This window comes from Roseivivax jejudonensis (assembly GCF_900172265.1).
GTDB classification, from domain to species: domain Bacteria; phylum Pseudomonadota; class Alphaproteobacteria; order Rhodobacterales; family Rhodobacteraceae; genus Roseivivax; species Roseivivax jejudonensis.
In genome coordinates, this window is sequence record NZ_FWFK01000003.1 from 505,993 (window position 1) to 559,788 (window position 53,796).

Below are 53,796 nucleotides of genomic sequence, written 5' to 3' on the forward strand. Positions count from 1 at the left end.
CCGCAGCCAGACCGGCGCGTCGGGCGCCAGCCAGCCGACGAGTTCGGCGAAGACCAGCACGCCGGGATAGACGGCGAGCCACACGAACAGAATGAAGAGCAGGCGCTGGCTGCGGGACATGAGGGGCGGTCCTTTGGCTGACGGTCAACGCGCGAAGATGTCCCGGATCGCGGGAATGGAAAGGGTGCCGTAAAGAAAGGCCACCGGACGGACGCAGAACCTGAAGTCGGGCCCGACCGCTGCCCAGAGCGCGAGGGGCTGCCAGAACGCGGAGTCCGGCCGCCCTTGGAACGCGCGCTCCTAGGCGCGATCCTAGCGCGGCAGCGTTGGCATCGTCGCCGGCCGAAACCCTGGCCGTTCTCCTCGGCGCGCCAGGTGAAGAAGCCGTAGTTCGGTCTCGGCGTGTAGAAGTCCGGAGCGTCCCTTACCGCCCTGCCCGTTCGCGATGCGCCCGTGCTAGCCAAAAAAATGCGGCGCCCGAAGCGCCGCATTTTTCATCAGACCGGGTCACCGGCGGATCATTCGGCGGCGATCGGGCCCCGCTTGTGCTTGATGCGGTCCTCGATCTCGTCGCGGAAGTTGCGGATGAGGCCCTGGATCGGCCAGGCCGCCGCATCACCGAGCGCGCAGATCGTGTGCCCCTCGACCTGCTTGGTCACGTCGAACAGCATGTCGATCTCTTCGGGCTCTGCATCGCCCTCCACGAGGCGCTCCATGACCCGCATCATCCAGCCCGCGCCTTCGCGGCACGGGGTGCACTGGCCACAGCTTTCGTGCTTGTAGAACTTCGACAGCCGCCAGATCGCCTTGATCATGTCGGTCGACTGATCCATCACGATCACCGCCGCGGTGCCGAGGCCGGAGCGCTGCTCCCGCAGGTAGTCGAAGTCCATGATCGCGTCGCGCATCTGATCGCCGCGGATGCAGGGCACCGACGAGCCGCCGGGGATCACGGCCTTCAGGTTGTCCCAGCCGCCGCGAATGCCGCCGCAGTGACGGTCGATCAATTCCTCGAACGTGATCGACATCGACTCCTCGACCACGCAGGGCTTGTTCACGTGGCCCGAGATCGCGAAAACCTTGGTGCCCGCATTGTTCGGGCGGCCGAAGGACGCGAACCATTCCGCGCCGCGCCGCAGGATCGTCGGCACGACGGCAATCGATTCGACATTGTTGACCGTAGTCGGGCAACCGTAGAGGCCCGCGCCCGCCGGGAACGGTGGCTTCATGCGCGGCATGCCCTTCTTGCCCTCGAGGCTTTCGAGCAGCGCGGTTTCCTCGCCGCAGATGTAGGCCCCTGCGCCGTGCACGAGGTAGAGATCGAAATCCCAGTCAGACCCGGCGGCGTTCGTTCCCAGAAGCCCGTCGTCGTAGGCTTCGTCGATCGCGGCCTGCAGCGCTTCCTTCTCGCGGATATATTCACCGCGGATGTAGATGTAGCAGGCATGCGCGTTCATCGCGAAGGACGCGATCAGGCAGCCCTCGACCAGCGTGTGCGGATCGTGGCGCATGATCTCGCGGTCCTTGCAGGTGCCCGGCTCGGACTCGTCCGCGTTGATCACGAGGTACGCCGGCCGGCCATCGCTTTCCTTGGGCATGAACGACCACTTCAGTCCCGTAGGGAAGCCCGCACCGCCACGACCGCGCAGACCGGACTTCTTCATTTCCTCGACGATCCAGTCGCGTCCCTTCTGGATCAGGGCGCCGGTGCCGTCCCAGTGCCCGCGCTTCTTCGCGCCGGCGAGGGTGCGCTCGTGCATCCCGTAGAGATTGGTGAAGATGCGGTCTTCATCCTTCAGCATGGCTCAATCCTTGTCAGCTCGGCGCGCACGCCAGAGGTCGTAGATCATGTAGATGGCCAGGCCGAACCCCGCCAGTGCGGCGAGGTCGCACAGGGCCCGCCAGCGCTGGCTCCAGTCGAGCCAGGCGCCGAGGGTCGTGGCCGCGATCCAGAAAAGGCCCACGCCCGCGATCAGAAGCGCGATGGCGCGCCCCTTGCGTGCCTGTTCCTCATCGGTCATGCGGCGCTCCGCCCTCCTGTCAGTACACGTCGCCCTTGTCGACGCGGTTCGAAAAATCGGTGTCGCCACCGCCGGCGAGCACCTTGGCCTGCGACACCCATTCGTCGCGGGTCACGCGGCCGCGGAAGCCCTCTAGATTGTCGTCAACCCACGCGACCTCGTCGTCGCTCCACGACGCGATCTGGTCGAAATGATAGAATCCGAGCCGGTTGCACAGCTGCTCGAGCTTGGGGCCGATCCCCTTGATTCGCTTGAGATCGTCGGCCTCGCCACCGCGCGGGGCGTCCAGCGTGGCGGGCTTGGTGCCGGGGCTGTCCGACGCCGCGGCAGCGCCGCCGGCGGTGCCACCCGTCGCTGTTTCCCCGTATTTCCACGATCCCTTGCGCTCGGACAGTTCCTTCTGGCCCGGCAGGTCTTTCGACGGCTTGACCGCCGTCCCGGCCTCCGCATCCGCCGACGCCACCGCCGCGCCCGGGGGCGGAGTCGACGTGCTCTTGGTGTCCGTCGTTCCGGCGGTATGAGAGGCGGACGGCGCTGGTTTCGGCGCCTCCGTGCGACGCGGCGCGGTCGTGGCGGCACTCGCGCCGGGCTTGGCCGCCTCGCCGGGTTTGGTCATCGGCGCACAGAAAATCATGCTGAAGAGAAATCCGAGCACGACGAAGACGATGCCGCCCAGAAACGCGGCGGCGATGATCCCGTAGCTGCCCATCACCAGCAGCAAGACGAAGGTCAATCCGCCGACGCCCGCGGCGAGCGCCCAGCTTCCGCTTTGACAGCTCAGGCCGTTATTCGATCCGTTCATGTCGTCTCTCTCCCTCTTCGCGCTCCGCGAGCCGTGTTTTTAACACGTTGCCCGTTTTAGCACGCGAAGGAAACGGCGTCTTGTCATACCGTGGTATGCCGCGGTTCGGCGCCGCCTCCGGCTCAGGACGTCGTGTCGGACGCCAGCGCCTTGGCCTGCGACACCCAATCGTCGCGAGTCACGCGACCGCGGAAGCCTTCGAGGTTGGCATCGACCCAGGCGACCTCGTCGTCCGTCCAGGCGGCGATCTGGTCGAAATGATAGATCCCGAGCCTATTGCAGAGCTTTTCGAGCTTCGGCCCGATTCCCTTTATCTCCTTGAGATCGTCCGCCCCGCCCTCGCGCGGTTCGTCGCGCATCGCGGGCTTGGTGCCCGGCTCGGCCGCCTCGGCCGGCGCGTAGGTCTGCGGGTGTCCCTTACCCTCGACCGGAGCGCTGTGCTTGTCCACGCCGGTTTCATCCACGGGCTGTGTCGGGGCCAGCACCGGGCCGCGGCTCGGCTCCGCATCGCCGCGCTTGTCCGACAGGTCGCGCCACGGCGTGCGCAGAGGCACCTCCGTGCCATCGATGCGCTTGACCGTATCGCCGATGCGCGTTGCCAGGGCGACCGACGCGTTGCCGGCCTCGCGCCCCTCGTCCCACGCGGTCAGCGACGTCAGGCCGTCGGCCGGCTCCGACGCGTAGCGCCCGTTCTGCGGGCCCGGCGTGGGCACACGCCCGGCGGCAAGCTCGTCGAGAATCTCGGCGAAGCGCTCGGTCGTCAGATCCTCGTAATAGTCCTTGCCGATCTGGACCATCGGCGCGTTGGCACAGGCGCCGAGGCACTCGACCTCTTCCCACGAGAACTTGCCGTCCTCGGAGACCGCGAAAGGCTTGTCGGCGATCTTTTCCTTGCAGACGCCGATCAGGTCTTCCGCGCCGCAGATCATGCACGACAGCGTGCCGCAGACCTGCACGTGCGCGACCGATCCGACCGGCTCCAGCTGGAACATGAAGTAGAAGGTCGCGACCTCGAGCGCCCGCATATAGGGCATCTCGAGCATCTCGGCGACGTGCTCGATGGCCGGCCGTGTCAGCCAGCCCTCCTGCTCCTGTGCCCGCCACAGCAGCGGGATAACCGCGCTGGCCTGGCGGCCGGCGGGATACTTGGTGATCTGCGCCTCGGCCCATTCGCGGTTCGCGGGCGTGAAGGCGAAGCTCTCGGGTTGCTCGTGGTGCAGTCGTCTCAGCATGGCGGGTCCTGTTCGGATCGGCGCGCGGGTCCGCTCGCGCGGCCCCGTCGGGTCAGGCGGTTTCGGCGTCGGTCGCCGTGTCGGGCGTGGCCGCGGGGGCCGGTTCGGTCGGTGCGCACGAGCCGGTGACGAGCCGCACGCCGCCCCCCTCGAGCCGCACCGCGGCACCCGTGTCGACCTTGAATTCGGACATCTCGAGCAACTGGCCACGCGTCAGGCCAGTCTGCAGTTCCGCCGCGAGGTATTGCGGTTCGGTCCGAAGATCGCAGCCGAGAGACGCCAGCGCGGAGTCGAAAGCCAGCGCGTCCTCCTCGGTCGTGCCCTCGGGCGGCATCGCGCAGGCCGCGGTCAGAATAGAGGCGGCAAGCAGCGCGCGGGCAGGCTTCATCGGATGGTCCTTGTCTCGAGTGATATTTCAGGGGGGTGCCGGGCCATCGGCCCGGCCGGAAGACTCAGCGATCGACCTCGCCGAACACGATGTCCATGCTGCCGAGGATCGCTGCGACGTCGGCCAACTGGTGCTTGGACGACAGATGGTCCATCGCCTGCAGGTGCAGATAGCCGGGCGCCCGGATCTTGGCCCGGTACGGCTTGTTGGTTCCGTCGGCCACAAGGTAGACGCCGAATTCGCCCTTGGGCGCCTCCACCGCGCAGTAGACTTCGCCCGCCGGCACGTGGAAGCCCTCGGTGTAAAGCTTGAAGTGGTGGATGAGCGCCTCCATCGAGGTCTTCATCTCGCCGCGCTTCGGCGGCGTGATCTTGCCCCGGCGCAGCACATCGCCCTGGTTCTCGGGCATCTTCAGCTTGTCGATGGCCTGGCGCATGATCGACACCGATTGCCGCATCTCCTCCATCCGGCAGAGGTAGCGGTCATAACAGTCGCCGTTCTTGCCAACGGGGATGCGGAACTCGAACTCGTCGTAGCATTCGTAGGGCTGCGCACGCCGCAGATCCCACGCCATGCCCGACCCGCGCGCCATGACGCCCGAAAAGCCCCATTCCTGGACGTCGTCCTCGGTCACGATGCCGATGTCGGCATTGCGCTGCTTGAAGATGCGGTTCTCTGTCAGAAGCCCGTCGATGTCGTCGAGCACCTTCGGGAAATCCTCGGTCCAGTCGTAGATGTCGTCGAGAAGCTCGGGTGTCAGGTCCTGATGCACGCCGCCCGGCCGGAAATACGCGGCGTGAAGCCGCGCGCCGGAGGCTCGTTCGTAGAACACCATGAGCTTCTCGCGCTCCTCGAAGCCCCAGAGCGGCGGCGTCAGCGCGCCGACGTCCATCGCCTGCGTCGTCACGTTGAGCAGGTGGTTCAGGATGCGCCCGATTTCACAGTAGAGCACGCGGATCAGCTGCGCTCGGCGCGGCACCTCCGTGCCGGTCAGCTTTTCGATCACGAGGCACCAGGCGTGTTCCTGGTTCATCGTGCCAACGTAATCGAGACGGTCGAAATACGGCAGGTTCTGCAGGTAGGTCCGGCTTTCCATCAGCTTCTCGGTGCCGCGATGCAGCAGGCCGATATGCGGATCGCAGCGCTCCACGATCTCGCCGTCGAGCTCGAGCACCAGACGCAGAACGCCGTGCGCCGCAGGGTGCTGCGGGCCAAAGTTGATGTTGAAGTTGCGGATCTTCTGTTCGCCTGTCTCGGCATCGCCGAACTGGTTGGAGCCGTCCATCATGCGTCAGCCTCCTCAGCCTTCGAGCGCCGGACCGTCAGCGGTCCGGAACACCTTGGTCATCAGTTTCCACGTGCCGTCGACCCGGACGAAGCCAAGATGATCCTCGAACCGGCGCGGCGGCACGTCGACCCAGAGATGCGCGCGGGCCATGTCGCCGCCGGCCACGTCCACGCTCAGGATCTCGAATGACGGCTCTCCGGGAAACGCATCGCGGCCGCCGACCCGCGACAGAAACGTCGCCTTGTCCCACACCAGCGGTTCGCCCTCGGCAACGACGCCAGTCATGGCGAAACGGTCGTGGCACATATCGTCGAGCACATCGACACGCGCGTGGTGCAGGGCCTCGCAGTATGTCGCGGCGAGTGCATGCACGCCATCGTGGCCCGGGACAGATGCGCCATCCATCACTTCGTTCCCTCGGTCTGCTTCTCGTCGCCGGGCAGCACGTAGTCCGCGCCCTCCCACGGCGACATGAAGTCGAACTGGCGATACTCCTGCACGAGGCTGACCGGTTCGTAGACGACGCGCTTCTCCGCCTCGTCGTAGCGCACTTCGGTGTAGCCAGTCGTCGGGAAGTCCTTGCGCAGCGGATGCCCGCGGAAGCCGTAATCGGTCAGGATGCGCCGCAGGTCCGGGTGACCCGAGAACAGGATCCCGAACATGTCGAAGACTTCGCGCTCGAACCAGTTGGCCGAGGGGTGCACCGCCGTGATCGACGGCACGATGTCCTCTTCGCGGACCTGCGCCCGCAGGCGGATCCGGTGGTTCTGATGCATCGACAGGAAATGATACACGACGTCGAAGCGCTTGGCCCGCGCGGGCCAGTCCACCGCCGTGATGTCGATCAGCGTGGTGAAGCGGCACGTCGGCTCGGTCTTGAGCCACTCGATCAGCGTGCGGATGTTCGACGGCGCAATCTCGACCGTCAGTTCGCCCAATGCGACCTCCCAGCCGACCACGCATTCGGGGCGCCTTGCCTCGATGAAGCCGCCGAGCTCTTTCAGTGCGTCGCTCATGCGTCCCTCCTCAGCGGGTCAGCGTCCCGGTCCGGCGGATCTTCCGCTGGAGCGCCATGATCCCGTACAGCAGCGCCTCTGCGGTCGGCGGGCAGCCGGGCACGTAGACGTCTACCGGGATCACGCGGTCGCAGCCGCGAACCACCGAGTAGCTGTAGTGGTAGTAGCCGCCACCGTTTGCGCACGAACCCATCGAGATCACGTAGCGCGGCTCCGGCATCTGGTCGTAGACCTTGCGCAGCGCCGGCGCCATCTTGTTGGTCAGAGTGCCGGCGACGATCATCACGTCGGACTGACGCGGAGACGCACGCGGCGCAACGCCGAAGCGTTCGGCGTCGTAACGCGGCATCGACGTATGCATCATCTCGACCGCGCAGCATGCGAGGCCGAACGTCATCCAGTGAAGCGAGCCGGTGCGCGCCCAGTTGATGATGTCCTCGGTCGAGGTCAGAAGGAAGCCCTTGTCGGTGAGCTCCCGGTTCAGGTTCTGCGTGGCCACTTCACGGTCGGGACCGGCCGTGTTGGCTCCTGTCATCACTCCCAATCCAGTGCCCCTTTCTTCCATTCGTAGGCAAAGCCCGCGGTAAGCACCCCGAGGAACACCATCATCGACCAGAACGCAGCGTCCGAGAGGTCGGCAAAGCCGACGGCCCACGGAAACAGGAACGCGATCTCGAGATCGAAGATGATGAACAGGATCGACACGAGGTAGAAGCGCACGTCGAACTTCATCCGCGCGTCGTCGAAGGCGTTGAAGCCGCATTCGTAGGCCGACACCTTCTCGGGGTCGGGCCGACGCACGGCGAGCACCACGGCGGCGAGTACGAGCACCAGCCCGAGACCGATGGCGATGGCCAGGAAAACGAGGATGGGAAGGTATTCCCGAAGCAGTTCGTCCACGGAACCGGCTCCCTTCTGCCGCGGCGCGCGCACCTCGCAGGGTGGCGGCGACATCGAGTGGCTTGATGCGTTGAGGTTGATCTATCCCCGGCTCCGTGCCGGGTCAACCGACGGGCGCTGCCGTGGTGTCGCAGATCCTGTGCGATCGACCGGGGCGCCGAAGCGCGCGCCGCAGCGACTGTCGCGCGGGCAATCGGCGCATTCGTCGGGCGCTGCGCGCCGTCAGCGGCTCCAGCTTGGCGCGCGCTTGTCGAAAAAGGCCGACAGACCCTCTTCGGCCTCCTCGGTCTCCCAGCGCGCCGCCAGCGCGTCGATGGCGTGCTCGACCGCCGTGGGCTCCACCCGCCCGGCCAGATCGCCCAGAAGCGCCTTTGCGGCGGCGACCGCCCCCGGCGCACAGGCGAGGTAGGGTGCGATCTCGGCCTCCACGGCGGCATCCAGGTCGTCCGGCGCCACGACCCGGCTCAGCAGGCCGAGACGCACGGCCTCCTCGGCGTCGAAAATCCGCGCAGACATGAAGACCTGACGCGCCCGCGCCGCGCCCATCCGGGCGATCACGTAAGGGCCGATATTGGCGGGGATGAGCCCCAGCCGGGTTTCGGTCAGGCCCATCTTGAGCCCTTCCGCCCCGATCGCGACGTCGCAGACCGACGCGAGGCCCACGCCGCCGCCGAACGCGTTGCCCTGCAACCGGCCGATCAGCGGCTGCGGCAGCGCGGCCAGCGCGCCGAGAACCTCGGCGATGCGGGCGCTTTCGCGGCGCCGCGTCTCGCGATCCATCTCGCGCTGAGCCTGCATCCAGCGCAGGTCGCCGCCGGCGCAGAAGCTCCGGCCCTCGGCCGCGAGCACTACGACACGGACGGCCGGATCGGCAGCAAGCCGCCCGACCGCATCGGTCAGCTCTGTCATCATCTCGGGCGACAGCGCGTTGTGCTTGTCGGCGCGTGCCAGGGTCAGCGTCGCCACGCCGCGCGCGTCGATCTCGGTGCGGGTCAGGTCCTCGGTCATCTCGCCTCTCCGGTCTCGCGTGGCGCGACCAGCGCCCGCGCAATGTCCGCTGCCCGGTCGAGCACCGCCGTGTCCAGCCCGGTCTCGAAGCCGCGCGCGGCGAGGTGCGCCGCGACCCGCCCCGTCGCGACGTTGCCTTTCGCCCCGGGTGCATAGGGGCACCCGCCGAGCCCACCTATGGCAGCGTCGAAAACGCGCACACCATGGTCGAGCGCAACGTCCACGTTGTCGAGCGCGCGGCCCGACGTATCGTGAAAATGGCCGGCAAGGCGGTCCACCGGCAAGTCCTGCAGGACCACGGCCAGCATCGCGTCCACCGCCTCCGGCCTGCCCTGCCCGATCGTGTCGCCGAGGCTCACCTCGTAGACGCCCAGATCGCGCAGCGCCGCGACGACCCGCGCCGTGTCGGCGGGGGCAACCGGCCCGTCATAGGGGCACTCCACGACGCAGGAGACATACCCACGGACCGGCAGCCCGGCGTCGCGCGCGGCCTCGGCCACAGGCGCGAACCGCTCGAGGCTTTCGGCGATCGTCGCGTTCAGATTGGCCTTGGAGAAGCCCTCCGACGCCGAGGCGAAGATCGCCACCTCGTCGGCTCGCGCCGCGACAGCGGCCTCGAAGCCCTTTATGTTCGGGGTCAATGCGGCGTAGGACACGCCCGGCACCCGGTCGATCCGCGCCAACACCTCGCCCGAAGCCGCCATCTGCGGCACCCATTTCGGGCTGACGAACGACGCCACCTCGATCCGTCGAAAGCCGGCGCCGCTCAGCATGTCGATCAGCGCGACCTTGTCGGCCACCGGGATCTCGCGCGCCTCGTTCTGCAGCCCGTCGCGCGGCCCAACCTCGAAGATCTCGGCCCGTTCGGCCATTGCGCCCTCCCTCGGCGTTTCGTCTCGCGTCGATGCGCCGTGCCCGTCAGGACGCGTCGTCATCGGCCTCCAGCCGCACGAGCCCCGCGCCCGCTTCGACCTGGTCGCCCTCGGCGACCAGCACCTCGGCCACAACTCCGTCGCGCCACGCGGTCAGCGCATGTTCCATCTTCATCGCCTCGAGCAGCGCCAGCCGTGCCCCGGCCTCGACCGCGTCGCCGTCGGAGACGAAGACGCGGGTGACCCGACCGGGCATCGGCGCCTCGATCACGTTCTCGCCCGTGGCCGCGGCTGCCTGCGCCAGCGGATCGACGACGTCGAACGCGATCCCGTGCGCGGCAAAGACGGTGATACGTCCGCCAGCGCGCGCGGTCCCGGCGGCCGGCACCCCGTCAAAGCGCCACGCGCCGGCACGCCGCTCCGCCGTGACGGCCCCGCCGGCCGTGTCGATCTCCACCCGGTCCGGACTGCAGACGCGAAGCACGCAATCGAACACGTCCTCGCCGCGTGTCAGGTGGACCGAGCGCGCAAGCGGCGCCCAGAGCGTGAAGCCCGCGAACGGATCCTCCGTCTCCGACAGCCCGCCGGCGGCCAGCGCGGCCTCGGCGACGACGCGGGCCGGCACGGCCGGCGCGGCCGTCAGTGCCGCCAGATCCCGATCGATCAGCCCGGTATCGACCTCGCCCCGGGCAAAGCCCGCGTGCGCGGCAAGCGCGCCCAGAAACGCGAGGTTGGTCACGGTTCCGGCGACCTGCGTGTCGCCCAGCGCGCGGCGCAGTTTGGCCAGCGCCACCGCCCGCGTCGGCCCGTGCACGATCAGCTTTGCGATCATCGGGTCGTAGTGCGGGCTGATCGCGTCGCCGGCGCGCACGCCGGTATCCGCCCGCGCTCTCTCGGGGAAGGCGAGCGCCGACAGCCGCCCCGTCGCCGGAAGAAATCCCGCCGGCACGTCCTCGGCATAGAGCCGGGCCTCGAAGGCATGGCCAGCCAGCGAAAGATCGGATTGCGCCGCCGGCAGGGGCTCGCCCGCGGCGACCCGGAGCTGCCAGGCCACGAGGTCGATCCCGGTCACCATTTCGGTGACCGGATGCTCCACCTGCAGGCGCGTGTTCATCTCCATGAAGTAGAACCGGTCCGGCCTCAGCCCGTCGCTCGCATCGACGATGAACTCGACCGTGCCGGCCCCGCGATATCCGATCGCTTCGGCCGCGCGCACGGCCGCGGCGCCCATCGCCTCGCGCATCTCTTCGGTCATGCCGGGTGCGGGCGCCTCCTCGATCACCTTCTGGTGCCGGCGCTGGAGCGAGCAGTCCCGCTCGAACAGGTGGACCGCGCGCGTGCCGTCACCAAAGACCTGGACCTCGATGTGCCGGGGCGTCGCCACGAATTTCTCGATCAGCACCGCGTCGTTGCCGAAGGCGCCGCGCGCCTCGGCCTGCGCGCCGGCGAGCGCGTCGGCAAAGCCCTCTGGCCGCTCGACGCGCCGCATGCCCTTTCCGCCACCGCCCGCGACCGCCTTGACGAGAACCGGGTAGCCGATCTCGCCCGCCTCTCCGGCGAGCCGCGCGGGATCCTGATCCTCGCCCATGTAGCCGGGCACGACGGGAACGCCGGCCTCCTCCATGAGGCGCTTGGCGGCGTCCTTGAGCCCCATCTTGCGGATCGCCTCGGCCGAAGGCCCGATAAAGACGAGACCCGCCGCCTCGACCGCCGCGACGAAATCAGCGTTCTCCGACAGGAAACCGTAGCCCGGATGGATTGCCTCCGCGCCAGTCGCGCGCGCGGCCTCGATGATCCGCTCGCCGCGCAGATAGCTGTCGGCCGGGGCGGCGCCGCCGATCGCCACGGCCTCGTCAGCCAGCGCCACGTGAAGGGCATCGGCATCGGCATCCGAATGCACTGCCACCGTCGCCACGCCCATCTCGCGCGCCGTGCGGATCACCCGCACCGCGATCTCGCCGCGATTTGCGATCAGGATCTTGCCGAACATGCCGCGCCCCGCTCCGTCGTCATTCCGTTCCGAATGCTCACGCCGCCGTCTCCGCATCCGTCGCCACGTCCGCGACACATCGGAACCGTTCGCACACGAGCATCATGTCAGGCGACCATCCGCCGTTTCGTTCGAAATATCGCCGGTGCCCCTCGCGCCAGCCCGCGAGATCCTCGGTCTCGCCTTCGGCCAAGGCGAAGTCGGCGTCCACCTCGTCGAAGCGGCGCAGCGTCACCTCCACCGTCTCGATCACCAGCGCCGGCCGGCCGTCCCAGTCGAGGGCGATGTCACGCCGCCCGACCTCGGGCATCGGTTCGCCGCCCGCGCCGAAGTCGCGCAGCGCCCCGCAGGTCGCAGTTTTCTTCCCGCTTCGCACGAGTGCCAGCAGCGCGTCGCACAGCGCGCGGCTGTCGCCGAACACAAAGGTCTGCGCCCCCGGATAGCGGAGCCTGAGCGTCGCGAGCGTGTCGTCCCCGGTCATGCCGCCGCTCCCGCTTGGACGCGGCGATCGCCCCTCCGACGCAGTCTCACATCCGGAACACGCCATAGCGTGTCTCCTCGATCGGGGCATTCAGCGCCGCGCGCAACGACAGCGCAAGCACCTCGCGCGACTTGCGCGGATCCACCACGCCGTCGTCCCACAGTCGCGCGGAGGCATAAAGCGGGTGCGACTGGCGCTCGAACATCTCGACCGTCGGACGCTTGAACTCGGCCTCCTCGGCCTCGGTCCAGGTCTCGCCCGCCTTCTCCATCGCGTTGCGCTTGACCGTGGCGAGGACGCCCGCCGCCTGCGCGCCGCCCATGACCGAAATCCGGCTGTTCGGCCAGGTCCACAGGAACCGCGGCTGATAGGCGCGGCCGGCCATGCCGTAATTGCCCGCCCCGAACGAGCCACCGACCAGCATGGTGATCTTCGGCACCGATGTGGTGGCGACCGCCGTCACCATCTTCGCGCCGTGCCGGGCGATGCCTTCGTTCTCGTAGCGCCGCCCGACCATGAAGCCGGTGATGTTCTGCAGGAAAACGAGTGGAATCCGCCGCTGGGAGCAGAGTTCGACGAAATGCGCGCCCTTCTGCGCGGCCTCCGAGAACAGCACGCCGTTGTTGGCGATAATGCCGACCGGACAGCCGTGCACATGCGCGAAGCCGGTCACGAGCGTGTCGCCGAAGCGTGGTTTGAAGGCGTCGAAGCGCGACCCGTCGACCAGGCGGGCGATGACCTCGTGAATGTCGTAGGGCGTGCGCAGATCGGCCGGCACCACCCCGAGGATCTCCTCGGGATCGTAGGCCGGCGGCTCCGGCGCCTGCCAGTCCACCGTGTCGGGGCGCGTGCGGTTCAGGCTCTCGACCGCGCGGCGCGCAAGCGCCAGCGCATGCGTGTCGTCCTCGGCAAGGTAGTCCGCCACGCCCGACAGCCGGGTGTGGACGTCGCCGCCGCCCAAGTCCTCGGCCGAAACGATCTCGCCCGTGGCCGCCTGAACCAGCGGCGGACCGGCCAGGAAGATCGTGCCCTGCTCCTTCACGATGATCGTGACGTCCGACATCGCCGGCACGTAGGCGCCACCCGCCGTGCAGGAGCCCATGACCACCGCGATCTGGGGGATGTTCTTGGCGCTCATCCGCGCCTGGTTGTAGAAGATCCGTCCGAAATGGTCGCGGTCGGGAAAGACCTCGTCCTGGTTCGGCAGGTTCGCGCCGCCGCTGTCCACGAGATAGATGCAGGGCAGCCGGTTCTCCTCGGCGATCTCCTGCGCCCGAAGGTGCTTCTTCACGGTCATCGGGTAGTAGGTGCCACCCTTCACGGTGGCGTCGTTGCAGACGACCATCACCTCCTGCCCGTGCACCCGGCCGATCCCGGCGATGGCGCCGGCTCCGGGCGCGGCGCCGTCATACATGCCGTGCGCAGCCAGCGCCCCGACCTCCAGGAAGGGCGAGCCCGGATCGAGAAGGTTCGCCACCCGCTCTCGCGGAAGCATCTTGCCCCGTTCGAGGTGCCGGGTACGCGCGCGTTCGCCGCCGCCGGCCTGCGCCGCAGCGGCGGCCTCCTCGACGACGCGCAGCGCCTCGAGATGCGCCTCGCGATTGGCGCGGAACGCCTCGGAGGACGGAAGCGCCTGGGATTGCAGTTTCACGTCTCGTCCTCCTTCTCGGCCGCGGCACGCGCCTTCAGATCCTTGCGGATCACCTTGCCGGTCACCGTCATCGGAAGCTCGGGCAGGAACGCGACCTCGCGCGGATAGCTGTAGCTCGCGAGGCGCGCCTTGACCCACTCGGCCAGCTCTGCCGCCAGCGCGTCCGTGCCCTCGACGCCTTCGCGCAACACCACGTAGGCCTTCACGATTTCGGTCCGCATCTGATCCGGCTTGCCGACGACGCCGACATTCGCGACCGCATCGTGGGTCATCAGGCAATCCTCGATCTCAGAGGGGCCGATCCGGTAGCCCGACGAGGTGATCACGTCGTCCTCGCGGCCGACGAAACGCAGAAAGCCGTCCTCCAGCACACCGCGGTCGCCGGTCAGCATCCAGCGGCCCCGGAACTTCGCACGCGTCTCGGCGGGCTTGCGCCAGTATTCCAGCATCATCGACGCCGAGCCGCGCTTGACCGCGACATCGCCCTCACCGTCGCAGGGCGTCCCGTCGGGCCCGACGACGGCGACGTGATGCCCCGGAACCGCCCGGCCGATATAGCCCGGCCGCGGACTGAAGAGGTCGCCGCAGGAGGACGCGACCATGTTGCACTCGGTCTGGCCGTAGAACTCGTTGATCGAGACGCCGAGCGCATCGCGCCCCCAAGCCAGCATCTCCGCGCCGAGCGGCTCGCCGCCGCTGGCGACCGAGCGCAGCCCCTCGATGCGCGTGTCCGACGCCTGCAGCATGCGCAGAACCGTGGGCGGAAAGAACACGTTGCGCACCGCGCCCTCGCGGCAGATCCGCACGCAATCCTCCGGCGTGAACTTCGGCAGCCGGCAGGCGACCACCGGCACCCCGAGCGCGAGGCCGGGCATCGCCACGTCGAACAACCCGCCGATCCACGCCCAGTCCGCCGGCGTCCAGAGAACATCGCCCCGCCGCCCGAGGAAATCGTGGCTCATCTCGACCCCGGGCAAGTGCCCGGTCAGCACCCGGTGACCGTGCAGCGCGCCCTTCGGCGCGCCGGTGGTGCCGCTGGTATAGATCAGAACCGCCGCGTCGTCCGGGCCGGTCTCGATTCCGGCACTCGACGGCAGCCCCTTGCCCAGATCCGCCTCGGTCAGCACCGCGAGGCCGAGCCCGTCGAGCGCCGCGCGCCCTTCGGCATCGGACACCACGACGCCCAGACCGGAATCCCGGATCCGGCTTTCGAGCGCGCCGCGACGGAACAGCTTGAACAGCGGCACCGAGATCGCGCCGAGCCGCCAGGCGGCGATGTGGGCCGCAAGCGTCAGCGGCGATTGCGACAGCAGGACGCCGACGCGATCGCCGCGCATCACGCCCTTTTCGATCAGCGCGCCCTCGACCCGACGCGACAGCTTCCACAGCTCGCCGTAGGTCCAGCCGCGGCGCCCGTCGGTCAGGTCGATGACGGCGATCCGGTCCGGGTCGGTCGCAGCCCAGCCGTCGCAGACCTGCTCGGCCATGTTCAGAGTTTCGGGCAGGTCCCACCGGAAACGGGCGTGCATCTCCTCGTAGGGGCGCCGGCGCAGCATCCGCATTTCAGACATCGTCGGGCCCCACGCGCCGCACCAGACCGCCATCGCGGGCCACATAGTAGGTGTAATGCCGCGCCGCATCGTGCGGATCTGGCCCGCAGATCACCACGAGCCAGGCTCCGACCTCGCGCGCTGGCACGGCCCGGCACTCGGAGGCACGCGCCTGCGCGCCGGTGCCATCGGCTGCCCGGTCGGCGAGGTAGCGCTGTGCGTAGGCCGCGATCACCTCGGTTTCCGTGACATTCGCCGCGATCCAGCCCTGCCGCCATCCGAGCACCGCGGCCAGCGCCACGAGCCCGGCGACCGGCGCGAACCACAGCGCACCACGACCCCGCATCAGGCGCCCATCGCCGCCATCAGCTCGCGCCCGATCAGCATGCGCCGGATCTCCGACGTGCCGGCGCCGATCTCCATCAATTTGGCATCGCGGAAGATCCGCGCGACCGGCGCGTCGTTGAGAAAGCCGGCACCGCCCATCGCCTGCACCGCCTGGTGGGCCTGCACCATCGCCTGCTCCGACGCGTAGAGACAGCACGCCGCGGCGTCCTGCCGCGTCACACGCCCCGCGTCGCAGGCCTTGGCGACCTCGTAGACGTAGGCGCGGGCCGAGTTCATCGCGGTATACATGTCCGCGATCTTGCCCTGCATGAGCTGGAACGACCCGATCGGCTTGCCGAACTGCTTGCGCTCGGACAGGTAGGGCATGACCTCGTCCATGCAGGACGCCATGATACCGAGACCGATCCCCGCGAGCACGACGCGCTCGAAATCGAGGCCGGACATGAGCACCTGCACGCCCTTGCCCTCCTCGCCGAGAACATTCTCGAACGGCACCTCCACGTCTTCGAAGATGAGTTCCGCCGTGTTCGATCCGCGCATGCCAAGCTTGTCGAAATGCGGGCTGGTGGAGAACCCGGCCATCGTCTTTTCGATCAGGAAGGCCGTGATTCCCTTCGATCCAGCATCCCGGTCGGTCTTGCCGTAGACAACCAGCGTGTCCGCGTCGGGGCCGTTCGTGATCCAGTATTTGCTGCCGCTCAGCCTGTAGTGATCGTTGCGCTTTTCCGCCGAGAGGTTCATCGACACCACGTCGGATCCGGCGCCGGCCTCGGACATGGCGAGCGCGCCCACGGCCTCGCCCGACACGAGCCCCGGTAGGTACTTCTCCCGCTGCGCGTCCGAGCCGTTCAGCTTGATCTGGTTGGCGCACAGGTTGGAATGCGCACCATAGCTCAGCGACACGCTCGCCGATGCACGCGCCACCTCCTCGACCGCCACGGTGTGCGCGAGGTAGCCCATCCCGGCGCCACCGTAGGCTTCGTCGATGGTGATGCCCAGAAGCCCGAGATCGCCCATCTCGCGCCAGAGTTCGGCGGGGAAATCATTGTCGCGGTCGATCGCCGCGGCCATCGGCTTCACGCGCTCCTGCGCCCAGCGATGCACGGTCTCGCGCAGCGCGGACACGTCCTCTCCCAGATCGAAGCTCATCACGGCGTCGAACATGCAACTCCTCCCCGGTCGGCACCTCCTGCCCTCTTCCGGGCTACAGCCTGCCGCGCGGTGCTGCAACCGGAACTGCGCGGCGCGAGACCGCGTTCACCGGACGACACCGACAAGACATCATCCGAAAGGACGGAAACATGGCCAGCGACCTCAAGGACATCTTCTGGAAACGCCTCGACAACGTGCAGGCCGGCCTGCTGTCCGCCGACAGCGAGCGCCCCATCCCCATGGCCCCGCAGGCGGATCGTGACGACAAGGCGATCTGGTTCATCGCCGCCAAGGGCTCGGCCGCCGACCGTGCGGCCAAATCCGGCGGCGAGGCCCGCTTCGACGTCGCCGATCCCAAGGCGGGGATCTACGCGGTGATCGAGGGCAAGCTCGACGAGGGGTCGGGCGAAAAGCTCGACGAGGTCTGGAACGCCTTCGCCGGCGCGTGGTTCGAGAACGGCAAGGACGATCCGTCCGCGACACTCGTCAAGATGACGCCGCACACCGCCGAAGTCTGGGCCACCGAGAATTCGCTCGCGTTCTTCTACGAGGTGGCGAAGGCGAACCTCACGAGCGACACGGCATCGGGCGGCGACCACGGCCGGCTGACATTCTGATCACGCGCGCCCCGGGCCACAGCCCGGGCGCAGTCTCGCGTTGACCTTGAATCGCGGGCCCCGACCGGGGTCCGCGATTTTCGTTTTGGCTTCGTGAAGTTGGCGCGCTCTGCCCGCGCCTGGGCCGGCACATCCGCGCGCTGCCCCTCCGAAAGGGTGTCATTCCGGCGCGGGACTGGCGGCCCGGGCGGACCGGCGCGTCATTTCCGCCGAAACCTCCTCGGCGACGATATCGGCGATCACCGCGCAGTCCTCGACCGAGAACGTCAGTGGCAGGCGCATGTCGAGAAGGCCCGCCAGCACGCGGTCGGTGCGCGGCAGCGGCGCGCTTTCTGCATACCGCCAGCTCGAATACCGCGACGTGAAGCCGGTCGGCTCTTCCGGACCAAACCATTTGAGCTCCACGCCCCGGGCCGCACACCCGGCGACGATCGCGGAGATCGCCTCGGCCGGCTGGTCGAGCAGCAGGAACTGGAACGACGAGCCGACGAAGCTTTCCTCGGCGGGGCGCGGCACCAGCGTCAGACCGGGCACGTCCCACAGTCCCGCCTCCATCGCGCGGTAGAGCTCTTCCCAGCGCAGGCGGCGCTCTTCCAGAAGCGACAATTGCGGGCGCAGGATCGCGGCGCGCAGATTGTCCATGCGCCCCGACACATTTGGCGTCTGCCAGCGCAAGTCGTCGAACACCGCCGCGTCCGGCGCAGCCAAGTGCCGCCCGTAGAGCATGTAGGATCCCGAAAGCAGGACCATGCGCGCGGCGAGGTCGTCGTCATCGGTCACGATCAACCCGCCCTCGCCGGAATTGACGTGCTTGTAGGTCTGCGTCGAATAGCAGCCGATCGTGCCATGCCGGCCCGACGGAACGCCGCGCCACGCCGCCCCCATCGTATGCGCACAGTCCTCGATCACGATCACCCCCGCCTCGCGACAGAGCGCCGAAAGCCGGTCCATGTCGCAGACATGTCCGCGCATGTGACTGAGCATCAGAACGCGTGCCTGCCCGAGCTTGGCTTCGAGATCGTCGAAATCGATAACGAGGTCCTCGGTGACGCCGACGAAGACCGGCACCGCACCCACGCTGGCGATGGCGCCCGGCACCGGCGCGAGCGTGAAGGCGTTGCTCAGCACCCGGTCGCCCGGACCGATCCCCAGCGCCCTCAGAGCGCAGGATAGCGCGTAGCCGCCCGACGCCACGGCAACGCAGTAGCGCGCACCTGTCAGGGCCGCGAAATCCTGTTCGAGCAAAGCCGCCTCGCCCAGCTCTCCCTCGACAACGTTGTAGCGGTGAAGCCGCCCATGGCGCATGACCTCGAGCGCCGCCTCGATTCCGGCCTCGGGAATCGGCTCCTGCTGGGTGAAGCTGCCGTCGAATCGCGATGCCATCAGGCCGCCCCGAGCAACCGGTCCACCGTGCCGCCAAGCTCGTCGTAGTGGCCGATGATCGCTTCGGGGTCGTGCCGCGCGACGTCCGCGCCCTCGGGCCCGAAGCCGACGAGGATACAGGGCCGGCCGACGGCGCGCGCGGTCGCGCGATCGGTCTCCGTGTCGCCGACGATCAGCGAGCGATCGAAATGCCCCCCGGCGCGCTCGACGGCGGCGCGGTACGGGGCCGGGTCGGGCTTGCGGACCGGCAGCGTGTCCGCCCCGATCAGCGCCGCGAAGCGGTCGCGCACCCCGAGACGGGACAATAGCGTCTCCGCCAGCGCTTCGGGCTTGTTCGTGCAGATCGCGACCGCAGCGCCGCCGTCGCGCAGTGCCTCGACCGCATCCATGGCCCCGGGATAGAGGATCGTGTGCACGTCGATTGCCGCGCCGTAGGCGTCCAGCAACGTGGGGTACCAGCGATCCACAATCGCTTCGTCGACGCCTCCGCCCTCTGCCCGGGCCAGACCCGCGCGAAGCATCGCCCGACCGCCGCGAAAGGCGATGGCGGCATCCGCCGCGGGATCTAGACGCACCGACGCCCCCATGTCCTCGAAACAGCGGTTCGCCGCCGCGATCAGGTCGCCGGAGGTGTCGGCGAGCGTTCCATCGAGATCGAAGATCACCGTGCGCATGCTTGGCTCCGCCGGGCTCCCGGCCCTGTTGCGGCCCCGAAACCACACGTGATCCCGCGGCTGCTTGTTCTGTCCGTTCGCGTCGGTAAAACGGCCCCGGACAGAACACAAAGGTTATTTGGCATGAGCATCGCCCTCGTCCTCCTCGCCGCGGGCAAAGGCACGCGGATGGAGTCGGACCTCCCCAAAGTGCTCCACCGGATCGCGGGCGCACCGATGCTCGTCCACGCGATGGCCGCGGGCGCCGCGCTCTCGCCCGAACGGGTTGTCGTCGTGGCCGGGCACGGCGCCGATGCAGTGTCGTCGGCGGCGCAATCCTACGCGCCCGAGACCGAGGTCGTGATCCAGTCCGAGCAGCTCGGAACTGCCCACGCCGTCGCCCAGGCGCGCGACACCCTCGCGGATTTCGACGGCGACGTGATCGTCCTCTATGGCGACACGCCGTTCATCGGCGAGGAGACGCTCGAGGACATGGCGCGCGCCCGCGCACGGCACGATGTCGTGGTGCTGGGCTTCGAGGCGGCCGATCCCGGCCGCTACGGCCGGCTCGTGATGGACGGCGAGCGGCTCGAGCGGATCGTGGAGTGGAAGGATGCCTCGGACGAAGAACGCGCGATAACCCTCTGCAATTCCGGCGTTCTTGCAGCAGATGCGGCCACGCTGTTCCGCCTGATCGAGGCCGTCGGCAACGATAACGCCGCGGGAGAGTACTATCTTCCCGATGTCGTCGCGCTGGCCGTGTCCGAAGGGCTTTCGGCCACCGCGGTCGCCTGCGACGAGGCCGAGACCCAGGGCGTCAACTCTCGCGCCGAGCTGGCCCGGGCCGAGGCCGCCTTCCAGGCGCGCGGGCGGGCCGAGCTGATGGCCAACGGCGTCACGCTCCAGGCGCCCGACACGGTGTTCCTGAGCTTCGACACCGCCATCGGCCGCGATGCCGAAATTGAGCCCAACGTCGTGTTCGGGCCCGGTGTCACGGTCGAGAGCGGCGCGCGGATCCGGGCGTTCTCGCACCTCGAAGGATGCCATGTGAGCCGCGGCGCGGTGGTCGGCCCCTACGCCCGGCTGCGGCCCGGCGCGGAGTTGTCCGAGAACGTGCACGTGGGCAACTTCGTCGAGGTCAAGAACGCGCAGCTCGGCGCCGGCGTGAAGGCCAACCACCTGAGCTATATCGGCGACGCCGAGATCGGCGAAGGCACCAATATTGGCGCCGGCACGATCACCTGCAACTACGACGGTGTGCTCAAGCACCGCACCACGATCGGCGAGCGCGCCTTCATCGGCTCGAACACCATGCTGGTGGCGCCGGTCACCATCGGCGACGGTGCGCTGACCGCCAGCGGTTCGGTCGTCACCGACAACGTCCCTGCGAACGCGCTCGCCATCGCCCGCGCCCCGCAGGTCACCAAGCCGGACCGGGCGCGCCGGCTTTTCGAAGTCCTCAAGGCGCGCAAGGCCGCGCAGACGAAAGGCAGCTAGCAATGTGCGGAATCGTCGGGGTGCTCGGCACCCACGAAGTGGCGCCCACCCTCGTGGAGGCGCTGAGACGGCTGGAATACCGCGGCTACGACAGCGCCGGCATCGCCACCGTGAACGAGGGCCGGCTGGACCGCCGCCGCGCCGTCGGCAAGCTCGTCAATCTGTCCGACCTGCTCGTCCACGAGCCGCTGGCCGGCAAGTCCGGCATCGGACACACCCGCTGGGCCACCCATGGCGCACCGTCCGAGGTCAACGCCCACCCCCACAAGGCCGGCCCGGTCGCCGTCGTCCACAACGGCATCATCGAGAACTACAAGAACCTGCGCGCCGAACTCCAGGAGATGGGCGCCGCTTTCGAGACCCAGACCGACACCGAGACGGTCGCCCTCCTCACCCAGTACTACATGGCCGAAGGGCTCGATCGCATCGCCGCGGCGGAAAAGACCCTGTCGCGCCTGGAGGGGGCGTTCGCGCTCGTGTTCCTCTTCGACGGCGAGGAGGACATGCTTTTCGCCGCGCGCAAGGGCAGCCCTCTGGCCATCGGTCACGGCGACGGCGAGGCGTATGTCGGCTCAGATGCCATCGCGCTCGCGCCGATGACCGACCGGATCACCTATCTCGAGGAAGGCGATCGCGCCGTCGTGACCCGCGCCCGGATCGAGATCCGCGATGCCGAGGGCCGGCTCGTGAACCGCGAGGCGCGCACCGTGTCGATCGACGCCGCGCGGGTCGACAAGTCCGGCTACAAGCACTTCATGGCAAAGGAGATCTGGGAACAGCCGACCGTCCTCGCCAACGCGCTGTCGGCCTATTTGGACGGCAACACGATCGACCTGCCCGAGAGCCTCGATTTCGCGAACACCGAGCGCCTGACGCTGGTCGCGTGCGGCACCGCCTATTTCGCCTGCCTGACGGCCAAGTACTGGTTCGAGACCCTGGCGGGAATCCCGGTCGAGACCGACATTGCCTCGGAGTTCCGCTATCGCGAACCGCCGATCCCCGCGGGCACGACCGCCCTCTTCGTCAGCCAGTCGGGAGAGACCGCCGATACGCTCGCCGCGCTGCGCTTTTGCCGGGATCGCGCCGATCGCATCCTGTCCGTGGTCAACGTCGCCGAAAGCTCGATCGCCCGCGAATCGGATATCGCGCTGCCGATCCATGCCGGGATCGAGATCGGCGTCGCCTCGACGAAGGCGTTCACCTGTCAGCTGAACGTGCTCTATCTGCTCGCGCTCAAGGCGGCGGTGGACCGCGGCCGCATGACCCCCGAGGACCTCGCGCAGGCGCTCGACGACCTGCGCGGCCTTCCCGGGCTCTTCAACGCCGGGCTCGACCGCGACGTGACCATCGCCGAGGCCGCCCGCGCCGTGGCCGAATCGCGCGACGTGCTGTTCCTCGGCCGCGGGCTGATGTATCCACTCGCCCACGAAGGCGCCCTGAAGCTGAAGGAAATCAGCTACATACACGCCGAGGCTTACGCATCGGGCGAGCTCAAGCACGGCCCCATCGCGCTCATCGACAAGACCGTTCCGGTGGTGGTGATGGCGCCGCGCGACGCGCTCTTCGACAAGACCGTGTCGAACATGCACGAGGTGATGGCGCGCGGCGGCAAGGTGCTGCTCTTCACCGACGCCGCCGGCGCGGCGGAAGCCGGCGCCGACGTCTGGCGCACGGTGACGCTGCCCGAGGTCGCACCGGCACTGACACCGCTGCTCTACGCGCTCCCGGCCCAATTGCTGGCGTACCACGCGGCCGTGGCCAAGGGCACCGACGTGGACCAGCCGCGCAATCTCGCGAAGTCCGTGACCGTGGAGTGACGCTCAGCCGCCGGCATAGACCTCCAGCGTCGGCAGGTCGGTCAGCGGTGCCTCGAGGAGTCGCATCGCGGCGAGCGAGATGCGGCTGCCGGCACCGGCCTCGCCCGGGATCGGCCGGAGCGTGACGTTGGCCGACTGGCCGGTCGCGGCATAGACGACCCGACCCTCGGTCTCGGTATCGACGAGCGGTGTCTCGAGCCAGAATCCCTGCGACGCCGGATCGCCTAGCGACGCAACGGTTGTGCCAAGACTGCGCTCGCCGCCACCCGACGCCGGCGCCGCGGCCGCGGCCGCGCGCTCGTCCTCGGTGCTCAGGTCGAAATCGTCCACGGTGCGCGCCTGCGCGTCCGGAAACCGCTCCTCCACCGGCGCGGCCGGTGCGGCGGCCGCGTTCTCCGGCGCCGCAGCCGCGGGATCGGGTTCGGCCTGTCCGCCGAACCGGTCCCGGATCTGGGCGCAGGCGGCGAGCGACACGGCGAGGCCGAGGACGAGAACGGAGCGGACGTGCATGGATCAAGACCTTTTGACGACGTGGATTTCCGCCCCGATACTTGCCGTTCGCGCCCGGAATTACTAGCGTCTGGGAATGGATACGCCGCTCATCGACCCATTCGCCCGTCCGATCGACTACCTCCGGGTCTCGGTCACCGACCGCTGCGACTTCCGCTGCGTGTACTGCATGTCCGAGAACATGACCTTCCTGCCCAAGAAGGAGTTGCTCACGCTCGAGGAACTCGATCGGATGTGTTCCACCTTCGTGCGGCTCGGGGTGCAGAAGCTGCGGATCACCGGCGGCGAGCCGCTGGTGCGTCGCGACATCATGACATTCTTCCGCTCCATGACCCGTCATCTCGACTCGGGCGCGCTGCGCGAACTGACGCTGACGACCAACGGCTCGCAGCTCGAACGCTTCGCCGACGATCTTTATGCTGCCGGCGTCCGGCGCGTGAACGTGTCGCTCGACACGCTGGACGAAAACAAGTTCGCACGGGTCACCCGCTGGGGCCGCCTGCCCCAGGTCCTGCGCGGCATCGACGCGGCGCAGCGCGCGGGGCTGCGGGTGAAGATCAACGCCGTGGCGCTGCGCGGCTTCAACGAGGACGAGATGTTCTCGATCACCGAATGGTGCGCCGCACGCGACATCGACCTGACATGGATCGAGGTCATGCCGATGGGCGATATCGGCAACGAGGACCGGATCGGCCAGTACTGGAAGCTGACAGATCTGCGCGACCGCCTCGCCGAGCGCTACACGATCACCGACCTTCCCGAACGCACGGGCGGGCCGGCTCGCTTCGTCCGGCTCGAGGAATCGGGCCAGAAGGTCGGGTTCATCACGCCGCTCACGCACAATTTCTGCGAAAGCTGCAACCGCGTGCGGCTCACCTGCACGGGCGAACTGTTCATGTGCCTCGGACAGGAAGACAACGCCGACCTCCGCTCTGCGCTGCGCAACCATCCCGGCGACGACGCGCCGCTCGAGGACGCGATCCGCGCGGCCATCGCCCGCAAGCCCAAGGGACACGATTTCGACTATTCCCGCCAGGGCGTGGACGGTCGGGTCTCGCGGCACATGAGCCACACTGGCGGCTGACGGCGCCAAACCTGTTCAACGGCTCGTTCGGGCCGAGCCGTCGATTGAGTATTTTTGCCAAGAAGAAAATGGGGCGGTCTCCGAGCCAGCCCTTTGCAGTAAATGATGCAGGGACTCTTCGTCTGGTAAGGTTTTGGCCAGTCTTTCCACGGGTAGCCACCAGATGTGCTGTTTTCCGAGAGAGTCCGGATGAAACAGGTCGCGAAGAAATTTTCGCCGGAGCCGAAGCGGAGGTTGCCGCCTCCGAGGCTCGGAATCGACGTCAACTTCTGCCGTAATCCGCTATGCGAGCTCTTCGCAGAAGCTCCTGACCCTCATGACAAGAGAGGATATTTTTGTCACGAAAGTCAAATCGAACTATCCGCGTGGCTCGGTAATCGATTCCGACGAGAAGAGTTTCAAGTGTGGCGCCTGCGGTCAGAGCTCGATGGTCAAGAACAACGCGGCGATCGTCGAGGAATACCGGCGCCTGCGGCGACGCTTTCGTCGCTCCGAGCCACAAGACGCGTGTCCAGAGCGAGATTGCGAGAACCACGGCAAGGCCCAGGGTTCGTTTCCGGATCTGTATCGTAAGAGCGGATGGACCGCGAAGGGGGCACAGCGATGGAAATGCGAGGCGTGCCTGACCTCCTTCTCGGTAGGCTCTCGTATTCGGCGCCAGCATCGCAGTAGTGCTTATCGCGAGGTGCTATGGATGCTGACCAACGCCTTCCGATCTCCAAGATTGCCGATTTCAGCGAGCTCTGCCCGCGCGATGTCTATCGCAAGATGGACTTCATCTAAAATCGCGTTGTCGATCTCACCGCGCGGCGAGAGGGTCTATTCGAGAAGGTCGATAAGATGTCCGTCGGTCGTCGCTTTGCGACAGACTCGCAGACCCTCACCCTCAACTGTTCGAACAAGAAGATTTGGGCTCAAATAGCCGTCCATCATCTTTGTTCGGCTCACGCGAACACCGGCTACATCATGTCGGCCCATCTGTCTCTCGAACCGGAAGAGGATCTACCCGAGATCGAGGTACGCATGATCGCTGATGGCGATTTCGGATTGCCGCGCGCTTTCCGCAGACAAGCACGCGTTTGGTCGGAGATCGAGTTCACGGAATACCTCAACAAGATGACCCGAAAGGTGGCCATCCACCCACTCGAAGCTCCCGATGTCGATTTCGACCTGCAACTGCCTCACCGGGGCGCGCCAATGCGGCAGGACATCATGCAGATCGCGCACGCCTTCATGCTGCGTCGCTGCCTGGGTAAGGGTGACGAACGGTTCGTATTCGTGCTGGACGCTGACCCCTGGCTTGCCCTGGCCTTCGTATCGGCCTTCGCCGGGTGGGTGAAGCAGGGTCAAGCCGATGTATCCGTAGTCCGGTTCGACAAGAACAAGTCCAACAACCAGAGGAATATGCTGGTCGGCGACGGACGAGCCTCCCTGGCGTCGGCCACAGGATTGGAGCCAGCGGCGCTCAATGCACTGACGGCGCGGCAACGCATCGATGAAACAGATGCAGCGATCGAGAAGATGCGGCGCGGCCATATACCAGGCACACCCTTCTCTTGGCCGTTCCATACGAAGAGCGAGCCGAACAGGCAGATTCGCCCCCTGACGGATAAAGTCGCGATGGCGCCGGATCGTCGCGCTCGCCTGATGCGTCTTTCAACGCTGCGCAGCGTCGATGCCTATTTCCATAAGGTCCGGTCGAATGTCCGGTTCGCATCCCGGCCTGCGCATACGCCCAGCAACAACAATCGGGCCTGAAATCGGCATTACCTCTAAAACCCAGAGACCATGGTAAAGATCATCGAGATCTACAGGTTCGTCCATAACTGGATGGGATCGTCGAAGACGCGGGAGACGCCGGCGATGAAGATGGGGCTCGCCCTCGGGAAGATGCGCGCCAGCGGGTTCTTCGCATAGACGAACAGCAGCCGGTGTCTCGGCAGATGCATCATTTCCTGCAAAGTGCTGGGTCTCCGAGGCTTCTTCTTGGACCAAATACTCTCGCCGAAGGCGGCCCGACGATCAGCCCAGGCGCACAGCCCGGGATGACGCGGGTCGGCTGACCTCGCCGCCGCCGACGGCGGCCCGTACCCCGGTTGTACCGGGGCACGAGGTTGGCAGGCCGCGCATCACCCGCACCGCAAGAAAGGCGAACGCCTGTGCTTCGAGCATGTCGCCATCGAGGCCCACGGCCTCGACCGGCTCCACCGCGCAGTCGAGCCCGGCGGCGAGCATCGCCATCATCACCGGGTTCTTGCGGCCGCCACCGGTGACCAGCAGGCGCGCGGGCGGGACCGGACAATGCTCGATCCCGCGCATGACCGCGGCTGCCACCATCGCCGTCATGGTCGCCGCCGCGTCCGCGTCGGATAGCTCTCGCACGAGGTCGAGCATCAGCGAGAAGTCGTCGCGATCGAGCGATTTGGGCGGCATCTTGAGGAAATAGCCTTCGTCGAGGAACAGCTCCAGCGCGCCGTCGACGACCGTGCCGGTCGCCGCCAAGGTCCCGTCGGCGTCAAAGGGGATGCCGCGCCGCTCGGTCATCAGGTCGTTGAGCGGCGCGTTCGCCGGTCCGGTGTCGAAGGCGAGGAGCGCGCTGTCGACCTCGGGGCGATCCTTCGACGGATCGATCCAGGTGAGGTTGCCGACGCCGCCGAGGTTGAGAAACGCCAATGGCTCGCGCGCCTCGAGGCTCCTGGCGCAGGCGAAGTGGTAGAACGGCGCGAGCGGCGCGCCCTCACCACCAAGCCGTACATCGGCAGAGCGGAAATCCCAGACCACCGGCACGCCGAGCGCATCGGCGAGCGCGGCGCCGTCGCCAAGCTGGTGCGTGCCGCGTCCGCGCGGCTCGTGCGCCAGCGTCTGGCCGTGAAAGCCCACGAGGTGGACGTCGTCGAAGCGCGAGAGCACGTCGACATGGGCGTCGTGGATGACCCGTGCGGCGGCCTCCAGCTCGTCGCCCGGCCACCGGCCGAGCGCGGCGCGCAGGGTCGCGGTTTCCTCCGGGCTGTAGGCGCGATACGCGGACTGGCCGGTTTCGAAGACGGTTTCCCCGTCTGTCAGCACCATTGCCGCGTCCACCCCGTCGAGCGACGTTCCCGACATCGCGCCGAGCGCGCGGATCGCCTGTGCCCTGCCCATTTCGTCCTGCTCCCCGCTGCCCCGGAATCCGATTGGATGTCGTCTCGGCGCGAAGTATAGCCACGGGAGCAGACAAGAGCGAGGGAGGCCGCGATGACCTACCATCCCAAATCGGACTTCATGCGCGTGATGATCGAGCGCGGCTATCTCGCCGACTGCACCGATTACCAGGGGCTCGACGACGCGCTGTCGGGCGGGATGGTGACGGCCTATATCGGCTACGACGCGACCGCGCAGTCGCTGCACGTGGGGCACCTGCTGAACGTGATGATGCTGCGCTGGCTGCAGAAGACCGGGCACAAGCCGATTACGCTGATGGGTGGTGGCACGACGAAGGTCGGCGACCCGTCGTTCCGGTCCGACGAGCGGCCGCTTCTGGGGCCCGAGCACATCGCCGCAAACATCGACGGCATGAAGCAGGTCTTCGCCAAGTACCTGGACTACGGCGAGAGCGGCAACGGCGCGCTCATGCTCGATAACGCCGAATGGCTCGACGACCTCAACTACCTCGCATTCCTGCGCGACATCGGCCGGCATTTCAGCGTCAATCGTATGCTCAGCTTCGAGAGCGTGAAGTCGCGGCTCGATCGGGAGCAATCCCTGTCGTTTCTCGAGTTCAACTACATGATCCTGCAGGCCTACGACTTCCTGGAGCTCAATCGCCGCTATGGCTGCGTGCTGCAGATGGGCGGCTCGGACCAGTGGGGCAACATCGTCAACGGCATCGATCTGACGCGCCGCGTGCTCGACCACGAGATCTACGGGATGACGACGCCGCTGCTGACGACCTCGGACGGTCGCAAGATGGGCAAGTCGGCGGGCGGAGCGATCTGGCTCAATGCCGATCTGCTGAGCCCCTACGCGTTCTGGCAGTTCTGGCGCAACACGACCGACGCCGATGTCGGACGGTTCCTCAAGCTTTACACCGAGATGCCTATCGAGGAATGCGACCGGCTCGGCGCGCTCGGCGGGTCGGAGATCAACGCGGCAAAGGTGATCCTCGCCAACGAGGTGACCACGCTCTGCCACGGGGCGGAGGCGGCCGCGGCGGCCGAGGCGACCGCGCGCGAGGTGTTCGAGCGTGGCGGCGCGGGCGACGACCTGCCCACGCTGGAGCTTGCGCCCGAGGACGTCGCCGACGGCATCTCGATCGTGCAGGTTCTGGTGCGCGCGGGCCTCGCGAAGTCCGGCAAGGACGCCAAGCGGCTGATCGCCGAGAACGGCGCGCGCATCGACGACGCGGCGCTGACCGATCCGGGCCTTGTCCTCGACGCCGGCGCGCTGGCCGCGCCGGTCAAGCTCTCGGCCGGCAAGAAGCGTCACGCGCTCGTCAAGCTCGCGCAGTGAGAGGATGCGGGCGCGGTTAGACGCGCCCGCCTGCCACCAGCCACCACAGAAGGTCGGCCAGCGCCAGAAGCGCGAAAGGCATCGATAGCACGAGCGCCACCAGCAGGGCGGCGGCGGGCGTCGGCCGAGGCGGTGGCGCGTCGTGTCTCATCCCGGGTATTAAGACCGCCTTGACCTAAGCCGGCGTTAATGCGGGCCATGGTCGGGACGTTCCAGCAATCGGAGGAGTTCTTCGCTGCCGCGCGCGAGATGGGCTGGCCGGTGCAACGGTCGCGCGCCGCGTGCGGGACGGCCTGGACAGAAACGGTGCGCCGCGTTCCGGCGCTCGGGCGCCTGCGGCTGGTGTCGGGCGCGCCGGCCCCTGGACCCTGGCTCGACGCCGCGCAGACGCGGCCGGGGACGCTGCTGGTCAACGCCGACGCCGCCGCAGGCTGGCGGCAGGCGGGCTTCTGGCCACTTCTCACGCCGTCTGTCGCCGCGCGGCTCACGCTCGGTCCTGAGCCGGAGATGCGCGCGCGGATGGAGCAGAAATGGCGCAATCGCCTGAACGCCGCGCGGCAGGCAGAGGTGACGACGCGGTTGCGCGTGTTTCCAGCCGATCCCAGTCATTGGCTGCTGGCGGCGGAGGCGGCGCAGGCCCGTGCCCGGGGCTATCGCGGCTGGCCGCCGGCGCTCGGCGCCGCCTGGGCGGCGGCCAATCCGGGCGCGGCACGGCTGGTCACCGCGATGCACGGGACGGAGACGCTCGCGGCGGCGCTGATCCTGCTGCACGGCGACAGCGCGACTTGGCAGATCGGCGTGAGCACCCGAGCCGGGAGGCAGCGGAACGCCATGAACGCCGTCCTGTGGCGCGCGATGCGCTGGTGTGCCGGTCGGGGGTTCGCCCGGCTCGATCTCGGCACGCTCGACTCGGCGCACGCGCCGGGTCTCGCACGGTTCAAGCTGGGCACCGGCGCGGCGGCGTGCAAGCTGGGCGGCACGTGGCTCCATCATCCGCTGAGCGCGCCGCTCGCGCGCCGCCTTCCGGCCCGGCTGGCCTGGCCGGACGAGGCGGACACCGCGCCGCGGGGCGGATCGCGCGGCGCGGCGCGGCAATGCGATCGCGTCAGTCGATGACGCGGACCTCTTCCATCACGTCGGGCTGGCCGGTCACGGCGCCGTTCGGGCCCTGCCCGCGCTTGATCGCGTCGACCACGTCCATGCCATCGGTGACCTCGCCCACGACCGTGTACTGGCCGTCGAGATGCGGCGCCGGCGCGAACATGATGAAGAACTGCGAATTGGCGCTGTCCGGGCTCTGCGACCGGGCCATGCCGACGGTGCCGCGGCCGAAGGAGCGGTCCGAGAACTCTGCCGGCAGGTTGGCCCGGTCCGAGCCGCCGCGGCCGGCCATGCGCATGTCGCTGCCCATCTGGCCGAACTCCACGTCGCCCGTCTGCGCCATGAAGCCCTCGATCACGCGGTGGAACACCACGTTGTCGTAGGCGCCCTCCTCGGCCAGCGCGGCGATGCGCTCGGCATGTTCGGGAGCAACGTCCTCGAACAGGTCGATGGTGATCGTGCCGTCGGCCTCACCGGCGACGTCGATCTCGATGCCCGTGGCGGCGGCGGGTCCGGCCGCGGCGACGAGCGCGGCGATCATGAGTTTACGCATCTGCGGCGACCTTCACGCTGATCATCCGGTCGGGGTTCGCCGGCGGCTCGCCGCGGGTGATCGCATCGACATGCTCCATCCCCTCGATGACCCGGCCGTAGACCGTGTACTGACCGTTGAGGAAGTGGTTGTCCTTGAAATTGATGAAGAACTGCGAATTCGCCGAGTTCGGGTTCTGCGAGCGTGCCGCGCCGAGCGTGCCGCGATCGTGCGGCAGCTTGGAGAATTCGGCCGGCAGGTTCGGCAGGTCCGACCCGCCGGTTCCGGCCATGCGGATATTGAAATCCTTCTCCATGTTGCCGTGCGCCACGTCGCCGGTCTGGGCCATGAAGCCGTCGATCACGCGGTGGAAGGCCACGTTGTCGTAGGCGCCGGCGCGCGCGAGGTCCTTCATCCGCGCGGCATGTTGCGGCGCCACGTCGGGCAGAAGCTCGATCGTGACGGTGCCGTCCTTCAGCTCCATCACGATGGTGTTCTCGGGGTCCTTGATCTCGGCCATGCGGCGTCTCTCCCATGAAGGTCTGTCCGGGTTTGACTACAGCCGCCGCCCGGCCACCTCAAGCGCATGCGCGTGTTGACGCGCGCGACGGGGGCGCCCAAGGATCGCGGGCGCGCAGAGACCGAGGAAAGGACGACCGATGGCGTGGAAGACGCTCGACCAGATGGATCTTGCCGGCAAGCGGGTGCTGACCCGCGTCGACATCAACGTGCCGGTGGAGAACGGACAGGTCACCGACGCCACCCGGATCGAGCGTATCGTGCCGACGGTCCGCGACATCCTCGACGCGAACGCGAAGCCGATCCTGCTGGCGCATTTCGACCGCCCCAAGGGCAAGCCGGTGCCGGAGATGAGCCTTCAGCAGCTGGTTCCCGCGCTCGAAGAGGCATTCGGCACGCGGGTCGTCTTCGTCGCCGATTGCCGCGGGCCCGCAGCCGAGGCCGCCGCCGAGGCCCTCGGCGAAGGCGAGGTGCTGCTGCTCGAGAACACGCGCTTCCATCCAGGGGAAGAGAAGAACGATCAGGCCCTGGCCGAGGAGATGGCCGCACTCGGCGACGTCTACTGCAACGACGCGTTCTCCGCGGCGCACCGCGCCCATGCCTCGACTGAGGCGATCGCCCGCCTCCTGCCCGCCTGCGCCGGGCGGCTGATGGAGGCGGAGCTCTCCGCGCTCGAACGCGCGCTCGGCGATCCGAAGCGGCCGGTCATGGCCGTGGTCGGGGGCGCCAAGGTCTCGACCAAGCTCGACCTTCTGTCGAACCTCGTCGAGAGGGTCGACATGCTGGTCATCGGTGGCGGCATGGCCAACACCTTCCTGGCGGCGCAGGGCCTCGGCGTGGGCAAGTCGCTGTGCGAACACGACATGACCGGCACAGCGAAGGATATCGCCGCCAAGGCCGCGGACACCGGCTGCGAGATCCTTCTGCCGCGCGACGTCGTCGTCGCGCGCGAGTTCAAGGCGGGCGCCGAAAGCGAGGTCGTCAAGGTCGAGGACTGCCCCGAGGACGCGATGATCCTCGATGCCGGACCCGACAGCGTCGCCCACGTGAAGGAGTTGATCGACCGGGCCGAGACATTGATCTGGAACGGCCCGCTCGGCGCGTTCGAGATCGCACCCTTCGATGCCGCCACCAACGCCGCCGCGGCGCACGCGGCCGAACGCTCGCGCGCCGGTCAGATGGTGTCCGTCGCGGGCGGTGGCGATACGGTCGCTGCGCTCAACCGCGCCGGAGCGGCAGATCACTTCACCTATGTCTCGACCGCCGGCGGCGCCTTCCTTGAATGGATGGAGGGAAAAACCCTGCCCGGGGTTGCGGCACTCGGGTAACACCGGTCCGGCTGCGGCGCGTGCGCGATTCCCTTCGCCCGCGCGCTGTGCCATCGTCCCGCAGGCAAGCGCCCGTCCCAGAGGCGCATCGAGGCAGAGCATGACCAACCGCAGACATCGCCCGGCGCTGGGCGCACTTCTCTATTTCTCCGGCGCGCTTGTCATCGGCGCCTACTTCACCTTTGCCGCCGTGCAGGGTGACTACGGCCTGTTCCGCCGTGCGGAGATCGAGAGCGAAGCCCGCGCGCAGGCCGAAGAGCTGGCGCGCCTCGAAACCGAGGTCGCGCGGATGGAGAACCTGACCCGCCGCCTGTCGGACACGTATCTCGATCTCGACCTTCTGGACGAGCAGGCGCGCGATGTCCTTGGCCTCATCCGCACCGACGAGGTGGTGGTGCGCTGACGGCGCGCCCACGCCTTACCCCAGAATGGAATTTGACGACGGCGGACCGGTTCAGTAGGCCAAGTGCGCCGAAACGAAAAGATCCGACCATGCAGGTGATCCTCCATACCGGCGCGCATGCCACCGACGAGGACAGGCTGCTGCGCGGCCTGACGCGCAACGCCGAGGACTGGCGCGCCGACGGCGTCGCCGTGCCCGGCCCCAGCCGGTACCGCACGCTGCTCAACGACGCGGTGCAGGCACTCGGCCGGGGTGCGCCCGCGCCCGAGGCGCGCGATGTCCTGCTCGAGACGATCCTCACCGACGATCTTCAGCACGTGGACCGCATGGTCCTGTCGAATCGGAACTTTTTCTGCGTGCCGAAGCTCGCGCTGCGCGGCGGCATTCTCTACCCGTGGGCCGAACAGCGGGTCGGCGCGCTGAAGGAGCTGTTTCCCGGCGACGAGATCGAGCTCTTCATCGGCCTTCGCGATCCGGCCACGTTCCTGCCAGCGGTGTTCGCGGAAACGCCGCAGGACGATTTCGAGGCATTTCTCGACGGCGTGATCCCCGAGGAATTCCGCTGGTCCGACCTTCTGCGGCGGCTGCGCGGCGCGCATCCCGACGTGCCGATCACCACATGGGCCAACGAGGACACGCCGATCATCTGGGGCCAGATCCTGCGCGAAATGGCCGGGATCGAGCTCAATCGTCGCATCAAAGGCGGCTTCGACCTGCTGTCAGAGATCATGGCGCCCGAGGGCATGAAGCGGTTCCGCGAATACCTCGCGCGGCATCCGGACATGACCGAGCGGCAGAAACGCCGCGTGATGGTCGCCTTCCTCGACAAGTACGCGCTCGACGAGGCCATCGAAGAGGAACTCGACGTGCCCGGCTGGACCGAGGAGCGGATCGAGATCCTGAGCGAAAGCTACGACGCCGACTTCGCCGAGATCGAGCGGATGCACGGCGTGACCCTGATCGCGCCGTGAGCGCCGCCAAGCGTCCCCGAACGGTCGCCGATCTGCGCGCGCGCCTCGCGCGCCTGCGCCTCTCGGGCCCTGACGCCGAGCGCGCCAAGCGACTGCTCGGGCTCTACCTCGAAACCGCCGAGGCGCACGGACAGGACTTCGATACCGTCGCGAGAGAGATGAAGGCGGGCCTTCCGGCCGTGCGGATCGGCGGTGCGGACCTCGCCGCGCAGGACGGCGCACCCGCGATCCGGGAGGCCGCCTGTGCCCCTGGCTGCGCCTTTTGCTGCATTCTCGCAGGCGACGACGGCGGGGTCATTCTCGAGGCAGAGGCGCGGCGGCTGCACGCGGCCCTGGCGCCGCTCTCGGGCGCACCCGACGGCCGCGAGTGGAGCGCCCGCGCCTGCCCCTCGCTCGACCCCGAAACGCGGATGTGCCGCGCGTACGACGCGCGACCGATGATCTGCCGCACCTACCTGTCGCCCGATGCGGAGGCTTGCCGGCAAGTGGCCGAGGGGGTCCCGGCGCCCGGTCCGGGCACGCTCGGCGCACAGCGGCTCTACCTTACGGTGCAGGCCGCCGGCCGGGCCCTGCTGGCCGGTGCGGTCACGGTCCCGACCTACGCGCTCGCCCGCATCGCCGCCGCGGCGGTCGAGGGACGCGACCTCGCCACGGCGCTGCGCGAGGCGCGCCACAAGCCGCGCGTGCTCGACGACGAGCGCGGCCGCCTCGCCGGAGACTGACCGCGGCGCCCGGCGGCGCGTCGCGCGTCAGCCCATGCCGAGCGCGCTCTTGTACATCTCCAGCACGGCTTCCTCTTCGGCGATGTCGTCGGGCTCGCGCTTGCGCAGCGCGATGACCTTGCGCATCACCTTGGTATCGTAGCCGCGGGCCTTGGCTTCGGCCATGACCTCTTTCTGCTGGTCGGCGATTTCCTTCTTCTCGGTCTCGAGCCGCTCGAACCGCTCGATGAACTGGCGAAGCTCGCCAGCGGCAACGCCGTAATTGTCGGTGGGGGCACTGTCCTGCATGTCTTGTCCTCGTGTCTCAGGCGCCCCGGATACTGCGCAGGCCGCGGCCCTCGCAAGGGGTTGCCGCGCGACCGGCAATGGATTACCGCCCGCGCGATCCGAAGCCGCGAGGGAGACCGCCGATGGACATGCTGATCTGGGGCGGCGCGCTGCTGTCCGCCGTCGGCCTGTGCGGCCTCGTCCTGTGCATCGTGCGCGTGCAGCGGGCACGCCGGGCGAACCTTCCCGACGCAGAGCTGCGCGAGGTGATGCGCCGGGTTCTGCCGCTCAACCTGGGCGCCCTGTTCCTGTCGATGATCGGCCTGATGGTCGTGATCCTGGGGATCTTTCTCGGCTGATCCTACTCAGGCGTTCAGCGCGGAGAAGCCGAGCCCGTTCTTGACAAGCTCGCCCCAGAGCGGGGCCGGATCCCAGAACTCTCGGTCGCCGTGATCGAACGTCTCGAGCACGCGCTTGACCCGGAACATTCCAGCGATTTCTGCTGCCATCATCGCGCCGCCGCGCGCGCGCGGAAACGCGAGCCCGAGCACGCAGGCCAGATCGACCTCGAGCGGCCGGCGCAGCATCTCGTCCTCGATCATGCGTGCGCCCTCGTTGGCCAAAGCGGCCAGGATCCGGTCGCGGATCTGCGCGGGCGCGATCTCGCGCCGGGGCCGCACCGCATCGATCAGCCCGGCGGTCTCGGCCGACGGGATCGGCTGGGCCCGGTCGACGCCGTAATCGTAGAAGCCCCGGCCCTCGGCCCGCCCGGTGCGCCCGGCCTCGACCATGCGGGCGGACCAGTTCTCGGCCCCGTCGCCACGCGGGGCGGACACGAGCTCGGCCATGCCGGTCGCGTCCCGCAACTCGAACGGCGGGCGCGGCCAGCCCCACTCGCGCACCGCCGCGTCAACGGCCTCCGGCGCGGCGCCGGCGTCGACCAGCGCATCGGCCGCACGGTGAAGCGCCGCCACCAGCCGGCCCGTCGCGCTCAGACCGTCTGACATCACGCGGATCGGCACCTTTCCAAGCGCCAGCGCGAAGGCGCGTGCGGCGGCAAGCTCGGCACTCGACGCGGTCGGCCCCTCGATCACCTCAAGCAGAGGCTGCGTCGTTGCGGGCGCCGCAAAGCGCAGGCCGAGCCCCTCGACCCAGCCGGGCACCGCCTGCGCCCGCGCGACGTCGCGCGGGGCGGGCACGCCACCCTGCCCGCGCGCCGCGCGCACGATGAAATCCGTCCCCTGCGACATCTCTTCGCTGGTGCCGAGCGCCAGCCGGTCCAGCCGTGCGCTCGCCTCCGCCTCGTAGAGGCGTCCGGCCGCGACCTGCTGCTCGTAGTGAGCGCGAATGCGCGACACGCCCTGGCGCAGGGCCTCCGGATCCCTGGTGCCCCACCGCGCGGCGAGACCGGCATCGAGCGTCGCGATCGCCACGTGCGCGGCAAGGAGCCCACCGCCGAGAACGCCGACGGTTTCGATCCGTGGCGGCGCAAGGCCCGGCGGCAGCCCGAAATCGCGCGCGCGTGTCTCGGCGGCAAAGACATGACGCAGCGCCCGCGCCGACTCCGACATGCGGCAGGTCTCGTAGGAATCTTCCTCCAGCGCGAGGCCGGCCTCGAACGGCAGAAGCTGCGCGGCCTCGACGGCCTCGACGATATGCCCTGCGGCCTCCGGCAGGCGCGGGTCGAGCGCCGCGCGCCGCTCCGCGATCTCGGCCTGGTAGGTGGCGCCGAGGAGCATGTCGCCGCGCTCGGAGGTGCGCGGTGGCGGCCCGCCCTCTGCGGCCAGCTGCCGCGCCGCCTCCTCGGCTGCCGCCTCGGGCGCATCGTCTACAATCTGTTCGACGATCGCGTCTGGCACGCCGGGCTGAAGCACGCGCGGTGCTCCGGTCAGCAGCATGTCGAGCGCCGCGCCGGCCCCGAGCATCCGCGGCAGGCGCTGGGTCGCTCCGGCCTGCGGCATCAGCCCGAGCTTGATTTCCGGCAGGACCAGCCGCGTGCCGGCCTGCGCCACGCGGTAATGCGCCGCGAGCGCCAGTTCGACCGCCCCGCCCATGACCGTGCCGTGCAGCGCCACGACGACTGGCTTGTCTGCCTCCTCGACCGCGCGGCACAGCGCGGAGAGGCTCGGCGCCTGAGGCGGGGCGTCGTGATCGGAGTTGTCGAGACCCGCCGAAAACGCCCGTCCGCGACCGGAGATCACGACCGCGTTGACAGTGTCATCGTGTGAAAGTCGCTCCAGCGCGGCGATCAGCGCAGCGCGCAACTCCGCGACGAGCGTATTGAGCGGCGGATTGTCCAGCGCCACATGCGCCACGCCCGCCGTGATCGAGACGTGTATCAAGCCCGTCACCTGCCCGCACTCGGGTCCGCCGTGCCGGGCCGAACGGCCCGGTCTGCCTCTGCGGCGCACCTCTTCCGGGCACGCTCGCCAGCATTAGACGACGTTTGTGCGAATCAGGCAAGCCCGGGCCGCGACAGCGGCCCTGAAGCGTGTCAGATCGGCAGGTTGTCGAAGCGCCGTTCGGTCTCGTCCTCGACCGCCTCATCGTCGGCCTCTGCCGCATGGGGCGTCACGGCACGGGGCCGCAGGCTCTCGTCGAGAACCCGCTCGAGCCGGCCGAGCATCGCCTTGCGCGTAGCCGGATCCGTCCGGGCGAGCGCCTGGCCGAGCGCGTCGATACGTGCCTCGAGATCGTTTCGCTTCTGAGCCGCGTGTGGCATCGCTGCACCTCCCCTTGCATTGCGCGCCGATGGTCGCGCGCGCCGAGGGCAGTCTGGCATTTCCAGCACGGCGCGCGATGACCTGGATCAAATATCGGACGCGCGTCACGACCGATCAAGACATCACGCGCAATCGGGGCGGGAGTCATGCCGGTTTTCGCGGCATCGGCCCAATCCGCAGGCGGGCGCCCGCCGATGCGGATGGCACCGGAGCCGGTTGACCCGTTGGCGGCGCACCCGCTCGGGTCTCGACACGATGGCGCGCGCGCAGTAGCCATCTGCTCATGGACATTCGCCGCATCACGCCCCGCTACCACGTCTCGCCCCAGATCGATGCCGCGGACATCGCCGCGCTCAAGGAGGCTGGATTCACGACGATCATCTGCAACCGGCCGGATGCGGAGGTTCCGCCGTCCCACCAGGCACAGGCGATTTCAGATGCCGCGCGCGCGGCGGGTCTCGGTTTCGAGGATCACCCGCTGACGCACCAAACGATGACACCCGACAACATCGCCCGGCAAATGGCGCTGATCGATGCCGCGCCCGGCCCGGTCCTCGCCTATTGCGCGTCGGGCACGCGCTGCACCGTGGTCTGGGCGCTCGGCCAGGCCGGCACCATGCCGGCCGACGACATCCTCGCCACGGCGCGCGAGGCCGGCTACGACCTCTCCGGCCTGAAGCCGGCACTCGACTCCGCCGGCGGCAAGGGCGCCTAGTCGTCGTCGCCGCTCACCGAAAGGTCGAGCGGCATCGCGAACCCCTCGGTCTCGTCGCCCTGTACATGGCCCTCGCCCGGTTCGATTGCACCGGGATCAAACTCGGCCGACGCGAAATCGAGCGGCGGCAGGTCCGGCAGGTCCGGTTCGGCCTCCGGTAAATGCTCCGGCGCGCTGCCTGCGGCCTGCCACGGGTCAGGATCGCCCGAAGTTTCACTGCCCGTCCAGCCCGAGACCTCCGGCATCTGTACCGCCCCTCCGGTCATCTGCGCCGGACCCGGTGCGCCGTCTTCCTCGCGCGGCGACTGGTCGCCGCGGGCGCCCGTTCCGCGCGTCACCCGTATCGCGCGCTGGCCATTCATCTGGCCGAGGCGCCCCGTGGTGATGCGGTGCCCGCTGGCCGCGACAAGCTCGGCCCGGCCGAGCGCATCCGGCGGCAGCGGCAGAAGCGCGCCCGGCGCCAGCGCCTCGGCCTGCGCGAACGGCAGGCGCATGCGACAGAGCACGGCATCGACCTGCGCCGGCAGCGACAGCATCAACTCGGCATGCGGCGTGGCGTCGCCACCGGCGTCCGGCACGTCGCGCGATTCGACGCGCCGCGCCGGGAGGATGAGTGCGAAGCGTCCGATGCGCAGCGCGCCAAGCTCGATCTCGGCCTCGAAGACACGGTATCGCGGCGCCCCGAGAAGGTTTGCCGCGACCCGCGCACCTTCGACCATCGCGCCGAAGCGATAACCCTCGACCTGCGCGGCGACCGGATCGCGGCCGAGATAGGCCGCGAGGCGTGACAGCGTGCCGTCGACCAGCGGCGCGGCGATGACCGCGTCGGTCGGCGTCAGCCGCCTGTCGTCGACGGCGAGGTCCGTGACGATGCCGAGGGTCTGAACCTCGACGAGCGCGGTCACTGCCTGCCGATCGAGAAGCGCGAAGCCCAGCGCGCCGTCAGGACCATCGAGCAGCAGGATCAGATCCGCCCCCTCGAACCGCGCCGCCGCGTCGTCCTGATCCGCGCCGGACCGGCGTGCGTCTCGCGCGATCAGCGCGAGGTTCCACGCCTCCTCCGCCGTGCGCGCGAGCGCGCGGCGGAGGGCCTTCTCGACCGACATGCCCTGCGCCTCGATCGCGCGGCGCGCGGCCTGCGCCTTGCGGCTGAGCACCTTCTGTGCAGCGCTGTCCGTCATCTGGCCCGATCGGTGTCTGTCTCGCCCGTCCTCACCGCCGTCGTTATGGCCGACCGAGGTTACCAAGCTCTTGCTGTGCGCCTCGTCGCGCTTACTGCGCGGCCATCGCAACGCGTCGCGGCAACTCGACCCGGAACGCCGCGCCGGATTGTCCGGGAAGGTAGCCGACCGTCCCGCCGAGACGCGTCATGATCTGGCGGCAGATCGCGAGTCCGAGACCGGCGCCACCGGCCTTCTGCTCGGCGATGCGGCTGAACTTCTCGAAGATCGTGTCGCGCGCCTCCGCAGCGATTCCCGTGCCGTTGTCGATGAAATCGACGAGGATCCGGTCTCCTGCGTCGCGCACCCGGATCGTCAGTTCGGGTCGCTCCGCCTCGCAATACTTGCCTGCATTCGACACGAGGTTGATGAACACCTGCGCAAGCCGGTCCAGATCGGTTTCCAGCGCCACGTCCTCCGCTGCGCGGTCGCGCCGGATCGACAGCGTCGCGCCCTCGGTTCCGGCGCTCGCGGCGGCCACGGCGCGGTCGATTACCTCGACCAGCCGACCTTCCCGGACGTTCAGGCTGACCCGGCCGTTTTCCAGCACCGACAGGTCCAGGAGATCGTCGAGCAGCCGGGTAAGACGCACCGCCTCGTCGTGGATGATCGCGGCAAAGCGGATGCGCGCGGCGGCGTCGAGCGCGTCGCTGTCGCGCAGGATTTCCGAGAAGGCCCGGATCGAGGTCATCGGAGTCCGAAGCTCGTGGCTGATCTGGCTGAGGAAAGCATCCTTCTGCACCGACAGGCGCGTCAGCTTCTGGTTGGCGTCGCGCAATTGCCGCGCGGTCCGCGACAGCTCTTCGGACTGCGCCTCGAGCCGGGCGGAATACTCCATGAGCTGCGCGCTCTCGTCCGCCACGGCCATCAGGTCCTCGACCGACACGGACATGCCGCCGACGATCTGGCCCACCATCGCGTGCGCCGTCGCCGCGCCGACCGACCCGGCAAGCTCGCGCTCCAGAAGCTCGAGAAACTCCGGCGTCGGCTCCGGCAGGTCGCCCCGGGCGCCCTGCGCGCGGGCCTCGCGGGCAAAGAGTGCCATCGCCTCGCTCGCACCGAGGATCCGCTGCGCCATGATCATCAGGTCCTCGGTCTGCGCGACGCCGGCCGACCAGCTGCGCGGGCCCGGGGAATGCTGGAACACGTTGACGAACTGCGCGCCCTGAAGCCGTTCGAGCGGCGTCGGGAACGACAGCACCGAGCCGATGAAGAACGCGATCGCATTGAGCGACATCGACCACAGGATGGCGTGCAGGAGCGGGTCGAGCCCGGTGATCCCGAAGAGCGCCTGCGGCCGGAGCCATTCGATCCCCAGCGGCCCCTCGGCCAGAAGTTCGGGCGACAGCACCCCGCTGCCGAGCGACGGAAGAAACAGGGTGTAGACCCAGAGCGCGAAGCCGGTCACCAACCCGGCGAGCGCACCGGTGCGCGTCGCCCCGCGCCAGAAGATCCCGCCGAGAAGCGCGGGCAGCACCTGCGCCATGCCGGCGAACGACACCAGCCCGATCGCCGCCAGGGCCGCGCCGCCACCCGAGAGCGAATAATAGGCATAGCCCAGCATGACCACCGCGGCGATCGACACGCGCCGTGCGGTCAGGACCACGTGGCGCACGTCGCCCGACACGCTGGCCCCGCCCGCGCCGGTCAGGCGCAGCCAGATCGGCATCACGATGTGGTTCGACGCCATCGTCGACAGCGCGATCGCCGCCACGATCACCATCGACGTCGCCGAGGAGAAGCCGCCGAGGAAGGACAGGACCGCGAGACCCTCCTGGCCCTGGCTCAGCGGGACGGTCAGCACGAACAGGTCGGGGTTGGACCCCGCCGGCAGTAGGTCGAGCCCGACCACCGCGATCGGCACCACGAAGAGCGACATCAGAAGCAGGTAGAGCGGGAAGGCCCAGCTCGCGACGCGCAGATGCGCCTCGTCTCCGGCCTCGACCACCAGGACCTGGAACATCCGCGGCAGACACAGGAACGCCGCCGCCGACAGGAAGGTAATCCCGGCCCAGCGTCCGCCCGCCACGTTCCACTGTCCGAGTTCGGAGGCGTCGATCCGCGCCAGCGTGTCGGCGACGCCGCCCGAAAGGCCCCAGACGACGAAGATGCCGACCGACAGGAGCGCGACCAGCTTGACCACCGCCTCGACCGCGATCGCCATAACCACGCCGTGATGCCGCTCGTTCGCGTCGAGGTTCCGGGTCCCGAAGATCACGGTGAATAGGCCGAGCCCGACCGCGACCCAGAACGCCGTCGCCGTATCGGGGCGCACGCTGTCCGGAGCGGCGCCGGGATCGGCGGCGGCGAAGACCGCGAAGCTCAGCGTGACGGACTGAAGCTGCAGCGCGATGTAGGGCGTGGTGCCGGCGACCGCGAGAAGCGTCACCAGCACCGCCAGCGTGTTGGACTTGCCGTACCGGGCCGACACGAGGTCGGCGATCGACGTGGCGCGCTGGCTGCGCCCGATCCGCACCAGCTTTCGCACGAGCCAGTACCACCCGATCATCACGAGGCTCGGGCCAAGGTAGATCGAGAGGTATTCGAGCCCCGACCGCGCGGCCGAGCCGACCGCGCCGTAGAACGTCCATGCGGTGCAATAGATCGACAGCGACAGCGTGTAGACCAGCGCCGAACGCAGCCAGCGCACCTGCCCGGCCGCGGCGCGCCGTTCGGCCACGAACGCCACGACGAACAGAAAGAACACGTAGGCGAGGCAGACCGCCGCGAGCGAGTTGAGGGTCGTCACGGCCGGCCCTCTCCGCCTGCGCCCGCGCCGGGCGTGCGGGCCGCTCCGTCTGATCCGACCGACGGCTTCGGGTCCGTGGCGGGCTCGGGCACGAATGGTGCGGCGCCGAAGCCCGGCGCGGGCCGTTCGCCCGGCTCGTCGTCGTCGACACCGCGCGAGAGCAGGACCGAAAGGCTCGCCCCCGCGATCACCAGCGCCGCCCACACCGCGAAGAGATAGGTCAGCGCCGCAGCGGTCCCCGGCGCGGCGTCGCCGCGCGGCCACAGAAGCGGCACCGTCCAGGCGAAGAGACCGAGCACCGGCAGAAGGCGCGCCGCGTCGCGCAGGCGGCGCTGGCGATAGGTTCGCCGCTCGAGGAATACGAGCGGCGCGCCGCGCCCGGCCATGTCACGACACCGGTACGAGCGAGCGTACCGCCTCGAGCATCTCGGCGTTGGAGAAGGGCTTGGTCATGAACGCCGTCACACCCGCCTGCTCGGCCAGTTCGCGGTCCCGCGTCTGGCCGCGAGCAGTCAGCATCAGGATCGGCAGGTCGGCAAAGTCGGGTTCGGATCGCAACTCGCGCAGAATGTCGTGCCCCGACCGCCCCGGCAGCATCACGTCGAGGATCACGACATCGGGTCGCAGCGTTCGCACGCGCTCGACCGCGTCGACGCCGTTGGCATGGGTGTTCACTGTCCAGCCGTCGCGCGACAGGATGAACCTGATCGCCTCGATGATGTTCGGCTCATCCTCGATCAGCAGGATGTCTCGGCGCATGCACGGCTCTCCTCCCCTCCGCGTCGCGATCCGAAACCTGCCAGCCGGGCGCGGGTCCGGTCCGCGCCCCTTCCCCGGCCGCGGAACGCGGCGCCGCCCCTCCCAGTCGTCGCCGCCATCGCTATTGAATTCGTTATGGGCAATCCTCACACGGCTGTCAAAAGATCACGACAGCGCCGCGCGTCAGCCGGACAACCCGCCGTCCCGCGCGAGGATCGACGGCTCGCGCCGTCCCGCGCACCCGTCGCGCGGGCAGATACGGCAGGTGACTCCGACCGGCAGCGGCTCGACCGTCGCGCCCTCCGCGCCGGCGCGCGGCACGATCAGCATGTGCGCCTCGTAGAGCGGCAGCACACCGGGCACGAGCGGTCCGCTCGGCACGGCGATGGCAAAGGCGTCGAAGCTCACGCGGTCCCGGCTCGGCTGGGCCACCGGGCGCGCGATCGGCTGCATCGGCTGGGACAGCGCGTGGTAGAGCGGCCAGAGCGGGCAGCCAGCCCCGAAGCGCGGCATCGGAAAGTCCGGCAAGGGCTTTCGGTAGGTCAGCGCGCCGGCGCCGTCACAGATCGCGAGCCCCATCGCCGGCGCCACCGCTTCCGGCAGGGCCGCCAACCGGCGCATCACCCGCCCCGGCTCCGCTCCGAGGTGCGCGGCGAGCTCGAAAGGATCGGTCCCGTGCAGCGACACCGCGTCCGTCAGCGTGTCGAGCGGCACCGCACGCGCATCCTCTGCATAGCGCGCGAGCGTGCGTTCGAGCATCGTCCGCGCGGTGTGAGAGCTGGTCTCCGACAGGTCGCGCACGATGTCCTCCGGTGCCGTCGCGCCGCTTTCCAGCGCCTCGAAGCGGTGGTCGGCATCGGCGAGCACGGCATCCACCTCCTCCTGCGGGGCCGACCGGTCGGCCGAGGCATCCTCGGCCGCGTCGAGGTAGCTGACCAGCGTTCGCGCGGTTTCCGCGAGCCGCGCACTGTCCTCGTGGATGTTGCGATGAAACCGGCGCTGCCAACCTGTCGGGATCTCGCCCGGCTCGGCGAGGATCGACGAGGTCGAGCGGATCGCCGTCACGGTCGACAGCATCTCGTGCAGCGCCTCGGCAAGATGGGGATCGTGCGTGAGGCGGTCGGACAGCGTTTCCACCATCCGCTCGAGCGCGCCGCTCCTCCGGTAGGTCTCGGCCAGGAGCCGGGCCCAGCCGGGAAACCGGCCGGCGAACTCGTCGACGCGCTCGATCTCCGCGCCGTGGTCGCGCGCATGGGCGGCCGCTTCGCGCAGTGCCGCGATCAGCGTGGCTTCCGCGCCCTCGGTCAGGATCGCGGGCTCCACGTCAAGCACCTGGGCGATGTCGAGCAGCAACTTGCCGCCGATTCTCCTGCGGTTGTGCTCGATCAGGTTGAGGTATGATGCCGAGATGTTCGCCTGCCGCGCGAGTTCGGCCTGCTTGAGGCCCGCCATGATCCGGCGTTCGCGGATCCTGCTACCGGTGAGCGTTTCGCGCGGCACAGAGATTAGTCCCGTATTATCAGCGGTTTTCTGCGCTGCCGAATAATTTGTTTACAGATAGGCCGCGCCCGCTGTGCATTCTTTTACAAAAAAGTCGTTTCTCGCAAGCGTGTTGTTGCGCGATTTTCTGCCTCTTCCCCATAGTTGCTTTGCACCCGCAAGGGGCCTGCGACCGTCCGGAGAGGAGAGCCGGACCTCGCAAGACACATGAAAGGGAGGACGACATGACGAAACGCCATGTGACACGCCGCGGCGTGATCCAGACCGGTGCGATCGCCGGCGCCGGACTGGCGCTGCCCACGTATCTGCGCGCGCAGGAAAGTGGCTTCACCAACGCGCCGCAGGGCGACACCGTGACGCTCGGCTTCAACGTGCCCCAGACCGGCCCCTACGCGGACGAGGGCGCGGACGAGCTGCGCGCCTTCGAACTCGCGGTCGAGCACCTGAACGGCGAAGACGACGGCGGCATGCTGCAGACCTTCTCCGAGAAGAACCTCGACGGCACCGGCATCCTCGGCCGTCGCGTGGAATACGTGACCGGCGACACCCAGACGAAATCCGACGCCGCCCGCGCCTCCGCCCGCTCGATGATCGAGAAGGACGGCGCGATCATGGTGTCCGGCGGCTCGTCCTCGGGCGTCGCGGTGGCGGTTCAGGCGCTCTGCCAGGAGGCGGGCATCATCTTCATGGCCGGCCTGACGCACTCCAACGACACGACCGGCAAGGACAAGCGAGCCAACGGCTTCCGCCACTTCTTCAATTCGTACATGTCGGGCGCCGCGCTCGCGCCGATCCTCGCGGCGCAGTATGGCGAGGACCGCAAGGCCTACCACCTGACCGCCGACTACAACTGGGGCTACACCACCGAGGAGGCGATCCGCTCGTCGACCGAGGCGATGGGCTGGGAAACCGTCGCGGCGGTGAAGACCCCGCTGACCCAGACCGACTTTTCCTCCTACATCGCGCCGGTCCTGCAGTCGGGTGCCGACGTGCTGGTCCTGAACCACTACGGCGGCAACATGGTCAACTCGCTGACCAACGCCGTTCAGTTCGGGCTGCGCCAGCAGGAGGCCAACGGCAAGCAGTTCGAGATCGTCGTGCCGCTCTACTCGGAGCTCATGGCGCGCGGCGCCGGCGAGAACATCACCGGCATCCTCGGCTCGCAGAACTGGGACTGGAAACTGGAGAACGAGCTTGGCGCCAAGTACGCCGGCACCAACGCGTTCGTTCAGTCCTTCGGCGAGAAATACGGCTTCCCGCCGAGCCAGGCGGCGCACACCTGCTACGTGCAGACGCTGCTGTACGCCGATGCCGTGACCCGCGCCGGCAGCTTCAACCCCTGCGCGGTGGTCGAGGCGCTCGAGGGCTTCGAGTTCGACGGCCTCGGCAACGGTCCGACGCTCTACCGCGCGGACGATCACCAGTGCTTCAAGGACGTGGTCGTGGTGCGCGGCAAGGAGAACCCGGAGAACGAGTTCGATCTCGTGGAGATCGTCGAGGTCACGCCGGTCGACCAGGTCACCTACGAGCCCGACCACCCGCAGTTCTCGGGCGGCTCGCTCGGCACCTGCAACGCGGGCGCCTGATCCGCATGCTCCGGCCGGGCCGCCGCGACGACGCGCGCGGCCCGGATCTTCGGGTCGGCCCGCGGGCCGACCCTTTCCGCCGATATCGATGACGAGGTTCGCGCAATGGACGCCATCATCCTCCAAATCCTCAACGGCCTCGACAAGGGCTCGGCCTACGCGTTGATCGCGCTCGGGCTGACGCTGATCTTCGGCACGCTGGGCGTCGTGAACTTCGCCCACGGCGCGCTGTTCATGATCGGCGCGTTCTGCGCGGTGACGCTGAGCCGGCTGATCGAGTCGAGCCGCACCGTGATCGACGAGAGCCGCACGGACTTTCTCGGAAACCCGATGGAGGTGCAGGTGCCCTACGTCGTCGACTGGTTCGGCGAATCCGGAGGCGCGTTCCTCATCGACTGGGCGGTGCCCCTGTCCATCCTCTTCGCGATCCCGATCATGATCACGATCGGCTGGATCATGGAACGCGGCCTCATCAAGCATTTCTACAAGCGCCCGCACGCCGACCAGATCCTCGTGACCTTCGGCCTCGCGATCGTGCTGCAGGAGATCATCAAGTATTTCTACGGCGCCAACCCGATCCCCACCCCGGCGCCCTCGGCCTTCCAGGGATCGTTCGATTTCGGCGTCCTGCTGGGCTTCGATCCGCTGACCATTCTCTATCCCTACTGGCGGCTCGTCTACTTCGCCTTCGCGGCGCTCATCATCGGCGGCGTCTTCGCCTTCCTGCAGTTCACCACCTTCGGCATGGTGGTACGCGCCGGCATGGCCGACCGCGAAACGGTGGGGCTGCTCGGCATCAACATCGACCGCCGCTTCACCATCATGTTCGGCATCGCCGCGGCGGTCGCGGGCCTGGCCGGCGTGATGTACACGCCGATCAACCCGCCGAATTATCACATGGGCATGGATTTTCTCGTGCTGAGCTTCGTCGTCGTCGTGGTCGGCGGCATGGGCTCGCTGCCCGGCGCGGTCCTGGCCGGCTTCCTGCTCGGCATCCTCGAGAGCTTCGCGTCGATGCGCGAGGTGATCGACCTCATCCCCGGCATCAACCAGGTCATCATCTACCTGGTCGCCATCCTGATCCTGCTCACCCGCCCGCGCGGCCTGATGGGCCGCAAGGGCGTCATGGAGGAGTAACCGATGACCGATCAGACCCAATCCGCCCCGGCCCAGCGTCCGGCCGCGACCTCGCCGGATACCCGGCGGCGCGGCGCCACGCTCGGTCTCGCGCCCCGCGACCTCGGCCTTTTCCTGTTCGTTGCCGGGCTGACGCTCTGCGCGCCGTTCCTGCTCAACCCGTTCCCGGCGGACTCGAGCCTGGCGCAGTTCAACGCGGGCTATCCCGACCTGATGCAGCGGTTCGTGATCTTCGGGATCTTCGCCATCGGCTTCAACATTCTGTTCGGGCTGACCGGCTATCTCTCATTCGGTCACGCCGCATTCCTCGGCGTGGGCTCCTACGCGGGCGTCTGGATGTTCAAGCTCATCGGAATGGATGTCCTGCCGGCGATCGCCGCCTCGGTCATCACCGCGGGACTGTTCAGCGTGGTCATCGGCTATGTCAGCCTGCGCCGCTCGGGCATCTACTTCTCGATCCTCACGCTCGCCTTCGCGCAGATGTGCTTCGCCCTCGCCTACTCGGTGCTGACGCCGATCACCGGCGGCGAAACCGGCCTGCAGCTGTCGCTGTCGGATCCGCGCATCCTCGGCGCGGCGGCCAGCGCCAGCGGCAACATCCCGGTCCCCTCGCTCTTCGGTGTCGAGATGCGCGAGACGACGGACCTGCGCCTCGGCGCGTGGAGCTTCTCGCTCAATGTCGGCTACTACTTCTGCGCCGCCGTGATGCTGGTGGCCTTCTACCTCGCGATCCGGCTCTTCCGTTCGCCTTTCGGCATGATGCTCCGCGCGGTGAAGTCGAACCAGCAACGACTCTACTACACCGGCCTCAACGCCCGTCCCTACACGCTCGGCGCGTTCGTCATCTCGGGCATGTACGCAGGCCTCGCGGGCGGGCTCATGGTGTCGATGGACCCGCTCGCCGGCGCGGAGCGGATGCAGTGGACCGCCTCCGGCGAGGTGGTGCTGATGACCATCCTCGGCGGCGCCGGCACGCTGATCGGCCCGGTTCTCGGCGCCGGCGTCATCAAGTACTTCGAGAACATCTTCTCGAAGCTCAACGACAGCGTCCTCCACGGCTGGTTCGCCTTCCTGCCCGACGGGCTCGAGAACTTCGTGGTGGCAATCGTCCACCCCTTCGTGGGCAAGGGCTGGCACCTGACGCTCGGGCTGATGTTCATGGCCGTCGTGATCTTCCTGCCGGGCGGTCTCGTCGAGGGCGGCCAGCGCCTGTCGCGCCTCTTCCGCCGCAAGTCCGGCCCGGAGACGCGATCCACCAACGACACCCCGGCCGAATAAGGAGCGCGAGCGATGGGACTGCTCGAAGTCAAGGACGTGAACAAGCGCTTCGGCGGGCTGCAGGCGCTGGGGGACGTGAACCTCTCGGTCGCCGAGAACACCGTCCACGCGATCATCGGCCCCAACGGGGCGGGCAAGTCGACGCTGCTCAACTGCCTCGTCGGCAAGCTCATCCCCGACACCGGCTCGGTGATGTTCGCCGGCCAGAGCGTGCTTGGCCGCAAGCCGTTCGAGATCAACCAGATGGGCATTTCCCGGGTGTTCCAGACGCCCGAGATCTTCGGTGACCTGACGGTGTTCGAGAACATGATGATCCCGCTCTTTGCCAAGCGCGACGGGGCCTTCCGGATGCACGCCTTCGAGGCGGTGACCGACGAGGCCGACCTGATCGACGAGGCCGAGCGGATGCTGGCCGAGGTCAACATGCTCGAGAAGCGGGATTTCCATGCGGGCTCGCTCTCGCGCGGGGACAAGCGGCGGCTGGAGATGGCGATGTGCCTGATCCAGCGCCCGAAACTCCTGCTGCTGGACGAGCCGACCGCCGGCATGGCGCGCGCCGATACCAACAACACGATCGACCTGCTCAAGGAGATCAAGTCGAAGCGCGACATCACCATGTGCATCATCGAGCACGACATGCACGTGGTCTTCAGCCTCGCCGACCGGATCACCGTGCTGGCGCAGGGCACGCCGCTGGTCGAGGACACGCCCGAGAACATCAAGGGCCATCCGAAGGTCAAGGAAGCGTATCTGGGCGAGGCCGCCTGAGCGGGCGCCGCGCGCCCGGCTCCGGCCCGACGAACAAGAGGACACGACGATGAACGTCAGACCCGACTTCTCCAAGAACGCCAACCAGGCGGAAACCGCGCCGGCCTTCCTGTCGATCTGGGACATGCACTCGTATTACGGCGAGAGCTACATCGTGCAGGGCATCAGCTTCAACGTGCACGAAGGCGAGATCCTCGCGCTCCTGGGCCGCAACGGCGCGGGCAAGACCACGACCCTGCGCTCGATCGCGCGCCTCGACAATCCGCAGGTGATGAAGGGCGAGATCTGGCTGGACCACCAGCCGCTACACAAGATGAAGTCCTACGAGGCGGCGCAGGCGGGGCTCGGCCTCGTGCCCGAGGACCGGCGCATCATCCCCGGCCTGACCGTCGAGGAGAATCTGCAACTCGCGCAGATCCAGCCGCCGATCGGCTGGTCGCTCGACCGGCTCTACGAGCTCTTCCCGCGGCTTGGCGAGCGCCGGCGCCAGGAGGGCGTGACCCTGTCGGGCGGCGAACAGCAGATGCTGTCGATCGCCCGCGCGCTGGCACGCGACATCAAGGTTCTGCTGCTCGACGAGCCCTACGAGGGGCTCGCCCCGGTGATCGTCGACGAGATCGAGAAGACCCTGCGCCACATCAAGGAACAGGGCATGACCACGATCCTCGTCGAACAGAACGCCGTGCGCGCGCTCCAGCTCGCCGATCGCGCGATCATCCTCGACACCGGATCCATCGTCTACGACGGCTCGGCCGGCGAGGTGCTCGAGAACGAAGAGCTGCGCACCGAATACCTCGCGATCTGAACCCCGCGCTCACGCCGGCCCCCGGGGCCGGACCGACCAAGGCCGGGGGCGCATGCTCCCGGCCTTTCTGCTAGGAACGGGGGAAACGCGCCGCGCGTTCACCCGGCAAAGAGGAGGAGGCCGAGATGAAAGACACAGTTTACGAACCCAGCGATGCGACCGTGTCGCGGGCGCATGTGGATCATGCGCGGTACGCGGAGATGTACGCGCGTTCTGTGGAGGATCCCGAGGGGTTCTGGGCCGAGGAGGCGAAGCGTCTCGACTGGCGCCGGGCGCCGACGAGGATCAAGGACGTGGACTTCACCCACGGGTCGGTGTCGATCAAGTGGTTCGAGGACGGCACGCTGAACGTGGCCGAGAACTGCGTCGACCGCCATCTCGCCACCCGCGCCGAGCAGACCGCGATCCTGTGGGAGCCCGACGATCCCGAGGAGCCGGCGCAGGCGATCACCTACCGCGAGCTGCACGAGAACGTCTGCCGCATGGCCAACGTGCTCAAGGACCACGGCGTCGGCCGCGGCGACCGCGTGGTGCTCTACCTGCCGATGATCCCCGAGGCCGCCTACGCGATGCTGGCCTGCGCGCGGATCGGCGCCATCCACTCGGTCGTCTTCGCCGGCTTCTCGCCCGACGCGCTCGGCCAGCGGATCAACGGCTGCGGCGCCAAGGTCGTCATCACCGCCGACGAGGCGCCGCGCGGCGGCCGCAAGACCGCGCTCAAGTCGAACACCGACAAGGCGCTGATCCACTGCGACGACCGGGTGAAGTGCCTGGTGGTCAAGCGCACCGGCGGCCAGACCACCTGGACCGGCCAGGACGTCGACCTCACCGCGGCGATGCGGGACGCCGCCACCGACTGCCCGGCCGAGGAGATGGGCGCGGAGGATCCGCTCTTCATCCTCTACACCTCCGGCTCGACCGGCCAGCCCAAGGGCGTGGTGCACACCTCCGGCGGCTACCTCGTCTACGCCGCGATGACCCACGAGATCACCTTCGACGTCCATGACGGCGACATCTACTGGTGCACCGCCGATGTCGGCTGGGTCACCGGGCACAGCTACATCGTCTACGGCCCCCTCGCCAACGGCTCGACCACGCGGATGTTCGAGGGCGTGCCCACCTGGCCCTCCGCCTCCCGCTTCTGGCAGGTCTGCGAAAAGCACGCCGTCACCCAGTTCTACACCGCGCCGACGGCGATCCGCGCGCTGATGGGCCAGGGCGACGCCTACGTGACCGGCTCGGACCTGTCGTCGCTGCGCATCCTCGGCACGGTGGGCGAGCCGATCAACCCCGAGGCCTGGGCGTGGTACAACGACGTGGTCGGCCAGAACCGCTGCCCGATCGTCGACACCTACTGGCAGACCGAGACCGGCGGGCACCTGATCACGCCCCTGCCCGGCGCCCACGCCACCAAGCCCGGCGCGGCGATGCAGCCGTTCTTCGGCGTGCGCCCGGTGGTGCTCGAGCCCGAGAGCGGCAAGGAGATCGACGACACCGAGGCCTCGGGCGTGCTCGCCTTCGCCGACAGCTGGCCGGGGCAGATGCGCACCGTCTGGGGCGATCACGAGCGCTTCGAGAACACCTACTTCCAGCAGTACAAGGGCTACTACTTCTCGGGCGACGGCTGCCGCCGCGACGCCGACGGCGACTACTGGATCACCGGGCGCGTCGACGACGTCATCAACGTCTCGGGCCACCGCATGGGCACCGCCGAGGTCGAGAGCGCCCTCGTCGCCCACGAGAAGGTCGCCGAGGCCGCGGTCGTGGGCTACCCCCACGACGTCAAGGGCCAGGGCATCTATTGCTACGTCACCCTGATGACCGGGGTCGAGGCCTCCGACGAGCTCAAGAAAGAGCTCCAGACCTGGGTGCGCCAGGAGATCGGCCCGATCGCCAAACCCGACCTCATCCAGTGGGCCCCCGGCCTGCCCAAGACCCGGTCCGGCAAGATCATGCGCCGCATCCTGCGCAAGATCGCCGAAAACGACTACGGATCCCTCGGCGACACATCGACGCTCGCCGACCCCGCCGTCGTCGACGACCTCATCGAAAACCGGCAGAACAAGGGGTGAGGACCCCGCGAGGGCGGCCGGCCGCGGCCGCCCTCGCCTTCGATTAACCACGAAGATCAAAAACCGATCCGGGCATCGGTGTCGCGTGCTAGCATCGCGGCGCGTTCAGTCGTCTTGGAGTTCGAGCGATGCAGATCACTCTGCCAGCCATCCCGGCGGCCCCTCTCGTTTCGGGTCATCCCTTCGGCGTTCCCGGCGTACCGCCGCGCGGCCCCGATCCGCGCCGGGTCGAGGCCACGCCCGCGCCGTCCTCGGCCGACAACGCGCCCGACCGCCGGCTTGCGACCGCGTCGCCGCGCGAGGAGTTGCAGGCCGCGCTCGCCTCGCCGGCCGATCACATCGCGCCGCCGACGATCATGCAGCTGCGCATCGCCGCGATGCTCGAAAGCCCGGAAGCCGGACTCGACACCGGGGCGACCACCCCGCCGGAAAACGGCGCACGCGTCGCCTTCTCGTATGCCGCTGCGGCGGCCGGACCGGCCGCGAACGCACCCCGCGAGGACGGCGCGAATGCCCCCGGACCTTGATCGCCGCCGATCCCGTTCCATCTGCCCGTGATGCGGACTGCTTTTCTTGCGTCCGAGCTTCGCCTATAAGCCGCTCCAGCCGCGGCACGAAGCCGCGGAGCGGGCAGAGACGGTCGAGGACATCATGGCAGAGAGCAAGCACGACGCGGACGTGGCCTTCATCCAGGCACTGGCGGAGCTCTTGCGCGAAAACGATCTGACGGAACTTCAGGTCAAGCGCGAGTACGGCGACGACGACAGCCTGAGCGTGCGCGTCAGCCGGATGCACCAGGCGCAAGCCGCACCCAGCCAGGTTCACGTGCCCCCCGCGCCAACCGCGCCCGCCCCCGGCCCCGCGGCCCAGCCGGCCGCAGCCGAAACAGCCGCTCCCGAACCCGCGGATCCCGCGCAGCACCCCGGGGCGGTGACGTCTCCGATGGTCGGCACCGTCTATCTGCAGCCCGAACCGGGCTCGGCCGCCTTCGTCAAGGTTGGCGGTCAGGTCAACGAGGGCGACACGCTGCTCATCGTCGAAGCGATGAAGACGATGAACCACATTCCCGCGCCGCGCGCCGGCACCGTCACGCAGATCCTCGTCGACGATGGCGCCCCGGTCGAGTACGGCGCCCCGCTCGTCATCCTCGAGTGACGGCCATGTTCGACAAGATCCTGATTGCAAACCGCGGCGAGATCGCGCTTCGCGTCATCCGGGCGTGCCGCGAGATGGGCATCTCGTCCGTTGCCGTGCATTCGACCGCCGATGCCGACGCCATGCACGTGCGCATGGCCGACGAGACGATCTGCATCGGACCCGCGTCCTCCGCGCAGTCGTACCTGTCGATCCCTGCGATCATCTCGGCCTGCGAGGTGACGGGCGCGCAGGCGATCCATCCCGGTTATGGCTTCCTGTCCGAAAACGCCCGCTTCGTGCAGGTGGTCGAGGATCACGGCATCACCTTCATCGGCCCGTCGGCCGAGCATATCCGCATCATGGGCGACAAGATCACCGCCAAGGAGACGATGAAGGATCTCGGCGTGCCCTGCGTGCCGGGCTCTGAAGGCGGCGTCGCGGACTTCGAGACCGCGCGGACGCTGGCCGCCGACATGGGCTACCCGGTCATCATCAAGGCCACCGCCGGGGGTGGCGGGCGCGGCATGAAGGTCGCCCGCGGCGAGGAAGAGCTCGAGCGCGCCTTTCAGACGGCGCGATCCGAGGCGAAGGCCGCATTCGGCAACGACGAGGTCTACATCGAGAAGTACCTCACGACGCCGCGCCACATCGAGGTGCAGGTCTTCGGTGACGGCAAGGGCCGCGCCGTGCACCTCGGAGAGCGCGACTGCTCCCTGCAGCGGCGCCACCAGAAGGTGCTCGAAGAGGCGCCCGGCC

57 protein-coding genes (2 of these 57 cut by a window edge) are annotated in these 53,796 nt (G+C 68.4%); 23 read left to right on the forward strand and 34 right to left on the reverse strand.

Annotation, left to right across the window (positions count from 1 at the left end; genetic code table 11):
* The 19 genes from ROJ8625_RS10275 to ROJ8625_RS10365 form a co-directional block, all read right to left on the reverse strand.
* A protein-coding gene (locus ROJ8625_RS10275; RefSeq protein WP_085791786.1) for a putative antibiotic biosynthesis monooxygenase crosses the window boundary here: on the reverse strand, nucleotides 1–120 show its 5' portion. The gene continues 141 nt to the left of window position 1, outside the view; only the first 120 of its 261 coding nucleotides appear in the window; it begins with the start codon at nucleotides 118–120; its stop codon lies off the left edge, out of view.
* 398 nt (nucleotides 121–518) lie between these two features.
* Nucleotides 519–1,802 carry an NADH-quinone oxidoreductase subunit NuoF gene (nuoF, locus tag ROJ8625_RS10280; RefSeq protein ID WP_085791787.1) on the reverse strand — a complete coding sequence of 428 codons (1,284 nt, stop codon included), beginning with the start codon at nucleotides 1,800–1,802 and terminating at the stop codon, nucleotides 519–521.
* 3 nt (nucleotides 1,803–1,805) lie between these two features.
* Nucleotides 1,806–2,021, reverse strand: coding sequence for a DUF5337 domain-containing protein (locus tag ROJ8625_RS10285; protein ID WP_085791788.1), 216 nt, complete (start codon nucleotides 2,019–2,021; stop codon nucleotides 1,806–1,808).
* Between the two features lie 19 nt (nucleotides 2,022–2,040).
* On the reverse strand, nucleotides 2,041–2,823 hold the full coding sequence (locus ROJ8625_RS10290; RefSeq protein WP_085791789.1) for a helix-hairpin-helix domain-containing protein: 783 nt from the start codon (nucleotides 2,821–2,823) through the stop codon (nucleotides 2,041–2,043).
* A 122-nt stretch (nucleotides 2,824–2,945) separates the two neighbouring features.
* Nucleotides 2,946–4,055, reverse strand: coding sequence for an NADH-quinone oxidoreductase subunit E (locus tag ROJ8625_RS10295; RefSeq protein WP_085791790.1), 1,110 nt, complete (start codon nucleotides 4,053–4,055; stop codon nucleotides 2,946–2,948).
* Between the two features lie 52 nt (nucleotides 4,056–4,107).
* Nucleotides 4,108–4,443: a hypothetical protein gene (locus ROJ8625_RS10300; protein WP_085791791.1), complete on the reverse strand. Its 336-nt coding sequence runs from the start codon at nucleotides 4,441–4,443 to the stop codon at nucleotides 4,108–4,110.
* 64 nt (nucleotides 4,444–4,507) lie between these two features.
* A complete protein-coding gene (locus tag ROJ8625_RS10305) occupies nucleotides 4,508–5,728 on the reverse strand; it encodes an NADH-quinone oxidoreductase subunit D (protein WP_200813307.1) in 1,221 nt (406 codons plus the stop codon).
* Between the two features lie 15 nt (nucleotides 5,729–5,743).
* On the reverse strand, nucleotides 5,744–6,136 hold the full coding sequence (locus ROJ8625_RS10310; RefSeq protein ID WP_085791793.1) for a nuclear transport factor 2 family protein: 393 nt from the start codon (nucleotides 6,134–6,136) through the stop codon (nucleotides 5,744–5,746).
* Entirely contained in the window at nucleotides 6,136–6,747 is a 612-nt protein-coding gene (locus ROJ8625_RS10315; RefSeq protein ID WP_085791794.1) for an NADH-quinone oxidoreductase subunit C, read from the reverse strand. The genes ROJ8625_RS10310 and ROJ8625_RS10315 overlap by 1 nt, the downstream gene beginning before the upstream one ends.
* Before the next feature lie 10 nt (nucleotides 6,748–6,757).
* Nucleotides 6,758–7,282 (reverse strand): NuoB/complex I 20 kDa subunit family protein, encoded by a 525-nt coding sequence (locus ROJ8625_RS10320; protein ID WP_085791795.1) that lies wholly within the window; start codon nucleotides 7,280–7,282, stop codon nucleotides 6,758–6,760.
* The gene (locus ROJ8625_RS10325) at nucleotides 7,282–7,647 is read right to left on the reverse strand and encodes an NADH-quinone oxidoreductase subunit A (protein ID WP_085791796.1); all 366 of its coding nucleotides are present in this window, start codon (nucleotides 7,645–7,647) and stop codon (nucleotides 7,282–7,284) included. The genes ROJ8625_RS10320 and ROJ8625_RS10325 overlap by 1 nt, the downstream gene beginning before the upstream one ends.
* A gap of 222 nt (nucleotides 7,648–7,869) precedes the next feature.
* Nucleotides 7,870–8,655, reverse strand: a complete 786-nt coding sequence (locus tag ROJ8625_RS10330) for a crotonase/enoyl-CoA hydratase family protein (RefSeq protein ID WP_085791797.1) — start codon at nucleotides 8,653–8,655, stop codon at nucleotides 7,870–7,872.
* Nucleotides 8,652–9,527, reverse strand: a complete 876-nt coding sequence (locus tag ROJ8625_RS10335; protein WP_085791798.1) for a hydroxymethylglutaryl-CoA lyase — start codon at nucleotides 9,525–9,527, stop codon at nucleotides 8,652–8,654. The genes ROJ8625_RS10330 and ROJ8625_RS10335 overlap by 4 nt, the downstream gene beginning before the upstream one ends.
* A 46-nt stretch (nucleotides 9,528–9,573) precedes the next feature.
* On the reverse strand, nucleotides 9,574–11,517 hold the full coding sequence (locus tag ROJ8625_RS10340) for an ATP-binding protein (protein ID WP_085791799.1): 1,944 nt from the start codon (nucleotides 11,515–11,517) through the stop codon (nucleotides 9,574–9,576).
* Nucleotides 11,518–11,554: 37 nt separating this feature from the next.
* Nucleotides 11,555–11,998, reverse strand: a complete 444-nt coding sequence (locus tag ROJ8625_RS10345) for an ASCH domain-containing protein (RefSeq protein ID WP_085791800.1) — start codon at nucleotides 11,996–11,998, stop codon at nucleotides 11,555–11,557.
* 46 nt (nucleotides 11,999–12,044) lie between these two features.
* Nucleotides 12,045–13,649: a carboxyl transferase domain-containing protein gene (locus ROJ8625_RS10350; protein ID WP_085791801.1), complete on the reverse strand. Its 1,605-nt coding sequence runs from the start codon at nucleotides 13,647–13,649 to the stop codon at nucleotides 12,045–12,047.
* Nucleotides 13,646–15,220: an AMP-binding protein gene (locus ROJ8625_RS10355; RefSeq protein WP_234984229.1), complete on the reverse strand. Its 1,575-nt coding sequence runs from the start codon at nucleotides 15,218–15,220 to the stop codon at nucleotides 13,646–13,648. Before ROJ8625_RS10355 ends, ROJ8625_RS10350 begins: the two co-directional genes overlap by 4 nt.
* The gene (locus tag ROJ8625_RS10360) at nucleotides 15,213–15,545 is read right to left on the reverse strand and encodes a hypothetical protein (protein ID WP_085791802.1); all 333 of its coding nucleotides are present in this window, start codon (nucleotides 15,543–15,545) and stop codon (nucleotides 15,213–15,215) included. Before ROJ8625_RS10360 ends, ROJ8625_RS10355 begins: the two co-directional genes overlap by 8 nt.
* Nucleotides 15,545–16,711: an acyl-CoA dehydrogenase family protein gene (locus ROJ8625_RS10365; RefSeq protein ID WP_085791803.1), complete on the reverse strand. Its 1,167-nt coding sequence runs from the start codon at nucleotides 16,709–16,711 to the stop codon at nucleotides 15,545–15,547. Before ROJ8625_RS10365 ends, ROJ8625_RS10360 begins: the two co-directional genes overlap by 1 nt.
* A gap of 137 nt (nucleotides 16,712–16,848) precedes the next feature.
* On the opposite strand from ROJ8625_RS10365, the gene ROJ8625_RS10370 reads away from it, so the two are divergent.
* Nucleotides 16,849–17,316, forward strand: a complete 468-nt coding sequence (locus ROJ8625_RS10370) for a pyridoxamine 5'-phosphate oxidase family protein (RefSeq protein ID WP_085791804.1) — start codon at nucleotides 16,849–16,851, stop codon at nucleotides 17,314–17,316.
* A 159-nt stretch (nucleotides 17,317–17,475) separates the two neighbouring features.
* Here ROJ8625_RS10370 and ROJ8625_RS10375 read toward each other — a convergent pair whose 3' ends face one another.
* Nucleotides 17,476–18,699 carry a DegT/DnrJ/EryC1/StrS family aminotransferase gene (locus tag ROJ8625_RS10375; protein WP_085791805.1) on the reverse strand — a complete coding sequence of 408 codons (1,224 nt, stop codon included), beginning with the start codon at nucleotides 18,697–18,699 and terminating at the stop codon, nucleotides 17,476–17,478.
* Nucleotides 18,699–19,373, reverse strand: a complete 675-nt coding sequence (locus ROJ8625_RS10380) for an HAD-IA family hydrolase (protein ID WP_085791806.1) — start codon at nucleotides 19,371–19,373, stop codon at nucleotides 18,699–18,701. Before ROJ8625_RS10380 ends, ROJ8625_RS10375 begins: the two co-directional genes overlap by 1 nt.
* 123 nt (nucleotides 19,374–19,496) lie before the next feature.
* On the opposite strand from ROJ8625_RS10380, the gene glmU reads away from it, so the two are divergent.
* Together glmU and glmS are read left to right on the forward strand one after the other, a co-directional pair.
* On the forward strand, nucleotides 19,497–20,849 hold the full coding sequence (glmU, locus tag ROJ8625_RS10385; protein ID WP_085791807.1) for a bifunctional UDP-N-acetylglucosamine diphosphorylase/glucosamine-1-phosphate N-acetyltransferase GlmU: 1,353 nt from the start codon (nucleotides 19,497–19,499) through the stop codon (nucleotides 20,847–20,849).
* Between the two features lie 2 nt (nucleotides 20,850–20,851).
* The gene (gene glmS, locus ROJ8625_RS10390) at nucleotides 20,852–22,666 is read left to right on the forward strand and encodes a glutamine--fructose-6-phosphate transaminase (isomerizing) (RefSeq protein ID WP_085791808.1); all 1,815 of its coding nucleotides are present in this window, start codon (nucleotides 20,852–20,854) and stop codon (nucleotides 22,664–22,666) included.
* 3 nt (nucleotides 22,667–22,669) lie between these two features.
* Here glmS and ROJ8625_RS10395 read toward each other — a convergent pair whose 3' ends face one another.
* Nucleotides 22,670–23,176 (reverse strand): hypothetical protein, encoded by a 507-nt coding sequence (locus ROJ8625_RS10395; RefSeq protein ID WP_085791809.1) that lies wholly within the window; start codon nucleotides 23,174–23,176, stop codon nucleotides 22,670–22,672.
* A 76-nt stretch (nucleotides 23,177–23,252) separates the two neighbouring features.
* Between ROJ8625_RS10395 and moaA the strand changes: the two genes are divergently transcribed.
* The 3 genes from moaA (at nucleotide 23,253) to ROJ8625_RS21465 (ending at nucleotide 26,177) form a co-directional block, all read left to right on the forward strand.
* Nucleotides 23,253–24,260: a GTP 3',8-cyclase MoaA gene (moaA, locus tag ROJ8625_RS10400; protein WP_085791810.1), complete on the forward strand. Its 1,008-nt coding sequence runs from the start codon at nucleotides 23,253–23,255 to the stop codon at nucleotides 24,258–24,260.
* 840 nt (nucleotides 24,261–25,100) lie between these two features.
* Nucleotides 25,101–26,018 carry a hypothetical protein gene (locus ROJ8625_RS10405; protein ID WP_143535090.1) on the forward strand — a complete coding sequence of 306 codons (918 nt, stop codon included), beginning with the start codon at nucleotides 25,101–25,103 and terminating at the stop codon, nucleotides 26,016–26,018.
* 30 nt (nucleotides 26,019–26,048) lie between these two features.
* Complete coding sequence (locus ROJ8625_RS21465) at nucleotides 26,049–26,177, forward strand: hypothetical protein (RefSeq protein ID WP_268794692.1); 129 nt, start codon at nucleotides 26,049–26,051, stop codon at nucleotides 26,175–26,177.
* Between the two features lie 105 nt (nucleotides 26,178–26,282).
* Here the strand turns inward: ROJ8625_RS21465 and ROJ8625_RS10410 are convergent, their stop codons facing one another.
* Complete coding sequence (locus tag ROJ8625_RS10410) at nucleotides 26,283–27,401, reverse strand: anhydro-N-acetylmuramic acid kinase (protein WP_085791812.1); 1,119 nt, start codon at nucleotides 27,399–27,401, stop codon at nucleotides 26,283–26,285.
* Between the two features lie 93 nt (nucleotides 27,402–27,494).
* Between ROJ8625_RS10410 and tyrS the strand changes: the two genes are divergently transcribed.
* Nucleotides 27,495–28,748, forward strand: a complete 1,254-nt coding sequence (gene tyrS / locus ROJ8625_RS10415) for a tyrosine--tRNA ligase (RefSeq protein WP_085791813.1) — start codon at nucleotides 27,495–27,497, stop codon at nucleotides 28,746–28,748.
* A 16-nt stretch (nucleotides 28,749–28,764) separates the two neighbouring features.
* Here the strand turns inward: tyrS and ROJ8625_RS21470 are convergent, their stop codons facing one another.
* Entirely contained in the window at nucleotides 28,765–28,899 is a 135-nt protein-coding gene (locus ROJ8625_RS21470) for a hypothetical protein (protein ID WP_268794693.1), read from the reverse strand.
* Nucleotides 28,900–28,937: 38 nt separating this feature from the next.
* Between ROJ8625_RS21470 and ROJ8625_RS10420 the strand changes: the two genes are divergently transcribed.
* Entirely contained in the window at nucleotides 28,938–29,864 is a 927-nt protein-coding gene (locus ROJ8625_RS10420) for a GNAT family N-acetyltransferase (RefSeq protein ID WP_085791814.1), read from the forward strand.
* Here the strand turns inward: ROJ8625_RS10420 and ROJ8625_RS10425 are convergent.
* Nucleotides 29,854–30,402: a peptidylprolyl isomerase gene (locus tag ROJ8625_RS10425; protein ID WP_085791815.1), complete on the reverse strand. Its 549-nt coding sequence runs from the start codon at nucleotides 30,400–30,402 to the stop codon at nucleotides 29,854–29,856. The genes ROJ8625_RS10420 and ROJ8625_RS10425 overlap by 11 nt on opposite strands.
* Nucleotides 30,395–30,901: a peptidylprolyl isomerase gene (locus ROJ8625_RS10430; RefSeq protein WP_085791816.1), complete on the reverse strand. Its 507-nt coding sequence runs from the start codon at nucleotides 30,899–30,901 to the stop codon at nucleotides 30,395–30,397. Before ROJ8625_RS10430 ends, ROJ8625_RS10425 begins: the two co-directional genes overlap by 8 nt.
* Before the next feature lie 139 nt (nucleotides 30,902–31,040).
* On the opposite strand from ROJ8625_RS10430, the gene ROJ8625_RS10435 reads away from it, so the two are divergent.
* The 4 genes from ROJ8625_RS10435 (at nucleotide 31,041) to ROJ8625_RS10450 (ending at nucleotide 34,324) form a co-directional block, all read left to right on the forward strand.
* A complete protein-coding gene (locus tag ROJ8625_RS10435) occupies nucleotides 31,041–32,228 on the forward strand; it encodes a phosphoglycerate kinase (RefSeq protein ID WP_085791817.1) in 1,188 nt (395 codons plus the stop codon).
* Between the two features lie 100 nt (nucleotides 32,229–32,328).
* Nucleotides 32,329–32,631 carry an FtsB family cell division protein gene (locus ROJ8625_RS10440; RefSeq protein WP_085791818.1) on the forward strand — a complete coding sequence of 101 codons (303 nt, stop codon included), beginning with the start codon at nucleotides 32,329–32,331 and terminating at the stop codon, nucleotides 32,629–32,631.
* A gap of 89 nt (nucleotides 32,632–32,720) precedes the next feature.
* On the forward strand, nucleotides 32,721–33,602 hold the full coding sequence (locus ROJ8625_RS10445) for a hypothetical protein (protein WP_085791819.1): 882 nt from the start codon (nucleotides 32,721–32,723) through the stop codon (nucleotides 33,600–33,602).
* On the forward strand, nucleotides 33,599–34,324 hold the full coding sequence (locus ROJ8625_RS10450) for a YkgJ family cysteine cluster protein (RefSeq protein ID WP_085791820.1): 726 nt from the start codon (nucleotides 33,599–33,601) through the stop codon (nucleotides 34,322–34,324). Before ROJ8625_RS10445 ends, ROJ8625_RS10450 begins: the two co-directional genes overlap by 4 nt.
* A 27-nt stretch (nucleotides 34,325–34,351) precedes the next feature.
* On the opposite strand, the gene ROJ8625_RS10455 is transcribed toward ROJ8625_RS10450, so the two are convergent.
* On the reverse strand, nucleotides 34,352–34,612 hold the full coding sequence (locus ROJ8625_RS10455) for a DUF2312 domain-containing protein (protein ID WP_085791821.1): 261 nt from the start codon (nucleotides 34,610–34,612) through the stop codon (nucleotides 34,352–34,354).
* A gap of 122 nt (nucleotides 34,613–34,734) precedes the next feature.
* Here ROJ8625_RS10455 and ROJ8625_RS10460 point away from each other — a divergent pair, with 122 nt between their 5' ends.
* A complete protein-coding gene (locus ROJ8625_RS10460; RefSeq protein WP_085791822.1) occupies nucleotides 34,735–34,950 on the forward strand; it encodes a hypothetical protein in 216 nt (71 codons plus the stop codon).
* A 6-nt stretch (nucleotides 34,951–34,956) separates the two neighbouring features.
* Here the strand turns inward: ROJ8625_RS10460 and ROJ8625_RS10465 are convergent, their stop codons facing one another.
* Nucleotides 34,957–36,942, reverse strand: coding sequence for an enoyl-CoA hydratase-related protein (locus tag ROJ8625_RS10465; RefSeq protein ID WP_159456750.1), 1,986 nt, complete (start codon nucleotides 36,940–36,942; stop codon nucleotides 34,957–34,959).
* Nucleotides 36,943–37,085: 143 nt separating this feature from the next.
* Entirely contained in the window at nucleotides 37,086–37,313 is a 228-nt protein-coding gene (locus ROJ8625_RS10470; RefSeq protein ID WP_085791824.1) for a hypothetical protein, read from the reverse strand.
* Nucleotides 37,314–37,597: 284 nt separating this feature from the next.
* Here ROJ8625_RS10470 and ROJ8625_RS10475 point away from each other — a divergent pair, with 284 nt between their 5' ends.
* Nucleotides 37,598–38,029: a protein tyrosine phosphatase family protein gene (locus tag ROJ8625_RS10475; protein WP_085791825.1), complete on the forward strand. Its 432-nt coding sequence runs from the start codon at nucleotides 37,598–37,600 to the stop codon at nucleotides 38,027–38,029.
* Here ROJ8625_RS10475 and ROJ8625_RS10480 read toward each other — a convergent pair.
* The 5 genes from ROJ8625_RS10480 to ROJ8625_RS10500 form a co-directional block, all read right to left on the reverse strand.
* Complete coding sequence (locus tag ROJ8625_RS10480; RefSeq protein ID WP_085791826.1) at nucleotides 38,026–39,210, reverse strand: FliM/FliN family flagellar motor switch protein; 1,185 nt, start codon at nucleotides 39,208–39,210, stop codon at nucleotides 38,026–38,028. The two genes, ROJ8625_RS10475 and ROJ8625_RS10480, sit on opposite strands and share 4 nt — an antisense overlap.
* Nucleotides 39,211–39,301: 91 nt before the next feature.
* Nucleotides 39,302–41,998 carry a sensor histidine kinase gene (locus ROJ8625_RS10485; RefSeq protein ID WP_085791827.1) on the reverse strand — a complete coding sequence of 899 codons (2,697 nt, stop codon included), beginning with the start codon at nucleotides 41,996–41,998 and terminating at the stop codon, nucleotides 39,302–39,304.
* Nucleotides 41,995–42,384, reverse strand: a complete 390-nt coding sequence (locus tag ROJ8625_RS21190) for a hypothetical protein (RefSeq protein ID WP_200813304.1) — start codon at nucleotides 42,382–42,384, stop codon at nucleotides 41,995–41,997. The genes ROJ8625_RS10485 and ROJ8625_RS21190 overlap by 4 nt, the downstream gene beginning before the upstream one ends.
* 1 nt (nucleotide 42,385) lies before the next feature.
* Nucleotides 42,386–42,757, reverse strand: coding sequence for a response regulator transcription factor (locus ROJ8625_RS10495; RefSeq protein ID WP_085791828.1), 372 nt, complete (start codon nucleotides 42,755–42,757; stop codon nucleotides 42,386–42,388).
* Nucleotides 42,758–42,940: 183 nt separating this feature from the next.
* On the reverse strand, nucleotides 42,941–44,257 hold the full coding sequence (locus ROJ8625_RS10500; protein ID WP_085791829.1) for a helix-turn-helix domain-containing protein: 1,317 nt from the start codon (nucleotides 44,255–44,257) through the stop codon (nucleotides 42,941–42,943).
* A 224-nt stretch (nucleotides 44,258–44,481) separates the two neighbouring features.
* Here ROJ8625_RS10500 and ROJ8625_RS10505 point away from each other — a divergent pair, with 224 nt between their 5' ends.
* The 9 genes from ROJ8625_RS10505 to accC all read left to right on the forward strand — a co-directional run.
* The gene (locus ROJ8625_RS10505; RefSeq protein ID WP_085791830.1) at nucleotides 44,482–45,843 is read left to right on the forward strand and encodes a substrate-binding protein; all 1,362 of its coding nucleotides are present in this window, start codon (nucleotides 44,482–44,484) and stop codon (nucleotides 45,841–45,843) included.
* 105 nt (nucleotides 45,844–45,948) lie between these two features.
* The gene (locus tag ROJ8625_RS10510) at nucleotides 45,949–46,980 is read left to right on the forward strand and encodes a branched-chain amino acid ABC transporter permease (RefSeq protein WP_085791831.1); all 1,032 of its coding nucleotides are present in this window, start codon (nucleotides 45,949–45,951) and stop codon (nucleotides 46,978–46,980) included.
* 3 nt (nucleotides 46,981–46,983) lie between these two features.
* Complete coding sequence (locus tag ROJ8625_RS10515) at nucleotides 46,984–48,258, forward strand: branched-chain amino acid ABC transporter permease (RefSeq protein WP_085791832.1); 1,275 nt, start codon at nucleotides 46,984–46,986, stop codon at nucleotides 48,256–48,258.
* A 12-nt stretch (nucleotides 48,259–48,270) separates the two neighbouring features.
* A complete protein-coding gene (locus tag ROJ8625_RS10520) occupies nucleotides 48,271–49,026 on the forward strand; it encodes an ABC transporter ATP-binding protein (protein WP_085791833.1) in 756 nt (251 codons plus the stop codon).
* A gap of 49 nt (nucleotides 49,027–49,075) precedes the next feature.
* A complete protein-coding gene (locus tag ROJ8625_RS10525; RefSeq protein ID WP_085791834.1) occupies nucleotides 49,076–49,831 on the forward strand; it encodes an ABC transporter ATP-binding protein in 756 nt (251 codons plus the stop codon).
* Between the two features lie 125 nt (nucleotides 49,832–49,956).
* The gene (acs, locus tag ROJ8625_RS10530; RefSeq protein WP_085791835.1) at nucleotides 49,957–51,903 is read left to right on the forward strand and encodes an acetate--CoA ligase; all 1,947 of its coding nucleotides are present in this window, start codon (nucleotides 49,957–49,959) and stop codon (nucleotides 51,901–51,903) included.
* A 128-nt stretch (nucleotides 51,904–52,031) separates the two neighbouring features.
* Complete coding sequence (locus tag ROJ8625_RS10535; RefSeq protein ID WP_085791836.1) at nucleotides 52,032–52,430, forward strand: hypothetical protein; 399 nt, start codon at nucleotides 52,032–52,034, stop codon at nucleotides 52,428–52,430.
* A 124-nt stretch (nucleotides 52,431–52,554) separates the two neighbouring features.
* Nucleotides 52,555–53,058 (forward strand): acetyl-CoA carboxylase biotin carboxyl carrier protein, encoded by a 504-nt coding sequence (gene accB / locus ROJ8625_RS10540; RefSeq protein WP_085791918.1) that lies wholly within the window; start codon nucleotides 52,555–52,557, stop codon nucleotides 53,056–53,058.
* 5 nt (nucleotides 53,059–53,063) lie between these two features.
* Nucleotides 53,064–53,796, forward strand: the 5' portion of a protein-coding gene (gene accC / locus ROJ8625_RS10545) for an acetyl-CoA carboxylase biotin carboxylase subunit (protein WP_085791837.1). It continues 614 nt past the right edge of the window; only the first 733 of its 1,347 coding nucleotides appear in the window; its start codon is at nucleotides 53,064–53,066; the stop codon falls past the right edge of the window.

Excerpts from the sequence above, each read along its gene's own strand:
- ROJ8625_RS10515 (WP_085791832.1), top strand. The coding sequence starts at position 46,984 with ATGACCGATCAGACCCAATCCGCCCCGGCCCAGCGTCCGGCCGCGACC.
- ROJ8625_RS10395 (WP_085791809.1), bottom strand. The coding sequence starts at position 23,176 with ATGCACGTCCGCTCCGTTCTCGTCCTCGGCCTCGCCGTGTCGCTCGCC.
- ROJ8625_RS10495 (WP_085791828.1), bottom strand. The coding sequence starts at position 42,757 with ATGCGCCGAGACATCCTGCTGATCGAGGATGAGCCGAACATCATCGAG.
- ROJ8625_RS10360 (WP_085791802.1), bottom strand. The coding sequence starts at position 15,545 with ATGCGGGGTCGTGGTGCGCTGTGGTTCGCGCCGGTCGCCGGGCTCGTG.
- ROJ8625_RS10435 (WP_085791817.1), top strand. The coding sequence starts at position 31,041 with ATGGCGTGGAAGACGCTCGACCAGATGGATCTTGCCGGCAAGCGGGTG.
- glmS (WP_085791808.1), top strand. The coding sequence starts at position 20,852 with ATGTGCGGAATCGTCGGGGTGCTCGGCACCCACGAAGTGGCGCCCACC.
- ROJ8625_RS10440 (WP_085791818.1), top strand. The coding sequence starts at position 32,329 with ATGACCAACCGCAGACATCGCCCGGCGCTGGGCGCACTTCTCTATTTC.
- acs (WP_085791835.1), top strand. The coding sequence starts at position 49,957 with ATGAAAGACACAGTTTACGAACCCAGCGATGCGACCGTGTCGCGGGCG.
- ROJ8625_RS10505 (WP_085791830.1), top strand. The coding sequence starts at position 44,482 with ATGACGAAACGCCATGTGACACGCCGCGGCGTGATCCAGACCGGTGCG.
- ROJ8625_RS10535 (WP_085791836.1), top strand. The coding sequence starts at position 52,032 with ATGCAGATCACTCTGCCAGCCATCCCGGCGGCCCCTCTCGTTTCGGGT.
- ROJ8625_RS10335 (WP_085791798.1), bottom strand. The coding sequence starts at position 9,527 with ATGGCCGAACGGGCCGAGATCTTCGAGGTTGGGCCGCGCGACGGGCTG.
- ROJ8625_RS21190 (WP_200813304.1), bottom strand. The coding sequence starts at position 42,384 with ATGGCCGGGCGCGGCGCGCCGCTCGTATTCCTCGAGCGGCGAACCTAT.
- accB (WP_085791918.1), top strand. The coding sequence starts at position 52,555 with ATGGCAGAGAGCAAGCACGACGCGGACGTGGCCTTCATCCAGGCACTG.
- ROJ8625_RS10475 (WP_085791825.1), top strand. The coding sequence starts at position 37,598 with ATGGACATTCGCCGCATCACGCCCCGCTACCACGTCTCGCCCCAGATC.
- glmU (WP_085791807.1), top strand. The coding sequence starts at position 19,497 with ATGAGCATCGCCCTCGTCCTCCTCGCCGCGGGCAAAGGCACGCGGATG.
- ROJ8625_RS21470 (WP_268794693.1), bottom strand. The coding sequence starts at position 28,899 with ATGAGACACGACGCGCCACCGCCTCGGCCGACGCCCGCCGCCGCCCTG.
- ROJ8625_RS10290 (WP_085791789.1), bottom strand. The coding sequence starts at position 2,823 with ATGAACGGATCGAATAACGGCCTGAGCTGTCAAAGCGGAAGCTGGGCG.
- ROJ8625_RS10285 (WP_085791788.1), bottom strand. The coding sequence starts at position 2,021 with ATGACCGATGAGGAACAGGCACGCAAGGGGCGCGCCATCGCGCTTCTG.
- ROJ8625_RS10310 (WP_085791793.1), bottom strand. The coding sequence starts at position 6,136 with ATGGATGGCGCATCTGTCCCGGGCCACGATGGCGTGCATGCACTCGCC.
- ROJ8625_RS10480 (WP_085791826.1), bottom strand. The coding sequence starts at position 39,210 with ATGACGGACAGCGCTGCACAGAAGGTGCTCAGCCGCAAGGCGCAGGCC.
- nuoF (WP_085791787.1), bottom strand. The coding sequence starts at position 1,802 with ATGCTGAAGGATGAAGACCGCATCTTCACCAATCTCTACGGGATGCAC.
- ROJ8625_RS10295 (WP_085791790.1), bottom strand. The coding sequence starts at position 4,055 with ATGCTGAGACGACTGCACCACGAGCAACCCGAGAGCTTCGCCTTCACG.
- ROJ8625_RS10430 (WP_085791816.1), bottom strand. The coding sequence starts at position 30,901 with ATGGCCGAGATCAAGGACCCCGAGAACACCATCGTGATGGAGCTGAAG.
- ROJ8625_RS10355 (WP_234984229.1), bottom strand. The coding sequence starts at position 15,220 with ATGTCTGAAATGCGGATGCTGCGCCGGCGCCCCTACGAGGAGATGCAC.
- ROJ8625_RS10345 (WP_085791800.1), bottom strand. The coding sequence starts at position 11,998 with ATGACCGGGGACGACACGCTCGCGACGCTCAGGCTCCGCTATCCGGGG.
- ROJ8625_RS10315 (WP_085791794.1), bottom strand. The coding sequence starts at position 6,747 with ATGAGCGACGCACTGAAAGAGCTCGGCGGCTTCATCGAGGCAAGGCGC.
- ROJ8625_RS10420 (WP_085791814.1), top strand. The coding sequence starts at position 28,938 with ATGCGGGCCATGGTCGGGACGTTCCAGCAATCGGAGGAGTTCTTCGCT.
- ROJ8625_RS21465 (WP_268794692.1), top strand. The coding sequence starts at position 26,049 with ATGGTAAAGATCATCGAGATCTACAGGTTCGTCCATAACTGGATGGGA.
- ROJ8625_RS10405 (WP_143535090.1), top strand. The coding sequence starts at position 25,101 with ATGTCCGTCGGTCGTCGCTTTGCGACAGACTCGCAGACCCTCACCCTC.
- ROJ8625_RS10520 (WP_085791833.1), top strand. The coding sequence starts at position 48,271 with ATGGGACTGCTCGAAGTCAAGGACGTGAACAAGCGCTTCGGCGGGCTG.
- ROJ8625_RS10330 (WP_085791797.1), bottom strand. The coding sequence starts at position 8,655 with ATGACCGAGGACCTGACCCGCACCGAGATCGACGCGCGCGGCGTGGCG.
- moaA (WP_085791810.1), top strand. The coding sequence starts at position 23,253 with ATGGATACGCCGCTCATCGACCCATTCGCCCGTCCGATCGACTACCTC.
- ROJ8625_RS10510 (WP_085791831.1), top strand. The coding sequence starts at position 45,949 with ATGGACGCCATCATCCTCCAAATCCTCAACGGCCTCGACAAGGGCTCG.
- ROJ8625_RS10375 (WP_085791805.1), bottom strand. The coding sequence starts at position 18,699 with ATGGCATCGCGATTCGACGGCAGCTTCACCCAGCAGGAGCCGATTCCC.
- ROJ8625_RS10525 (WP_085791834.1), top strand. The coding sequence starts at position 49,076 with ATGAACGTCAGACCCGACTTCTCCAAGAACGCCAACCAGGCGGAAACC.
- ROJ8625_RS10460 (WP_085791822.1), top strand. The coding sequence starts at position 34,735 with ATGGACATGCTGATCTGGGGCGGCGCGCTGCTGTCCGCCGTCGGCCTG.
- ROJ8625_RS10380 (WP_085791806.1), bottom strand. The coding sequence starts at position 19,373 with ATGCGCACGGTGATCTTCGATCTCGATGGAACGCTCGCCGACACCTCC.
- ROJ8625_RS10455 (WP_085791821.1), bottom strand. The coding sequence starts at position 34,612 with ATGCAGGACAGTGCCCCCACCGACAATTACGGCGTTGCCGCTGGCGAG.
- ROJ8625_RS10370 (WP_085791804.1), top strand. The coding sequence starts at position 16,849 with ATGGCCAGCGACCTCAAGGACATCTTCTGGAAACGCCTCGACAACGTG.
- ROJ8625_RS10300 (WP_085791791.1), bottom strand. The coding sequence starts at position 4,443 with ATGAAGCCTGCCCGCGCGCTGCTTGCCGCCTCTATTCTGACCGCGGCC.
- ROJ8625_RS10425 (WP_085791815.1), bottom strand. The coding sequence starts at position 30,402 with ATGCGTAAACTCATGATCGCCGCGCTCGTCGCCGCGGCCGGACCCGCC.
- ROJ8625_RS10410 (WP_085791812.1), bottom strand. The coding sequence starts at position 27,401 with ATGGGCAGGGCACAGGCGATCCGCGCGCTCGGCGCGATGTCGGGAACG.
- tyrS (WP_085791813.1), top strand. The coding sequence starts at position 27,495 with ATGACCTACCATCCCAAATCGGACTTCATGCGCGTGATGATCGAGCGC.
- ROJ8625_RS10445 (WP_085791819.1), top strand. The coding sequence starts at position 32,721 with ATGCAGGTGATCCTCCATACCGGCGCGCATGCCACCGACGAGGACAGG.
- ROJ8625_RS10320 (WP_085791795.1), bottom strand. The coding sequence starts at position 7,282 with ATGACAGGAGCCAACACGGCCGGTCCCGACCGTGAAGTGGCCACGCAG.
- ROJ8625_RS10340 (WP_085791799.1), bottom strand. The coding sequence starts at position 11,517 with ATGTTCGGCAAGATCCTGATCGCAAATCGCGGCGAGATCGCGGTGCGG.
- ROJ8625_RS10365 (WP_085791803.1), bottom strand. The coding sequence starts at position 16,711 with ATGTTCGACGCCGTGATGAGCTTCGATCTGGGAGAGGACGTGTCCGCG.
- ROJ8625_RS10305 (WP_200813307.1), bottom strand. The coding sequence starts at position 5,728 with ATGGACGGCTCCAACCAGTTCGGCGATGCCGAGACAGGCGAACAGAAG.
- ROJ8625_RS10470 (WP_085791824.1), bottom strand. The coding sequence starts at position 37,313 with ATGCCACACGCGGCTCAGAAGCGAAACGATCTCGAGGCACGTATCGAC.